This window comes from Desulfovibrio biadhensis, from assembly GCF_055388615.1.
Genome location: NZ_AP042477.1, coordinates 3,444,391 through 3,502,061, shown reverse-complemented (window position 1 = coordinate 3,502,061; position 57,671 = coordinate 3,444,391). Strand labels below are relative to the sequence as shown.

At 51.5% G+C, this 57,671-nt stretch carries 49 protein-coding genes, 1 tRNA gene and 1 other RNA gene (1 of these 51 running past the window's edge); 34 read left to right on the top strand and 17 right to left on the bottom strand.

The features are described 5' to 3' along the window. Window positions 1–23: 23 nt before the first annotated feature. From ACZ5EH_RS15155 to ACZ5EH_RS15090, 14 genes are all read left to right on the top strand, one after another. Entirely contained in the window at window positions 24–1,766 is a 1,743-nt protein-coding gene (locus ACZ5EH_RS15155) for a bifunctional sulfate adenylyltransferase/adenylylsulfate kinase (protein WP_464274717.1), read from the top strand. A 5-nt stretch (window positions 1,767–1,771) separates the two neighbouring features. Beyond that, the gene (locus ACZ5EH_RS15150) at window positions 1,772–3,223 is read left to right on the top strand and encodes a mannose-1-phosphate guanylyltransferase/mannose-6-phosphate isomerase (protein WP_464274716.1); all 1,452 of its coding nucleotides are present in this window, start codon (window positions 1,772–1,774) and stop codon (window positions 3,221–3,223) included. 80 nt (window positions 3,224–3,303) lie between these two features. Continuing rightward, window positions 3,304–4,389 carry a GDP-mannose 4,6-dehydratase gene (gene gmd, locus ACZ5EH_RS15145; protein WP_464274715.1) on the top strand — a complete coding sequence of 362 codons (1,086 nt, stop codon included), beginning with the start codon at window positions 3,304–3,306 and terminating at the stop codon, window positions 4,387–4,389. Window positions 4,390–4,393: 4 nt separating this feature from the next. Then, entirely contained in the window at window positions 4,394–5,422 is a 1,029-nt protein-coding gene (locus ACZ5EH_RS15140) for a GDP-L-fucose synthase family protein (protein WP_464274714.1), read from the top strand. Between the two features lie 82 nt (window positions 5,423–5,504). Then, a complete protein-coding gene (locus ACZ5EH_RS15135; protein ID WP_464274713.1) occupies window positions 5,505–8,531 on the top strand; it encodes a hypothetical protein in 3,027 nt (1,008 codons plus the stop codon). Window positions 8,532–8,602: 71 nt separating this feature from the next. Next, complete coding sequence (locus ACZ5EH_RS15130) at window positions 8,603–9,898, top strand: glycosyltransferase family 4 protein (protein ID WP_464274712.1); 1,296 nt, start codon at window positions 8,603–8,605, stop codon at window positions 9,896–9,898. A gap of 17 nt (window positions 9,899–9,915) precedes the next feature. After that, the gene (locus ACZ5EH_RS15125; RefSeq protein ID WP_464274711.1) at window positions 9,916–11,106 is read left to right on the top strand and encodes an O-antigen ligase family protein; all 1,191 of its coding nucleotides are present in this window, start codon (window positions 9,916–9,918) and stop codon (window positions 11,104–11,106) included. Window positions 11,107–11,161: 55 nt separating this feature from the next. Further along, complete coding sequence (locus tag ACZ5EH_RS15120; protein ID WP_464274710.1) at window positions 11,162–12,547, top strand: lipopolysaccharide biosynthesis protein; 1,386 nt, start codon at window positions 11,162–11,164, stop codon at window positions 12,545–12,547. 37 nt (window positions 12,548–12,584) lie between these two features. Further along, window positions 12,585–14,660 carry a glycosyltransferase family 2 protein gene (locus tag ACZ5EH_RS15115; RefSeq protein WP_464274709.1) on the top strand — a complete coding sequence of 692 codons (2,076 nt, stop codon included), beginning with the start codon at window positions 12,585–12,587 and terminating at the stop codon, window positions 14,658–14,660. A 24-nt stretch (window positions 14,661–14,684) separates the two neighbouring features. Then, entirely contained in the window at window positions 14,685–15,755 is a 1,071-nt protein-coding gene (locus ACZ5EH_RS15110) for a glycosyltransferase family 4 protein (RefSeq protein ID WP_464274708.1), read from the top strand. After that, window positions 15,755–16,900 (top strand): glycosyltransferase, encoded by a 1,146-nt coding sequence (locus ACZ5EH_RS15105; protein ID WP_464274707.1) that lies wholly within the window; start codon window positions 15,755–15,757, stop codon window positions 16,898–16,900. The genes ACZ5EH_RS15110 and ACZ5EH_RS15105 overlap by 1 nt, the downstream gene beginning before the upstream one ends. A gap of 7 nt (window positions 16,901–16,907) precedes the next feature. Then, window positions 16,908–17,459, top strand: coding sequence for an LbetaH domain-containing protein (locus tag ACZ5EH_RS15100; RefSeq protein ID WP_464274706.1), 552 nt, complete (start codon window positions 16,908–16,910; stop codon window positions 17,457–17,459). Between the two features lie 9 nt (window positions 17,460–17,468). Then, the gene (locus ACZ5EH_RS15095; RefSeq protein ID WP_464274705.1) at window positions 17,469–18,293 is read left to right on the top strand and encodes a glycosyltransferase family 2 protein; all 825 of its coding nucleotides are present in this window, start codon (window positions 17,469–17,471) and stop codon (window positions 18,291–18,293) included. Then, complete coding sequence (locus ACZ5EH_RS15090; RefSeq protein ID WP_464274704.1) at window positions 18,290–19,507, top strand: WcaI family glycosyltransferase; 1,218 nt, start codon at window positions 18,290–18,292, stop codon at window positions 19,505–19,507. The genes ACZ5EH_RS15095 and ACZ5EH_RS15090 overlap by 4 nt, the downstream gene beginning before the upstream one ends. Window positions 19,508–19,695: 188 nt before the next feature. Here the strand turns inward: ACZ5EH_RS15090 and ACZ5EH_RS15085 are convergent, their stop codons facing one another. Next, a complete protein-coding gene (locus ACZ5EH_RS15085) occupies window positions 19,696–20,679 on the bottom strand; it encodes a glycosyltransferase family 2 protein (RefSeq protein WP_464274703.1) in 984 nt (327 codons plus the stop codon). Window positions 20,680–21,206: 527 nt separating this feature from the next. On the opposite strand from ACZ5EH_RS15085, the gene ACZ5EH_RS15080 reads away from it, so the two are divergent. Next, entirely contained in the window at window positions 21,207–22,727 is a 1,521-nt protein-coding gene (locus tag ACZ5EH_RS15080; protein WP_464274702.1) for a glycosyltransferase family 39 protein, read from the top strand. A 523-nt stretch (window positions 22,728–23,250) separates the two neighbouring features. Here the strand turns inward: ACZ5EH_RS15080 and mtnP are convergent. Both mtnP and ACZ5EH_RS15070 read right to left on the bottom strand, forming a co-directional pair. Continuing rightward, window positions 23,251–23,997, bottom strand: coding sequence for an S-methyl-5'-thioadenosine phosphorylase (mtnP, locus tag ACZ5EH_RS15075; RefSeq protein WP_464274701.1), 747 nt, complete (start codon window positions 23,995–23,997; stop codon window positions 23,251–23,253). A gap of 64 nt (window positions 23,998–24,061) precedes the next feature. Next, window positions 24,062–24,574 (bottom strand): adenine phosphoribosyltransferase, encoded by a 513-nt coding sequence (locus ACZ5EH_RS15070; RefSeq protein WP_464274700.1) that lies wholly within the window; start codon window positions 24,572–24,574, stop codon window positions 24,062–24,064. A gap of 149 nt (window positions 24,575–24,723) precedes the next feature. Between ACZ5EH_RS15070 and ACZ5EH_RS15065 the strand changes: the two genes are divergently transcribed. From ACZ5EH_RS15065 to ispD, 6 genes are all read left to right on the top strand, one after another. Further along, window positions 24,724–26,058 (top strand): amidohydrolase family protein, encoded by a 1,335-nt coding sequence (locus ACZ5EH_RS15065; protein ID WP_464274699.1) that lies wholly within the window; start codon window positions 24,724–24,726, stop codon window positions 26,056–26,058. Window positions 26,059–26,282: 224 nt separating this feature from the next. Then, window positions 26,283–26,358 (top strand) — tRNA-Ile (locus ACZ5EH_RS15060). Window positions 26,359–26,501: 143 nt separating this feature from the next. Then, complete coding sequence (locus tag ACZ5EH_RS15055) at window positions 26,502–27,521, top strand: Nif3-like dinuclear metal center hexameric protein (protein WP_464274698.1); 1,020 nt, start codon at window positions 26,502–26,504, stop codon at window positions 27,519–27,521. A gap of 100 nt (window positions 27,522–27,621) precedes the next feature. Beyond that, entirely contained in the window at window positions 27,622–28,392 is a 771-nt protein-coding gene (locus ACZ5EH_RS15050) for a zinc ribbon domain-containing protein (protein ID WP_464278308.1), read from the top strand. Window positions 28,393–28,559: 167 nt separating this feature from the next. Next, an RNA gene (gene rnpB, locus ACZ5EH_RS15045) (RNase P RNA component class A) lies at window positions 28,560–28,938 on the top strand. A 34-nt stretch (window positions 28,939–28,972) separates the two neighbouring features. Then, on the top strand, window positions 28,973–30,199 hold the full coding sequence (ispD, locus tag ACZ5EH_RS15040) for a 2-C-methyl-D-erythritol 4-phosphate cytidylyltransferase (protein ID WP_464274697.1): 1,227 nt from the start codon (window positions 28,973–28,975) through the stop codon (window positions 30,197–30,199). A gap of 55 nt (window positions 30,200–30,254) precedes the next feature. Here ispD and ACZ5EH_RS15035 read toward each other — a convergent pair whose 3' ends face one another. Next, a complete protein-coding gene (locus ACZ5EH_RS15035) occupies window positions 30,255–31,226 on the bottom strand; it encodes a deoxyhypusine synthase family protein (RefSeq protein ID WP_464274696.1) in 972 nt (323 codons plus the stop codon). A gap of 563 nt (window positions 31,227–31,789) precedes the next feature. On the opposite strand from ACZ5EH_RS15035, the gene ACZ5EH_RS15030 reads away from it, so the two are divergent. Continuing rightward, the gene (locus ACZ5EH_RS15030; RefSeq protein ID WP_464274695.1) at window positions 31,790–33,499 is read left to right on the top strand and encodes a long-chain-fatty-acid--CoA ligase; all 1,710 of its coding nucleotides are present in this window, start codon (window positions 31,790–31,792) and stop codon (window positions 33,497–33,499) included. A 208-nt stretch (window positions 33,500–33,707) separates the two neighbouring features. Here the strand turns inward: ACZ5EH_RS15030 and ACZ5EH_RS15025 are convergent, their stop codons facing one another. Further along, complete coding sequence (locus tag ACZ5EH_RS15025; RefSeq protein ID WP_464274694.1) at window positions 33,708–34,097, bottom strand: ferredoxin; 390 nt, start codon at window positions 34,095–34,097, stop codon at window positions 33,708–33,710. Window positions 34,098–34,353: 256 nt separating this feature from the next. Between ACZ5EH_RS15025 and ACZ5EH_RS15020 the strand changes: the two genes are divergently transcribed. The 4 genes from ACZ5EH_RS15020 to ACZ5EH_RS15005 are packed head-to-tail and all read left to right on the top strand — an operon-like array spanning window position 34,354 to window position 38,831. Then, on the top strand, window positions 34,354–34,917 hold the full coding sequence (locus ACZ5EH_RS15020) for a helix-turn-helix domain-containing protein (RefSeq protein ID WP_464274693.1): 564 nt from the start codon (window positions 34,354–34,356) through the stop codon (window positions 34,915–34,917). 18 nt (window positions 34,918–34,935) lie between these two features. Next, window positions 34,936–36,573, top strand: a complete 1,638-nt coding sequence (locus tag ACZ5EH_RS15015) for an AMP-binding protein (RefSeq protein WP_464274692.1) — start codon at window positions 34,936–34,938, stop codon at window positions 36,571–36,573. 23 nt (window positions 36,574–36,596) lie between these two features. Beyond that, the gene (locus ACZ5EH_RS15010; protein ID WP_464274691.1) at window positions 36,597–37,154 is read left to right on the top strand and encodes a helix-turn-helix domain-containing protein; all 558 of its coding nucleotides are present in this window, start codon (window positions 36,597–36,599) and stop codon (window positions 37,152–37,154) included. A gap of 33 nt (window positions 37,155–37,187) precedes the next feature. Next, on the top strand, window positions 37,188–38,831 hold the full coding sequence (locus tag ACZ5EH_RS15005) for an AMP-binding protein (RefSeq protein ID WP_464274690.1): 1,644 nt from the start codon (window positions 37,188–37,190) through the stop codon (window positions 38,829–38,831). Between the two features lie 185 nt (window positions 38,832–39,016). On the opposite strand, the gene moaA is transcribed toward ACZ5EH_RS15005, so the two are convergent. The 5 genes from moaA to ACZ5EH_RS14980 are packed head-to-tail and all read right to left on the bottom strand — an operon-like array spanning window position 39,017 to window position 42,850. Next, window positions 39,017–40,033: a GTP 3',8-cyclase MoaA gene (moaA, locus tag ACZ5EH_RS15000; protein WP_464274689.1), complete on the bottom strand. Its 1,017-nt coding sequence runs from the start codon at window positions 40,031–40,033 to the stop codon at window positions 39,017–39,019. Between the two features lie 10 nt (window positions 40,034–40,043). Then, window positions 40,044–40,532 carry a TlpA family protein disulfide reductase gene (locus tag ACZ5EH_RS14995; protein ID WP_464274688.1) on the bottom strand — a complete coding sequence of 163 codons (489 nt, stop codon included), beginning with the start codon at window positions 40,530–40,532 and terminating at the stop codon, window positions 40,044–40,046. Then, a complete protein-coding gene (locus ACZ5EH_RS14990; protein WP_464274687.1) occupies window positions 40,523–41,173 on the bottom strand; it encodes a molybdenum cofactor guanylyltransferase in 651 nt (216 codons plus the stop codon). Before ACZ5EH_RS14990 ends, ACZ5EH_RS14995 begins: the two co-directional genes overlap by 10 nt. 19 nt (window positions 41,174–41,192) lie before the next feature. Further along, window positions 41,193–41,963, bottom strand: coding sequence for a formate dehydrogenase accessory sulfurtransferase FdhD (locus tag ACZ5EH_RS14985; RefSeq protein WP_464274686.1), 771 nt, complete (start codon window positions 41,961–41,963; stop codon window positions 41,193–41,195). Next, window positions 41,963–42,850, bottom strand: a complete 888-nt coding sequence (locus ACZ5EH_RS14980; protein WP_464274685.1) for a formate dehydrogenase accessory protein FdhE — start codon at window positions 42,848–42,850, stop codon at window positions 41,963–41,965. Before ACZ5EH_RS14980 ends, ACZ5EH_RS14985 begins: the two co-directional genes overlap by 1 nt. A gap of 134 nt (window positions 42,851–42,984) precedes the next feature. Here ACZ5EH_RS14980 and ACZ5EH_RS14975 point away from each other — a divergent pair, with 134 nt between their 5' ends. Then, window positions 42,985–43,695, top strand: a complete 711-nt coding sequence (locus ACZ5EH_RS14975) for a molybdopterin-guanine dinucleotide biosynthesis protein MobB (RefSeq protein WP_464274684.1) — start codon at window positions 42,985–42,987, stop codon at window positions 43,693–43,695. 343 nt (window positions 43,696–44,038) lie between these two features. On the opposite strand, the gene ACZ5EH_RS14970 is transcribed toward ACZ5EH_RS14975, so the two are convergent. Both ACZ5EH_RS14970 and ACZ5EH_RS14965 read right to left on the bottom strand, forming a co-directional pair. After that, complete coding sequence (locus ACZ5EH_RS14970) at window positions 44,039–44,236, bottom strand: cation transporter (RefSeq protein WP_464274683.1); 198 nt, start codon at window positions 44,234–44,236, stop codon at window positions 44,039–44,041. A gap of 29 nt (window positions 44,237–44,265) precedes the next feature. Then, entirely contained in the window at window positions 44,266–46,758 is a 2,493-nt protein-coding gene (locus ACZ5EH_RS14965) for a heavy metal translocating P-type ATPase (RefSeq protein ID WP_464278307.1), read from the bottom strand. Between the two features lie 303 nt (window positions 46,759–47,061). On the opposite strand from ACZ5EH_RS14965, the gene ACZ5EH_RS14960 reads away from it, so the two are divergent. The 7 genes from ACZ5EH_RS14960 (at window position 47,062) to ACZ5EH_RS14930 (ending at window position 54,012) form a co-directional block, all read left to right on the top strand. After that, the gene (locus ACZ5EH_RS14960; protein ID WP_464274682.1) at window positions 47,062–47,583 is read left to right on the top strand and encodes an SH3 domain-containing protein; all 522 of its coding nucleotides are present in this window, start codon (window positions 47,062–47,064) and stop codon (window positions 47,581–47,583) included. 90 nt (window positions 47,584–47,673) lie between these two features. After that, the gene (locus tag ACZ5EH_RS14955; RefSeq protein ID WP_464274681.1) at window positions 47,674–48,783 is read left to right on the top strand and encodes a phosphotransferase family protein; all 1,110 of its coding nucleotides are present in this window, start codon (window positions 47,674–47,676) and stop codon (window positions 48,781–48,783) included. Window positions 48,784–48,789: 6 nt separating this feature from the next. Further along, window positions 48,790–49,380, top strand: coding sequence for an adenylyl-sulfate kinase (locus tag ACZ5EH_RS14950; protein ID WP_464274680.1), 591 nt, complete (start codon window positions 48,790–48,792; stop codon window positions 49,378–49,380). Window positions 49,381–49,561: 181 nt separating this feature from the next. Further along, a complete protein-coding gene (locus tag ACZ5EH_RS14945; protein WP_464274679.1) occupies window positions 49,562–51,511 on the top strand; it encodes a molybdopterin biosynthesis protein in 1,950 nt (649 codons plus the stop codon). 215 nt (window positions 51,512–51,726) lie between these two features. After that, the gene (locus ACZ5EH_RS14940) at window positions 51,727–52,539 is read left to right on the top strand and encodes an ABC transporter substrate-binding protein (RefSeq protein ID WP_464274678.1); all 813 of its coding nucleotides are present in this window, start codon (window positions 51,727–51,729) and stop codon (window positions 52,537–52,539) included. 100 nt (window positions 52,540–52,639) lie between these two features. After that, a complete protein-coding gene (locus tag ACZ5EH_RS14935) occupies window positions 52,640–53,335 on the top strand; it encodes an ABC transporter permease (protein WP_464274677.1) in 696 nt (231 codons plus the stop codon). Window positions 53,336–53,346: 11 nt separating this feature from the next. Beyond that, window positions 53,347–54,012: an ABC transporter ATP-binding protein gene (locus ACZ5EH_RS14930; RefSeq protein ID WP_464274676.1), complete on the top strand. Its 666-nt coding sequence runs from the start codon at window positions 53,347–53,349 to the stop codon at window positions 54,010–54,012. Window positions 54,013–54,067: 55 nt separating this feature from the next. Here ACZ5EH_RS14930 and ACZ5EH_RS14925 read toward each other — a convergent pair whose 3' ends face one another. The 5 genes from ACZ5EH_RS14925 to ACZ5EH_RS14905 all read right to left on the bottom strand — a co-directional run. Further along, window positions 54,068–54,550, bottom strand: a complete 483-nt coding sequence (locus tag ACZ5EH_RS14925; protein WP_464274675.1) for a hypothetical protein — start codon at window positions 54,548–54,550, stop codon at window positions 54,068–54,070. Window positions 54,551–54,814: 264 nt separating this feature from the next. Next, complete coding sequence (locus ACZ5EH_RS14920) at window positions 54,815–55,804, bottom strand: radical SAM/SPASM domain-containing protein (RefSeq protein ID WP_464274674.1); 990 nt, start codon at window positions 55,802–55,804, stop codon at window positions 54,815–54,817. A gap of 203 nt (window positions 55,805–56,007) precedes the next feature. Further along, window positions 56,008–56,694 (bottom strand): type II secretion system protein, encoded by a 687-nt coding sequence (locus ACZ5EH_RS14915; protein WP_464274673.1) that lies wholly within the window; start codon window positions 56,692–56,694, stop codon window positions 56,008–56,010. Window positions 56,695–56,848: 154 nt separating this feature from the next. Then, complete coding sequence (locus ACZ5EH_RS14910; protein ID WP_464274672.1) at window positions 56,849–57,310, bottom strand: hypothetical protein; 462 nt, start codon at window positions 57,308–57,310, stop codon at window positions 56,849–56,851. 21 nt (window positions 57,311–57,331) lie between these two features. Beyond that, window positions 57,332–57,671, bottom strand: partial view of a TRAP transporter permease gene (locus ACZ5EH_RS14905; protein WP_464274671.1) — the final stretch only. It continues 1,736 nt past the right edge of the window; the window shows 340 of its 2,076 coding nt (coding positions 1,737–2,076); its start codon lies off the right edge, out of view — the gene reads right to left on this strand; its stop codon occupies window positions 57,332–57,334.

Genomic DNA, 57,671 nt, shown 5'->3' with positions numbered 1-57,671 from the left:
ATACTTTTTAGCAAAGAAAAGTAATGAGCTTAATGGAAACCACGCATTTGCCGAATTCTGAAAACCTTCTTGTTCACTTCCGACGTATCGAACAACTGAAAAAGATGGCCGTGGACATGCCATCCCGGCTACTCGACACTGAAGAACTCTGCGACCTCGAACTTTTACTGAACCGTGGTTTCTTTCCGCTTCAGGGGTACATGCAAGCTGCTGATTACGAATCAGTTCTTGAAAGCATGCATTTGCAAAGCGGTGACTTCTGGCCCTACCCCATTACGCTGTCTCTTGATGCCACCACAGCTGAACTTGCCGAAAAGGCCAGGATGCTGACCTTGAGAGATCCGGAAGGGTTTCTGCTCGCCATCTTGCATGTTCAGGACATCTGGCAACCGGATTTGGAGCGTGAAGCCCAGGCGATATACGGCACTACAGACGGCGCTCTGCACCCACAGGTCAAAAATCTTTTGCAACAAAAAGGGTGTTATTATGTTGGGGGGCGTATTGAAGGTCTTCATTTCCCCCAGCATTACGACTTCACATCCCTGCGGCGCCCTCCTTCTGATCTGCACCGTATCTTTTCGGAACGCGGTTGGGGGCGGATCATGGCTTACCAATCGGAAGAGCCCCCTCACCGCATGCAGCGAGAAATGCTTTTGAACACTGCAGTGGAAAAAGGGGCAAAGCTTCTTCTCACCCCTTTGATCGGACCTACCGCCCTCTCGGATGTAGAGCATTTTACGCTGGTGCGTTGCTATCGTCACTTCATGCAGCACCTGCCCCGTAATGCTGCGCTTTTGAACCTCACCCCCATGCGTTGGCGCGGTGCAGGGCCCAAAGGGGCGCTGCTGCAAGCAGCAATTATTCGCAACTACGGGTGCACGCATTTTCTGGTGCATGCGCACCACGACGATCCACTTAAAAACGAACTGAATACACCGCGTTTCTACCCACCAGAAATCGCCTTCGACGCACTGCTCAAGCATGAAAAGGACCTGGACATAGTTCCCATCCTGGAGCGCCCCCGTGTGTATGTGCCTGAATTCAGCATGTTCATTCTTCCTGAAGAGGTGAAGGAAGATGTTGCAACGCAGGTTATTTCCCACAAACAGCTTTGTAACATGCTTGCCAAAGGCGAAGACATTCCCGACTGGGTAACCTTTCCAGAGGTTGTTGGGGAGCTGAGGCACTCCATGCCGCCGCGCTCGCAACAGGGCTTTACAATTTTCCTCACAGGTCTTTCAGGGGCCGGCAAGTCCACCCTTGCAAAAGTGCTTTATGTCAAACTACTCGAGCTACAAGGACGCCCTGTCACCCTATTGGATGGCGATATTGTCCGGCGCAACCTTTCAAGTGAACTCGATTTTTCAAAAAAGCACAGAAATCTCAATGTTACCCGTATCGGTTTTGTAGCGAGTGAGATAACCAAGAACAAGGGTATTGCCATTTGCGCTCCCATAGCACCATATGAAGAATCAAGAAGCGAAGTGCGGCGCATGATTTCAAAGCATGGTGGATTTGTGGAGGTATTCATGTCCACCCCCCTTGAGGTTTGCGAGCAACGTGACCGCAAAGGCCTGTATGCCAAGGCACGCGCAGGTGTGATCAAAGGTGTGACGGGCATAGACGACCCTTATGAACAGCCGTTGCAACCAGATGTGGTGGTTGACACTACAACGTTTACCCCTAGCGAAGGCGCAAGGGTTATCCTCGAACATCTGCAGGAAAAAGGGTATCTTTCCCTTTCTCTGCCAGAAGACAAGGATTAGGTACCATGAGCAAAGTCATTATTCCTGTATTGCTTTCCGGAGGTTCCGGCACCAGGCTGTGGCCCCTTTCTCGAAAGCTGTATCCCAAGCAGTATCTTCCCTTGCTTGATTCTGAAAATTCCATTCTACAGGAAACCATTGAGCGCATAACAAACATTGAGAATGTCAGCGCCCCAATTATCATTTGCAATGAAGAGCATAGATTTCTTGTTGCAGAGCAATGCCGCCTTCTCGATGTTACGCCACAACGCATTATCCTGGAGCCTATGGGGCGCAACACTGCTCCTGCAGCGGCCATTGCTGCGGAACAGGCCCTGAGCGCAGGGGACGACGCTCTGCTTCTGATTCTGCCTGCAGACCACTACATTGGCGATCTTCAGGCCTTTGCCAAAGCCATCGCCGCGGGTGCCCCCCATGCGGAGGCTGGCGGCCTGGTAACCTTTGGCATTGTCCCAAAATCTCCTGAAACGGGGTACGGATATATCAAACGAGGTGAAAGCATTTCCGCTGCCACCTCTGCAGAAGAAAGCTGCTGCCACAAGATTGCACAATTTGTAGAGAAACCGGACCTTGAAACTGCCGAGCGCTATCTCCAGGAAGGTGATTATCTCTGGAATAGCGGCATGTTCCTTTTTTCCGCCAAAACGTATCTCGACGAACTGACCCGTTTTGAACCGGACATGGCGGATGCCGTTTCCAAAGCCTTTGCCGGCAGCGAAACCGACCTTGACTTTCTGCGTCTGGACAGTGACGCGTTTGAGGTTTCCCCAAGCAATTCCATTGACTACGCCGTGATGGAAAAGACCGACAACGGTGTTGTGGTGGACCTGGATTCACAATGGAGCGACATCGGTTCCTGGTCTGCATTATGGGATATCAAACCCAAGGATGATGCTGGCAATGTGACCATTGGCGACGTGGTTCTCAAAAACGTGAAGAACTCGTACCTGCATTCCACTGGCAGATTGCTGGCGGTTGTTGGTGTTGAGGATCACGTGGTGGTGGAAACTTCCGATGCGGTGTTGGTGGCGCCCAAGGACCAGGTGCAAGACGTAAAGATGCTTGTAAACGCCCTCAACAGTTCAAAGCGCGAAGAAGCGGACATCCACAAACGCGTTTATCGTCCCTGGGGCAATTACGAAGGCATTGACCTCGGGGGGCGTTTCCAGGTCAAACGCATCACGGTTAAGCCGGGAGCCAAGCTTTCTTTGCAAAGACACTTCCATCGCGCTGAACATTGGGTTGTGGTCAAAGGAACCGCATTGGTCACAAAGGGCGAAGAGACGTTCCCCCTGAGCGAAGATCAATCGACCTACATTCCCCTTGGTTACACGCATCGCCTTGAGAATCCGGGAAAAATCCCCCTGGAACTCATCGAGGTTCAAACCGGCAGCTATCTTGGTGAGGACGATATAGTCCGGGACGAGGATGACTTTGGCCGGATAAGGAAAAAATAGAACCTGACAGCCGTACTTTGTATTTACGCACTGGATAGAGCAACAATGAACACTTGCACCTGTAACAGAGTAGCGAACCAATGAAAAAAGCACTTATCTGCGGATGTACTGGACAGGACGGGGCTTATCTTGCTGAATTGCTTCTGGCAAAAAAATATGAGGTGCATGGGCTCAAACGGCGCTCATCATCATTCAACACAGCGCGCGTTGACCACCTTTACCAGGATCCTCACGAATCCGACCTCAAGTTCATCCTGCATTATGCAGATCTAACCGACTCATCCAACCTGATTCGCATCATTCAACAGGTGCAGCCCGACGAGATATACAACCTTGCCGCCCAAAGTCACGTTGCGGTGTCTTTTGAATCGCCCGAATACACGGCCAACTCGGACGCCATAGGCACTCTCAGACTTTTGGAAGCCATCCGCATCCTGGGCCTAACTGATAAAACAAAATTCTATCAGGCATCCACCAGCGAAATGTTCGGCAAAGTGCAAGAGATTCCGCAAAAAGAAACCACTCCGTTCTACCCCAGAAGCCCTTACGCCGCGGCCAAGGTGTACGCATACTGGATTACGGTCAACTACCGTGAAGCGTACAATATGTTTGCCGTAAACGGCATTCTCTTCAACCATGAGTCCCCAATCCGTGGTGAGACGTTTGTCACACGCAAGGTAACCCGTGCTGTCGCCAGGATAAAACTCGGCCTGCAGGACGCGATTTACCTCGGCAATCTCGATTCAAAACGAGACTGGGGGCACGCGCAGGATTACGTGAAAGCCATGTGGCTGATGCTGCAGCAAGAGAGACCTGAAGACTTTGTCGTCGCCACTGGTGTCAACCACTCCGTTCGTGAAATGGTGACCTTCGCATTTGCCGAAGTTGGAATAGACCTTGTTTGGGAAGGCTCCGGGATAGACGAAGTGGGCAAGGAGAAAAACACCGGCGTGGAACTGGTGCACGTCGATCCCCGCTATTTTCGCCCCACAGAGGTGGAAACCCTGCTTGGTGATCCCTCCAAGGCCAAAGAGAAGCTGGGATGGGAACCCGAAATCAGCTTTGAAGAAATGATCCGCTCAATGGTACGAGAAGATTTGAAAGAAGCCGAGCGGGACCAGTTGGTACGTACACGTGGCTATCGCACCTTCAACCAGTTCGAGTAATTCAATGACCGAAGCAAGCAATACACCTGTTTACGTAGCAGGACACAGAGGCCTTGTGGGTTCCGCCATTGTGCGCAACCTGCAAGCCAAGGGGTATGAGAACATCATTACACGCACCCATTCGCAGCTGGATCTCACCGATCCGCATGAAGTGGCCGCGTTTTTTCAAGCTGAAAACCCCGAATACGTTTTCCTTGCTGCGGCAAAAGTTGGCGGCATTCATGCCAATGACATATACAGGGGTGAATTCATTTATAAAAACCTGATGATCCAAACGAATGTTTTGCATCAGGCCTATCTTGCCGGGGTCAAGCGTCTGGTATTCCTGGGTAGTTCTTGCATTTACCCCCGTGAATGCCCGCAGCCCATCCGTGAGGAATACCTTATGACGGGCCCGCTAGAACAGACCAACTCGCCCTACGCTGTCGCCAAGATAGCCGGCATTGAAATGTGCGACGCTTACAACAGGCAGTACGGGACGTCTTTTGTCCCTGTCATGCCAACGAATTTGTATGGTCCGGACGACAATTTCAATCTTGAGATGTCCCATGTTATGCCGGCGATGATGCGCAAGTTCCATTTGGGCAAACTGGCATTGCAAGAAGATTGGGATGGTATTGAGCAAGACGAAGCACGATACGGCGCCATCCCCGCGGACATCAAAAAAGCCATTGGATATGACCGGCGTGACGCCTCCGACTGCAAAGTGATGCTCTGGGGGACCGGTGCTGCCCGGCGCGAATTCCTGCACGTGGACGATATGGCGGACGCGTGCGTGCATGTCATGTTCGGCACTGCCAGCACAGAACTCATGAACATCGGCACCGGCCAGGACCTGACCATCAAGGAACTGGCTGCACTTGTTGCACGGGCAGTGGGGTATGAAGGAGAAGTTGTCTGGGATTCGAACAAGCCTGATGGTACGCCCCAAAAACTGTTGTACGTGGAAAAAGTCAAGGCAACAGGATGGTCACACAAAATACCATTGCATGAGGGCATCTTGCGTACGTATACAAAAGAATACTTGGCATAGTTACCATCATTTCTTTTAGAACAGCGCCAAACCTGGCTTTTGCTGCGATGGTGGAGGACATTTTACGAGCGGGTTAGCAACTATGAAAGCACTCAAGATATCAGTCCTCCTCTTACTCATTCTTTTGCAAGGGGCGCACACGGCAATCGCTGCAAAGTCTATTGTCATCCCTGCTGCAGATTATTTCTATTCAGACTTTACCTCCCCAAATTCTGAAAAATACGTCCGCAGCACTGGCTGCCTGGGCTGCATTCCAGAAGGAGCGAAATGGGAGTCTGTAAATGGTTTGGTGAAATACCACTTCACTGTACCACAAGCCGGGTGGTACAATATCGGCTTCAATCCTGAAAAAGGGACCGCCCAGGATTGGTACAAGCTACAAATAGACAACACCCCCCCCTTTTACATCTTCAACAATACCTGCACATACTTTATCGATGCTGGAAAGCATGTTTTAACCCTAGAAGCAAACTTCTGGATAGGCTTCAAAGGCATCCAGGATATTGTCCTGAAACCGAGCAACGGTTCTCTCATGCAATCCATCCGCATAGAGAAAGATTACTCTGATGTCGTGCAATCAGGAAAGAGCGTCAGCTTCGATATTGCTTACGCACCTCAAGTTTCAGGAAAAAAAGTTTATATTGATGCTAAAAACAAAGACAATGGAAATACATACCGAAGCAGTGTCACACTTCCGGTCAGCAAAAAAAACAGCAGTAGTACAGTTGGATCTGTTCGCTTGGAGACACCGGGCGAATACCAGATATTCCTCCATGACGGTAGAATAAAAAGTCCTGAAACAGCTTCATTCAGTGTTTTTGCCATTTCCACTGGGGAACCCAAACCCACCCTGACCAAAGGAAAATTGCTCCAGGAAATCGACTGCCCTGCCTCCCCTCCTCCATATTATGGCGGCGGCAAGCCACAGGTCATTACCAATGAATCAGGGGCGTATGTAGAATCCGAAACAAAAGGATTCCGTACCCGTGGAAATCAAAATGAGAAAGATGTCAGCTGGTTCGCCTACAAGCTCGCCATCCCTCAACCAGATGCGCCCTACCTTATTGAAGTGGATTACCCCGACAACACACTCAGAGAATTCGGAATCGGGATAGTTCCCAATAATGGACTTTTCTCTCCCATGATTGGCGTGGAGACAGGGGGCGAATTTGTGCCAAGCATGAAGACGCAAACCGCTTCACTCGTTTGCTGGCCCACAAAATCAGACCTGAGAGTGGTCATCCTGAACGCCCATGATGGAATGCGGGCGGCTGTGACAAAAATCAAGATTTACTCCATGGCAGCCAATGGCCCCACCCCGCATTTCACTAAGAATATGCGCCAATATGCCCATTGGTACGAAGAAAATCTTACCTTTATCAATTTGGTAGGCATGGACAAGAACCAAAAGGTAGCCGGTTACGAAGAAGCATGCGCACGGTGGGCGCAACTCATGGCCTCCTATGGAGAAAACACCATGATCATGCCTGTGAACGCATACGGTTCGCGCATGTATCCCAGCACCTATGAAGTGGATGCGACCCCCGCCCAAACCGACATTGCAAAAATTTTGATGCTTGAGGCCGAACGCTGGAACATGCAGTTCATTGCGGAATTTCACCCCATGGCCAGCATGCTGCTGCACTGGTCCCCCATTCCGGCGGATAAAAACCTCTACGTATCTAAAGATGGCCAGGCCCACGTTAAAAGAAGCCCATTCATTGCTCGCTACAATATGCTTTATCCTGAGAACCAAAAGTGGCTTATCGGCTTGATTGGCGACTTTACAGACCGGTACAAAGATTTCTCCTCCCTGGAAGGAGTCAGCCTGCGGTTTATGGAGTGGCAAAACTCAGGGCTCTACAATTTTCATAATCTGGATTGGGGGTACGATGATTACACCATGGCGGCCTTCACAAAGGAGACAGAAGTCGCCCTGCCAGAATATGAAGGAAATGAACGGTTTGCAAAACGTTATGCGTGGATTAACAGCAATGCTTTTGCTGAATGGAAAGACTGGCGGGCGCGCAAAGTTGCTGATCTGATCAAGCGAATCAGAGACAGAGTAGTACAATCGCGCCCAGACTTGAAAGTCTACATCCACGAGACCGCCCTGGAAACAAAACCAGAAGGGGGGCGCAGGCTACCACGCTACGGCAGAGGCCTGTCCATGAAATACCTCGACGACCTCGAAAACGTGGTTGTTATCAACGGTCGATACAGACATGGCCGCAAAATGTCCGATTTTCACGTGTGGGCGCGTGAATACTTGTGGCAGATCATACGTGATGAAATGTTGCAGCCAGAAAAAATGACAACGTTTCTAGGAAGCGGCAAAGGACATTTCCTTTTCAGCCACGAATACCTGGAAGCAGATACCAAGGTTGTCCCCATGAAGGACCTGGGGTATCCGTCAGACGCCAAAAAAAGCATGTGGAGCATCGCAGCAGAACCTGCAGGACGAAGCGTGCTGGAGCGATACGCCCTCGCCATGGCGGAAACTGACGCCGTATTCCTTGGGGACGGGGGCAACAATTTCTCTTTCGGCCCGGACATTGTTACCCAGGAATTCCTCCCAGAATATTACGCTCTGCCCCGGGTGGATTTCACCTTGTTGGAGGGTGCTGCCGATCCTGTGAGTGTTCGAGAATACGCTGGCAAGGACGCCTATTATTTCTACATCGTGAATCGGGATAATTACCCTTGCGAAACGCAAGTGTACTTCACAACAGCAGGAGAAGTAAAAGCCCTCAGGTCAGGTAAATCAGTTCTCCAAGGAGGGGCGGATATGCAACTCACATTGAAGCCCTTTGAGCTCCGAGCATTCAAGACGACTAACCCGCAAATGCACATCATGAATGCATTTGCATCCCCTCCAAAAGAAATACAGGAGCAGCGTCGGAAAATGCTTCAGGAACTGCGAGACCTTGCCTTAGGCATTTCTGACAACCCTGAAGAAAGGAAAACTGTTGCGGCAGCCGTTGACAAAGCAACCGCAGCTGCCGATGCTGGACAATGGTGGAAATGCAGGGTCATTATGGACAATGCAGAATTGGTAAGAATATATGAAAAATACAAAAAATACCCCACCGTATTGCGGACAGAATAGCATCAATACCGGTTACACATTGAACATATAATATCAAAAACACAATACTACTGCTTACCCCAGGATCATCAATGACACCCAAAGTCGTCATTTCAAATGGATTTCAACGATACCATCTTTCTGCTGGCGCAGTAGAGCTGAACAATCTTGGTGCGCTTTCCGGTTTGATTACTGGCGCCTACCCTACAGCCATATCCAGGACTGTAATTAATGGCCTACCTTTTCTCAGAAATCACAGGCGTTTTAAGCGACTTCTGGACAGAGAGGAAAACCTTCCCAGAAATCTTATCCACCATCAAAATTTTTTGGAATACGCGTATCTTTGGATTTCCACACTCAGAAAATTTTCCATGATAAAACCCCAAGTTGAGCAACTGCGGACATTTACGTTTCGGCAGTACGGACGTTGCGCCGTCAAGTACATAAACAAGTTGCACGGGCAAGGCGCAAACATTTACCACTTTCGCTCAGGCTTTGGTGGAGCTGCAGCAGACCGCGCCCGTGAATTGGACATGGTCCGGTTATGCGATCACACGATAGCCCACCCCCATGTTCTGCAGTATATGATAGAGAACAGGGGAAAGATGCCTGCCCCTGGCTATAAACACCCGGAGAGTGAGCTTTTTTGGGATCCTGTCCTTGAAGATATTGACCGAGGGCAATGTTACCTGGTCAACTCGGATTTCGTGAAAGATACATTTATCAACCAGGGTATTGCCGCGGAAAAAATAAATGTAATATACCAAGGTGTTGATGAAAAATTCTTTCAAGCCATCCCCCCCAAAAATCGGTCCGAAAAAAAGAAGGACGGACCACTTTCGCTGCTGTATGCAGGGACGTTTGAACTCAGAAAAGGCGCCCCGGAACTGGTGGAGGCGCTTTCAAACATTAAGGATTTGGATTGGGAGTTGAAAATCGCTGGCGTTATCAACCCAACGCTCAAGACACAATACCAGAATTTTCTTGATGATCCTCGGGTCACATACCTCGGAGTCCTGGATCGCAAAGGTCTTGCTACGGCCATGTCGGAATCGGAAATCTTCGTATTCCCATCGCGAGCGGAAGGGTCTGCTCGGGTTGTGTTTGAGGCAATGGCATGCGGTTGTTTTATTGTGACAACCCCCAATAGCGGCTCCATTGTTACCAATGGAGAACAAGGAATAGTTGTAGAGCCTGGAGATGCGGATTCGATTCAAAAGGCGCTGCACACGGCTTTTACCATGAGAGATGAACTTGAAGACAGGGGCCATAAAAATGCCCTCTTGATCGCAAATAAATACCGCCAAAGCGATTTTGGCAAAAATTTGTTGGACATGTACAATACAATCATTTTGCAACATCAAAATACACCAAGCCAATCCCAATAACGCAACGTAAAATTTCCATGAACGTATCCACAAAAAAAGCATCCGAGATTTTGGGTGCAAAATCACTCATATCGAGACCAAGCTTCATCTGTATTTACACGTTTGTCGCCTGTCTGTTCTTCAACAAGACGAAAGAGTTTGTCGGAACCATTTATATTGGAGAAATAATAATGCTTTTATCAATTCCAATACTATTGGTTACCGGTCTTGGTCAGGCTTTGAAGCAAAGAGTCTTTGTAAAATTTATCATTCTTGCGTTCATAATGCTCATGGGCTACATGCTGTCGGATCTTGTAGCCGCGAACACATTGCACAACATGTTGCGGGGGTGGGCAAGAGTATTCTTTGTCATTTCAGATATTTTATTCTTTTCCATTGTAATGATAAAAGACAGAAGAAGCATTTGGTGGGCGCTATTAGGTTTCATGCTCAGCAAACTACTTATGGAACAACAATTTGATGTGGAGTTGTCGGACCTGAAGTTCAGACTCGGCTGGGCCCTTTTATATGGCGCATTGGCTCTTTATGCATTCATACCCAAAATATTGGGGTCCCTCCTTTTATCAAGTGCAGGCGCAGGGTTCCTTATTGAAGGGGCACGTTCCCTCGGCGCAGCACCCTTCCTCTCTGGTTTTCTCCTCTTGTTCATGAAAAACAGATTCCAAACAAATAAACAGATAATAAAAGTACTCATAGTTGGATCACTAGCTCTTGCAGTCCTATTTGGAATGCACAGCTATGCCAAAACCTTTTACCAGGACACCCGTAAAGACTCGACGGAAGGCAGACTGCATGGGCTAATGATAGGCTTGGAATCCGTAATAAGGTCCCCATTGATTGGTGCTGGCTCCTGGCAGCACCTGGGCAGACGGACCTATACATTCAGTACAGAGGCGCGCCAATTTGGGGGGCACAGTTGCATACTTCAATCTTGGGTTGAAGGTGGAATACTCGCTGCACTTTTTTTCTTGTTCTACTTTTTTGCTGTATTCAAGTGTGGGCTCTACATCCTGCAAAACCGGCCAAGAGACTATATTAGCGCAGCTGGTCTAACATTGATGATAATGGAAGCCTGGGCCACAGTGAATTCACCTTTTGGTGGAGACAGACGCGTACCTATTGGCTTTACAGTTGGCCTGTTGACGTACTTTGAGTATGAAAAAACAAAATTACAGCTATACCTATCACAAGAAAAATCTGATAGCTAATGCAGCACGCAACGCTGCTGCATAAGAAGCGATTCCTTCAAAGGAAATACATATAATGTCAATAAGGGCCCGTTTAACAAATGGTCTTAAATCACAATTTTTCGGTCAAGTCGCCAGAGTTCTGGTTCAACTTGTCAATGTACCACTTCTTCTCGCATTCTGGGGCAAAGATGTATTTGGCGAGTGGCTGATTTTAACAGCATTTAGTCAGTATTTGAGCATTTCCAGTGCAGGCTTTGCAGACGCAACAGCCCGCGAAATGGTCATGGCAGAATCGCGGAAAGATCGAGACGCTACCATCTCATACTTCCAAAGCACCTGGGGTCTTCTTACAGTCATATCACTAGTTGTGTTTGCCATTGTCTACGTTCTCGTAAACGTACTGCCAATCAAGGAAGTTACAAACATAAGTGTATTATCTCGCCCCCAAGTCATATCCATACTGCTTTCGCAAAGTATTATTGTTCTGCTGACAATTCAAACCAACTTGCTGCATTGCGGCTTTATATGCCAGGGACGCTATGGCGAAGCCTACTTTTACCTTGCGCTCATGTTTCTTCTCACTAACATTGCGCTCTTTATCGCGGCTTCCCTTGGATTGCAACCAGATACAGCGTCCATCATAATGCTGGTTGTCAAAATAGCACTATTCTTCGGAATACGTTATATTTTGTGGAGAAACACGAAGTGGCTGCGTTACGGCTTTAGTCACATAAATTTTTCTACAATAAAAGTTTTAATCAAGCCTTCTTTTGCATCCATGACAACTATCCTGTCCAATGCTCTCAACATACAGGCAATGCGCATTGTAATAGGCATGATTGCCGGCCCAGCCGCAGTTGTAGTCTTTACTGCCCTCAGAACACTCACCCGTTTTGGCAAAATGTTCATCAACTCTTTCGAACAAATCATCACTCCTGAACTGGGGATAGCCTTTGGAAGTGGTGATGAAGCGCTCATGAGAAAGCTATATGAAAGACTGTCTCAAGTAATGATCTGGTTTTCAATCTGTGTATCAATATTTCTCATGTTCTCTGGGAATTTTATTCTTGATATTTGGACGGGGGGAGAAATAGCCATGGATTTCCCCCTGTTTTTCCTTTTGATTTTCAGCATAGTTATCAATACATTCTGGTTCCCCAGCTATGTTGCATTGGCGGCATTGAACAAGCATTTTGATATCGCCAACAGGTTCTTGCTCTCAAACATTATTATGATTGTATTGGCAGCTTTATTCATAAAACTTTTTGGTGTAATTGGAGCAGCCATAGCCCTCGTCTTTAGCGAAATGATCATGTGCTATTTTGCAATACCTCGAGCTGTAACCCTTGTTCAGCTTTCACCAACAGCCTACTTTTTTAATGCCATAAAACCGCCATTCTTTTTGGTTTATGAATTCCGTTCCATTATCTCTAAAAGATTCAAGAAAAATGATAGTTAGATACTAATTGTACAACACTTAATGGAAAGAACAAGCAATGCGCATATCTATCGTTACAATCTCTTTCAACCAAAAAGACTTTCTTGAACGGGCAATCCTCTCTGTCTTGGAGCAGTCCTACTCCAATATTGAATACATAGTGGTAGATCCAGGATCAACTGATGGCAGCCGCGATATAATTGAAAAATACAGAGACAGGATAAGCACCATCCTATACGAGCCAGACAAAGGTCCTGCCGATGGTTTGAACCATGGTTTTGCACATGCCACTGGTGATATTTACGGTTATATCAATGCTGACGATATTATTCTACCAGGCACTCTGGAGAAGGTTGCTGCGTTCTTCCAATCACACCCTGATACAGATGTTGTCATCGGCGATGGTTTTGTTGTTGATCCTGCAGGAAATGTACTGAAATACGTCCGCTCCACCAGATTTACCCCTTGGTGGTTTGTGCATGGCGGCGTACTTGCTTTGCAACAATCCACATTTTTCAGGCAGGAAGCGTTCAAAGCGACGGAAGGATTCAATATACACAATAAGACATCTTGGGATGCTGAATTACTGCTCGACATGAGCCTCGCCGGGAAAAAACTGGTATGTGAGCATCAGAACTGGTCGCTATTCACGTACCACGAAAATTCCATTACCGTTTCACAGCGTCTTGCGGACGAAAGCAAAAAAACGCATGCTAGATACTTCAGAAAAGTTATGGGCTGTGAACCCGGCACGATTGACAAAATATTTAAAAAGTATGGAAAATATCACAAATTTTTAATTGACCCTGTTGGGCTGGTCAAAAAATTTTTTCCACCACAATGTGAATGGCCACAACGGAATACTGCTATGCAACCTGATGCTTCTACTAATGATTCAAAGGACTACCTTTACGCCACGCCCACTGATGCCGACCACTTTTTCGGATTTCATGATCTTTGCCCATGGAATGAAAACGGAGACCAGGTTGTTCTGCTAAGAACAAAGGAAGACATTTCAGACCGACTTCCCACAAGTGATGACGTGGCTGAAGTCTGTATATGGCATCCCGAAACAGGTGACGTTTGCCCCATCGGCGAAACAACGACATGGAACTGGCAGCAGGGTGCACGCGAGCAATGGCGGCCAGGCCACCCCAACGTAATCCTCTATAATTGCTGTCGTGATGGGGCCATGGTCAGTATTGCCTACAACACTGAATCCAAGGAAGAAAAAGTTTTCTCACGCCCTGTATACGCACTTGCGCCCGATGGACGCCACGCACTGACGTTCAACTTTTCCAGACTGCACGAGACCTGGCCAGCCTACGGCTATGACGGCCCCGCCTATGGTAACATGACGGACGTAGCCCCGGAGGATGAGGGGCTTTTTCTCATGGACCTTGAAAACGACACGACGACGTTGCTCATATCCTTGAAGGACTTAGCCACGTTCAAGGGCAGTAAGCTGTCAGAGGCAAGCAAGCACTTTGTCTCGCACGTTGCTTACAGTCCAAGCGGGAAAAAGTTCTCTTTTTTCCATCGTCTTTTTACCCAGGATGGCAACCTGTATACTCGTTTTTTCGTTGCAGACAGTGATGGCCGAAATCTGCAGCTCATTTCGCAGGAAAAAGCCACGCACTACGACTGGTATGATGACAACTCCATACTTGTCTGGACACGTTTTTTGCCGCAATCGGTTTCCAAGGCAAGAGGTGGCGGACTGTTGGCCAATCCTCTGATAAAGCCGTTGCTGAACATCGTCAGAAAGTGGCGCCCCGGCCTGAAACAGCGCCTCTGGAAAGAGGGGTACCACCTTCTCGGTACAGACGGCAGTGGGAAGCGAGAACTGATCGGCTACGGCGTGCTTGATGCGGATGGGCATCCAATGTTCTCGAACGACAGAAAGCTCTTGCTGACCGATACCTATCCGGATGAAAGAAGAATAATGAGTCTGATCATATATGATATGAATCAAAAGACACGTCGTGACGTCGCCAAAATCCATTCACCAGATAAATTCCTGTGGGATTTGAAATGTGACCTGCACCCTCGCTGGAACCGCGATTGTACGCAGATTTGCGTTGATTGCCCGGAAAGTGGCAAACGGCAGGTCAGGATTTATTCTGCGTTGTAACAATAGGGAACACCGGGACATTTTATGAAAAAACTTCTGGTTATTCAACCGTATATCGCTAAATACAGAATCCCTGTGTTCCAAACGCTGGCCAAATCGTACGACATGACCGTTGCCGCATGCATTGCCGAAGACAACAAGGGGTACGGTCAGCCAGACGCATCTACTCGGTTCAAGTTCATCACGCTGAAATTTAAAAATAAATTTGGCTTCCTCTGGCAATCAGGGATTCGCAAACTCCTGGCCGATCATCCTGATGGCGTTTTTATCGCAGCAAACCCCAGACACCTGAGCTATTGGTACACTCTTCTTTACTGCCTGCTCTTTCGTATTCCAATTTTTTGTCACGGCCAGGGCCCCTACAACAAGTCCGCATTGTCCTTTTTGCGCCGGTTCCTCTACCGCATGGAATTGCTGCTTGCGACAAGGTACATCTGTTATACTGAATATTCCAGGCAAGCATTTCACCGATTGGGATTGCAGTCAGATAAACTGGCTGTGGCAGACAATTCTCTCCATTTGAAACGCGTGCGTAAACTTCCAGAACATATTCCACCTGGCTTGCATGTCATGTTCATAGGGCGATTACGCCCAGGATCCAATCTCGAACTCTTGATAGATGCCATGGCAAATCTTTCTGGAGACAATATCTCGTTACATATCGTAGGTGATGGTGAGGGGCACGACATACTTGCTCAAGCAACAGAAAAATACAAATGGATTCATTGGTACGGCAATATCTATGAAGAAGACAAGCTTCTTGAAATTGCAGAAAGATGCATAGTCGGCTGCTACCCTGGGGATGCAGGTCTGAGCATACTCCATTATATGGCTTTGGCCCTTCCAGTCATCACCCACGACAATATGCTTGCGCACATGGGACCTGAACCCAGCTATATTACAGATGGAGTAAACGGCTTCCTCTTCAGCTACACAGACAAATTGCCATCATTAACAGCACTTTTGCAGAACATCCTCGACCAGAAATATGACATTCTGCAAGCAGGCGAACAGGCCGTCGCCACATATCATGAGCTAACCACCCCTTCTCTTGGCAAACGGCTGGAGGCCATCATGAAGGAGGCCGGGGTCTGATGCGTATCCTGCATGTCGTCCAAAGCATGGATCCAGCCAAGGGCGGCGTCTCCGAAAGCATTCGGCTTTTCTGTGCAGAAATCATCCGCCAGGGCCACGAAACAGAAATAGCCACCCTGGATCATCCTGGGCCGGAGTGGGAAAAATTACTCCCCGCCCCTTTGCATTTCTTCCCGCAAACCATGAAAGGATTCAATGCGCCTGGCCTCATTCCCTGGCTGGCAGAAAACGGCCCGTCATACGATGGCGTCATCGCGCACGGTTTGTGGCGTTTTCAAGGGCACGCCACACGCATTGCCGCAAAAAAAGGGGGCTTCAAGTACTGCATCTTTCCCCACGGAATGCTTGACCCCTGGTTTAAAGAGAACAACAGGCTCAAGCATTACGCCAAACAGCTTTACTGGTTATGGCGTGAATACCAGGTACTGCGCGACGCCGCGGCTGTGTTATTCACCTGCCAGGAAGAAATGCGAATGGCCCCCACCTTCACCCCTTATACGGTGAACGGACGGATTTGCCCTTTGGGACTAGAAGGACCGCCAGCCCCCCCGACCATACTTGCGGCGGAGTTCTTCACAAAATTTCCTGAATTGAAAAACAGACCTAACATATTATTTTTGGGACGGATTCATGAAAAAAAAGGTGTTGATCTGCTCCTGCATGCCTTTGCCAGAGTCTGTGCGAATCGCGAGACGAATCTGCTCTTGGCTGGTCCGGCTCCTGAAGCACTGCAAAAAGAATATTCCAATCTTGCCAAGGATATGGGAATAGCCGACAATGTTTTCTGGCTCGGCATGCTTCACGGGCAAGACAAATGGGGGGCTCTCAGTGCTGCAAATGTTTTCGCCCTCCCTTCACATCAGGAAAATTTCGGCATCGCCGTTGTGGAAGCCCTGGCCTGTGGTACGCCTGTGCTCATTTCCAACAAAGTCAACATTTGGCGCGAGATAGTCGAGTGTGATGCTGGCCTGGCAGAAGCTGATACCCTAGAGGGCGCTGAAGCCATGCTATCTTCATATATCCGGCTTACGGATGCTGCACAGAATGCCATGTCTTCCAAGGCAGTTTCCTGTTTTAACAGCCACTTCCGCATAGATACCGCCACAAAGCACTTACTGAACATCATTCGTGATTGCAGGAGGTGATAACGCCTTGCCCACCAATCTGAACCCCTATCACAATCCCAGCTTCGGCTTTTCTAACCGCCTGATGCGTTTTGTGTGGAATATTGTTGCGCTGTTCCTGTTCCGCCCCTCCCCGCGTCCTTTTCATGGCTGGCGGTCCTTTTTACTACGCTGCTTCGGCGCCACCCTTGGCAAGGATTGCCACTTCTATCCTGGAGCAAAAATCTGGGCCCCCTGGAATCTCCACTGTGGCGACCATGTCGGTGTGGCTTCAGGGGCGGAAATATACAACCCTGCGACCATCAAGCTGGGAGACTATGTAACCATTTCACAGAATGCTTATTTGTGTGGTGCCAATCACGATTACAACGATCCGTCCTTCCCGCTCATAACTGACACCATAGAAATAAAGCATCACGCGTGGATTGCCGCACGCGCAATCGTTTTACAGGGTGTTACCGTTGGCGAAGGCGCCGTGCTTGCCATCAACGCACTCGCTACCAAGGATCTGACCCCCTGGACTGTCTACGGTGGGGTTCCCGCCCGGGAAATAAACAAGCGCAATGTTGTGACGACGTAGGATAATACCATGATATCAGTATTGATCCTGACAAAAAACGAAGAACAGGATTTGCCGGGTTGTCTCGAGAGCATCGCGTGGTCTGATGATATTCATCTGTATGATTCATGCTCCGAGGACCGCACTGTGGAAATTGCCAAAGCTGCAGGAGCCACTATAACCAGCAGGCCCTTTGACAACTGGGCCGCGCACCAGAACTGGGGCCTTGCCAACATATCCTTCAAGCATCCATGGGTTTTTTACATCGATGCCGACGAACGAGTTACCCCTGACCTGCGCGACGCTATGCTAAAGGCGGTGGCGTCCCCTGATGAAAACGTAGCATTCAGAATGCAGCGCAGGGATTTCTTCATGGGCACATGGCTCAAGCATTGCCAGACATCCCCTTTTTATATGCGGTTGTTCCGCCCAGAAAAAATGCGGTACGAGCGACTGGTCAATCCTATCTCCATACCAGACGGCCCAGTTGGCGAAATAACTGGTTTCCTGGATCACTACCCCTTCAGCAAGGGTTTGAGCCATTGGTATGCCAGGCACAACTCATACAGTTCCTTTGAAGCGCAGCAAATCGTAGATAACCGTCGCAAAGGGGGCACCTTCAGCCTTTCCAAAGCCTTTTTCGAAAAAGACTTTCATAAGCGCCGCTATCATCAGAAAGAACTGTTTTATCGCATGCCATTTCGCCCTCTCATCAAGTTCCTGTACCTGTATATCGCCCGAAAAGGCTTTCTGGACGGCCGAGCTGGGCTTCAATATTCTATGATGCAAGGTATTTACGAATACATGATTTTGACCAAGGAACATGAACTGGAGCAGCAGGTGCAAAAAGCATGAAGATTCTTGTACTTGGCATCAATTACTATCCGGAACTGACCGGCATTTCAGTGTATACTTCAGACATGTGCGAATACCTGGCCGCAGCCGGCCATGAAGTGGAGGTAGTGACCGGTTTCCCTTATTATCCGCAATGGGAAGTCTTTCCAGGATATCGGGGCAAGGTGTACGCCTCTGAGGAAGTCAACGGCGTAACCATAAGACGTTGCTACGTCTACACTACTAAAAAGCTGTCCTCTCTCAAGAGGATCATTCACGAAGCAAGCTTCATCGTGTCCTCGTTTTTCAGGAGCTTGTTTGTCCAACGTCCGGATATACTTCTCGTGGTCTCCCCCCCTTTGGGGCTGGGCCTTTCAGGCTATGTGCTCAGCCGCTTGAAGCGTGTCCCGCTCATCTTCCATGTTCAGGACTTGCAGCCTGACGCTGCTGTCGGACTCGGAATGCTAAAAAAAGGGAAATTGACGCGATTTCTCTATGCAGTGGAAAAATTCATCTATAAAAAAGCCAGAATGGTCACGACCATCAGCAAATCCATGCGGGAGAAGACCCTTGCCAAGGGTATAGCCCCCGAAAAGGTAGAACTGCTCCCCAATTGGGCCACCTTGGAACCGGCCCAGGGCGATGACCACAGCGCTTCCTTTCGGGAAGAATTTGGCCTGGAAGGAAAATTTGTGTTTCTCTACTCAGGAAATGTAGGGAAAAAGCAAGGACTCGAGACGCTTATAGAGGCGTTTTCAGACATAGAGGACAGTAATGCGGTCTGTCTCATTGTAGGAGAAGGTGCAAACATTGCGGCGCTCAAGGAACGGGCAAAGCAGGCAGCTGTTGCTAATATTCGTTTTTTACCGCTGCAGCCCAAAGAACGTCTCCTGTCTATGCTGCGTGCGGCAGATGTCTGCCTGGTAATCCAAAAAACAGTCGTATCCGATATCGTTTTCCCTTCCAAAATGACCAACATCATGGCTGCAGGGTGCGCCTCTCTTGTGACGGCAGAAGAACATACCGAACTCGCTCAGGCCGTAATAGAGTCTGATTCAGGATATGTCGCCCTCCCGGAAAATGTGGAGTCGTTGCGCAAAAAAATGGTCTACGCCCTTTCAGATTCATCATTATCCGAAAGACGGGCGCGTGCCGCTGCGTATGCCCAAAAACACCTGGCCAAAGGCGTCATCTTAAAGGAATTTGATGCTCTTCTGAAAAGGATTGTCAACTGACCTGCTGTTACAGTGGCGTAGCTACCGCCCTCTCTCCATGAGACGTAAGCCGGAATAGCGTGCACATACTCTGCCGCCAGCAAGAGCATGAAGGTACATGGGAAGCAAAAGGCACGGCACACTTCTTCTCAATCTGCATGTACATACCTTAACCGCCAGACGGTTCAAATAGCGTACTCAACAGGCAGTCATATTGTAACGTTTTTGTGCGGCACCTTGTAAAACAAGTCCGGCTTAACTCGGCGCCCAATCCAAAAAAGTACGAGCCACCACGCCCTAGGATAAGGCTTCGCAAAAAACATCAGCTTGAAAGCTTCCTTATAGTTCCTTCTTTTCAGGCGATTCATGCCGCGTATTATTCGCAAAAAGGACTTGATACACGCCAGGCTCGGTGGATTGAGAGCTGGGTCGATATGCTGCAGTTGCAACTCCCGCATTCTGACGTACTCAGCATCAAGCGTAGCCTCTGTACGCTTACTAGAATGTCTCTCGTGCCCCAAATGCTGTTTTATCAAGGCGCGGTTGATTACAAGGGAATCCCCATGCTTACACACATCGCAAAAAAAGGAAGAATCAACTCCGTGCTTGATGCCGGGATAGAGTCTGAACGCCTCCCCTGCAGCAATGACCTTTGCAGAAACCATCATTTGAGAAGGAATCCCGCCACCAACACTGTCCTGAAGATACATCCCAAGATGGGTATATTTCTGCTCTATACGTATGACATCATGCTGCGACCTATTTACAAAAGACTTTAAAAGTTTTCCATCAAAGTACTGATCCGCCTGGCAGGATATGATGGCAGCATCCGGGGCTGCAGCAGCAGCCTTGAGGAATACTTCCAGACAATCCGGTGTTAATTCATCATCATCGTGCAATAGTTTTATCCATTGCGCCCCAGTTTGCATCGCCATTTTTATTGCTGCATTTGTATTTCCAACCTGCCCCTGCTGTTCAGTATTTTTAGCAATTACAAAGCGATTGTCGTTTTCTGCAAGAGTATTGACGATCAGCATTGTTTTGCTATCTCCTGCCTCATCATCGCTGATACAACATATCCAATCTTCAATACCCTGGCTTTTGATGCTCTCAATAGCCCGCGTTACAAAATCTGGTCTTTGATATGTAGGCATTGCTATTGCAACACGAGGGGCTATTTCTTCATTGTACATTTGTAATCTCAACATTCCTTTTTTTGCACACCGAGTGAATATTTATACTGGCATTTATATAATAGTATCTTTCCCAAGTAAACGCACCCAAAACACACCCCCACAAGGTCTGGCATCCCATAATTAAGAGGTCTAAAATGTAGAGGTCATGCGGCCATTCTCAGTTTCAGTAAAGAAGTGATGAAGCCAATGCACATGTTAGATCATTCGTTGTTGTAGACAAAGAACCAACGCAATGTTTTAAAGAAAGCCATGTTACCATGTTACTATGTTACCGTCGCAACCTCTTCGATCGCGTCCAGCAGAGGAGCTAGCGTCTTTATAGTGACCCAGAAGGGCGGATTAGCTTTTGAACATATCCAACTTAATTTTGCCGCTGAGTGGCCCAACAGACTGGCCCCACATCTCATCAGGAAATACTCCTTGCTCCTTCATCGCAATTACAATATTTTGAGTATCATTTTATAAGTCACAATAATATTTTTCCCTACAACAACATAATTATCAATTTCATAAATGAGACACTCATGAAGTTAAAACAACACTTATGTCTTAAAGATAATTTTATAAGCAATTCACTTTTCTTATTGTTGTGCTTTTCAGTTTTCGTAAGCCTTGCTGTCAGGGTCTATTGTGTAAATTCTCAATTTTGGATGGATGAGTTAGCAACTTCTTGGGTGATTTCCGACGGCTTTACTGCAATTTTTGAAAGATCATGGCTCAACAATCTTAGCCCCGCTTATTTTGTTTTTCCATACATATCTCAATTTTTTTTAGGTGTAAGCGAACCTTCCTTACGACTTCCTTCAATAATCTTCAGCCTGCTCACGGCTATCGTTGTCTTTAAATTGGCAATGGAGTTAACAAAAAGCAGAAGAATTTCATATTTTTCTGCCCTATTTGTTCTCATAGATAAAGATCTTGTATACTTTTCATTGGATGCAAGACCTTACTCGCTTTCCATTCTCGCGACTTCACTTTTTCTATTATACTTTTTTCGGCATATCAATAATCCAAAAAACATTTCCAACTTGGTAATATGGATATTTCTTGGAACTATATCTATCTACATACATTACACGAATGCTCTTCTTTTTGTCTCACTCTCTTTAGCTGTCACTATAAACATGCTGTTCCCTGATCGTAGAAAACACTACTCTATGATTTTTTTAAGCTTGCTACTTGTAGCTTTCCTCTGTCTGCCCTTAGCCAGCCACTTGTACAACCTGTTTTCAATAAGAAAAGAACTTGGATCTTTTCTCCCCCAGCCAAATCCCTCACAAATGTTTTCCATAATTCCACATGTCAGATATTACATCATCATACCTTTGGCCGCTGTCTTTTTTTACACATTCTCTTATAGACAAAAATTATTCAAAACCACTTCTGAATCTCCTTACAAAACCTATCATATAAGCTTGGTTATTTTCTTAGTTTTATTCTCCGTTCTGCTCATCTTCTCTCTTGCATACGCAGGCATTGTTAATATTTATTTGCCAAGATATTTGAGTTGGACCTTTCCACTCGTTATCATATTATCATCTTTAATTCTTGAAAAATTGAATGGGAAACGCTTGAAAACTATCTTTATATTTACCATTATTATTCTACAATTATCAGCAAGCTACAAAATAGTGAACTCTAGAAAAAATGTAACTAACAATTCATGGGAAAATATAGTTTATGAACTCAATATATCTACAAATAGCACTTACATATTGTTCTATCCTCCCCTCATTGAACGAAAAATGGCAGGTGACTTAGCAAAGTATAATCCTGATGACTTGTTCATGTCATACCTTACTTCCCCACTAAATTCGATTTACAAATTAGACAAGAACAAACTAAACGATTTATTTTTAACCAATGGAAATGTGGATATATGTTTATTGCCTCACGAATTTTTTGCAATTAACATTAAGTTAGACTCCCTTGAAAGGACAGAGCATTGGAAAACGGAGAATATTGCCCCATCAATACATTTTCCGACGCTACTCAAATACACACGTCTACCCCATACATCTAAAAACGCACCCTTTTGCGACTAGGTCATGTTCACACTAAGAGTAATTAATTTACTGACAAAGCTATTCACAACGTAATATATCTACTTTCTCTCAAGAAACTACATGCAGCATGGAGCATACTACAAGGCTACAGCCGAGTATTAGAAGATTAAAAAGCCGAGATTGGAAGAAGTGGGTTAGGAAAACCGGCCCATGAGCCAAAGTGGACGTAAGAAGCCCGGAGGAGGTTTTTGATGTCCAAGACAAGATGAAGTTTTACCGCCGCGTTCAAGCCCCGCCCCCCATGAAAACCCTGTCCGGGGAGATTACTTTATCCGAGTTCGCAAATAAGTAAGGCGCACCCCGACCAGAACTCCCAGTGGATGAACTAAGCATGAGCTTCTACGATCTCAATGCCCCAATGCGCCCAGAGCGTGCGTAAAATCCTTCTATTTCATTTTTATACTTACCGTAGTGAGTTTTCGCTGGAAAATAAAAAAGCCCTGCCGAAACTACAGGCAGGGCTCTTTGCATATACATTCCTGGTCAACAGGCGACTGAAAGCCTATAAACGGCCAATAACCTCCAGCAATAGCCTGGTAACCTTCTCAGCGTTCTGTCTGAAAATCTGCAAAATATCTTCCCAGGTGACAGGTGCTTCGTCCAGCTTCCAACAATCATAATCCGTGCTCATGGCCACTGCCCCATAGGGCAGCCCAGCCTCATTGGAAAGAGCACATTCAGGGGCGATACTCATATTGATGACGTCTGCCCCCCACGTGCGAAACATGTTGGACTCCGCCCTGGTGGAGAAACGAGGCCCTTCAATGGTCACCACGGTTCCCTTCTTGTGGTGGTCATAGCCAAGTTGGTCACAGCACTGATTGAACACCTTGCGCAAGTCAGCGTCAAAGGGCTCGGCCATAGGGGTATGGCAAGCGTGATGCGGTTCAAAAGCTTCGTGAAAGGTCGTAAAACGGTGGCGGGTAAAATCGATGAACTGATCCAGTATGACCAAATGTCCGCGATCTATCTCTTCCCGCAAGGACCCAACAGCCGTGGTAGCCAGCACACACTCGCACCCCAAATCCTTTAAGGCATGGATATTGGCGCGAAAATTCACCTGTGAGGGGGGAACAGTATGCTCCCTGCCATGCCGCGCCAGCAAATACACGCGCTTCCCCGCTATCTCGCCCTTGCGCACGTTGGAACTTGGCGAACCATAGGGCGTTACGATTTCAAGGTCTTCAGCATTTTCGAGAATGTCTGGATTATCCAGGCCACTGCCGCCAATAATACCGATTGCTTTCATGGTACTCGGTCCATAACCCGGATATCCGGGGTTCGCTATTCCATCAATTCGAAATTAGCCGAGACTACAGCTTCAACAGGTAACTATGCCCCATACCGTCCAGCTTTTCCTTGCCATTCAAAAAGCCAAGCTCGATGAGGAAACCAATGCCGGCAAGTTCTGCTCCAGCACCCTTTACGAGGTCCACCATGCCTTTCACAGTGCCACCCGTGGCAATGATGTCATCAATGATCAGTATCCGCTCATTCTCTTTGACGGCGTCTTCATGCATGCAAAGCGTGTCGGTGCCGTATTCCAGATCGTAGCTGACAGATACGCACTTGTACGGCAGTTTGCCGGGCTTGCGCACAGGCACAAAACCAATACCCAGCTTATACGCCAAGGGGGCGCCAAAGATGAACCCGCGCGCCTCTGCCGCCATGATCTTCTGAGCGCCAGTGTCCTGATACTGTTCAGCCATCTTGTCGATGGCATAGGCAAAGGCCTTGCCGTCGCCCAGAAGCGGTGTAATGTCGAAAAAGACGATTCCTTCTTTAGGAAAGTCTTTTATGTCCCGGATATAGGTACGAAGGTCCATGTTGTCCTCCAGTGGAATTTGTGCCAAAAATTTTCCGGAGTTGCCGGCGCAGAAAGCGCCCCAGTTACGCCTTGGCTGATGTAAGTGTTGTGGAAAATTTTGTCAAAAGCCGGACGCGCCGCCCTTAGAACCAGGAGTTTAGCCGCCTCATGTCCAAAACAAACTGCGAAACCATCCTCCAGGCTGACTGGTTACTGCCTCAAGACCATCTGCACGGACGCCCTCCCCGCTCCATTCATAAGGGCGCTGTTGCCATAAACCAGGGACGCATTCTCGCCGCAGACACTGCCCACGCGGTGCATGCCGCTTACATGGCAAACAACACAATAGACTTGGGCCCCGCTCTGCTCATGCCAGGGTTGGTCAATGCCCACACCCATTCCGCCATGACCCTTTTGCGGGGGGTTGCCGACGACATGCCCCTTCTCCAATGGCTGACCACCCGTATCTGGCCCCTTGAAGGGCGCCTGACAAAGGAGCTCATCCAGCTAGGCTCACTCCTGGCTTGCGCGGAAATGATACGGACCGGCACAACCTGCTTTCTGGATATGTATATCCATCAACGCCAGACAGCACGTGCAGTTGAACAAAGCGGCATGCGCGCCATGCTGACTGAAGGACTCCTGGCGTTCCCCACCCTTTCCTACCAGAATAGCGAAGAAGCCTTTGCCCTCCTTGATGCATTGCTGGCGGATTTCGCAAACCACCCGCGCCTATCCATTGCCCTGGCGGCACACACGCCGCACACCGCTACAGAAGAACAAATCAGACGCAGCCATGCCATGGCCCAGGAGCATAAGACCCTGTGGTTCACACATTGCGCGGAATCCGCCCTTGAAACCTCCGAGTGTCTGGACAAGCTGGGCAAGCGGCCTCTTGCCCATTTAAGGGACCTGGGCGTGCTTACCCCTGAGACCGCCCTGGTGCATATGGTGGACGTGCATGATGCAGAACGTGCGCTCGTAGCCGAAAAAGGCTGCAAGGTTATCATGTGCCCTCGCAGTAATATGAAACTGGCCTCCGGCATTGCAGGGGGGCAGTCATTTCTCCAGGCTGGTATAGCCCCCGCCTTGGGAACAGATGGAGCAGCCAGCAACAACGCCTTGAACATGTTTCAGGAAATGGCTGCCTGCGCCCTGACAGGTAAGGTGCGGGAACTGGACGCCACAGCATTGCCCGCCGGTAGTGTGCTGGATATGGCGACGTGCAATGCGGCAGACATTTTCGGCATTTCCGGCCTGGGGACCATGAAGCCAGGTGCCCCTGCAGACATCATAGCCCTGGATGTGAAGGCACCCAATATGCAGCCCCTGCATGACCCTGTCTCTCAAGTCGTCTATGCAGCAAGCGGGCACGAAGTCCGGCTCACCATGGTTGCCGGCAATATACTTTTCAAGGACGGGCAGTATACGCAAATCGACTATTCAGGGCTTCTGGACGAAATGACCGCAATTACAACCTGGGCCCGGAAAAATCTTGATTAAAAATGATCCTTAGCCAGTCTTTTTTCCAAGACATAATAACATCACGTGTTTTTTCAGAGAGATAACGACTGCCATAAAATACTGCACAGCCATCAAGAAGCATTGACATAACAACAGTTCCAAGATATTTTCGCGTGCTTAAAAGCTGTACAATTCAATGCGCAACTTGCAAAAGCCGCAGCCAATGCCGCTCAAACAAGCTTGCGACATCCGAAGAACAGCGTGGGCCTATAGCTCAGTTGGCAGAGCCTCCGGCTCATAACCGGCAGGTCCCAGGTTCGAATCCTGGTAGGCCCACCAGAAGGAACACATTTGCAGGCCTGTACCCGACCTTCGCAATCCCCACGCCTGAACGCGAGGCGTTATATTTACGGTGCTTCCCGGCCCTTGTGGCAGAGAAGCACCTTTCGTTTTGGAAGCCCCTGCAAGGAAGGTAAATAACCATGTATATCAAAGACTTACTTGCACGGATCGAGGCCACTGCACCTCCAGAAGGACAGGCTGGATGGGACAACTCAGGCGTACAGATCGCTGGTCGCATTCAAGACGTGACTAAACTCGCTGTCGCCCTGGATCCCTTGCCAGAGACCATCGCCTCCGCTCTCGAATGGGGGGCGCAATGCATCCTTACGCACCACCCGCTGTACATGAAGCCGCAACCCCTTAACAAAATCAACGCATTCCACGAAGTAGCCGCAGCCGTACTCGGCCAGGGCGCCTGGCTGTATGCCGCGCATACTTCGCTGGACGTGCAGCCCTCGGGCCCCGCAGGCTGGCTGGCCGCGGAACTGGGGCTGCAGAACACCGACCTGCTGGAAACGACACACACCAAGGCTTTACAAGGTGTGCATTTTCATGCGGCAGAACCCCGGGAAGCCCTCGTTCAAGCGCTTGAAGAATCGCCGGAAGTGCTGCACCTGCAGGATCCTGGCCCGGAAGAGCTGTTCCTGGTCTGCGCCAGGGAAGACTGGCCGGCTGTCAAGGCGCTTGTTGCCCAGCACCAGGAAAACCCGGCCTTTTCAATGCTGGAAATGGCCCTGCCGGAGGACAGCCGCGGGTACGGTCTGGCAGGCGATCTGCCAGCGCCCATGCCTTTGGATGACTTTTGTAGCCAACTTGCCGAACTCACCAGGAGCCGTTTTTTCCGAGTCATGGGGCCAAAACCCGCCACCGTGACCCGGGTCGCCTACTGTACAGGTTCCGGCAGTTCCTTCATGGAGGCGGCCCATAAAGCCGGCGCTCAAATTTTCATAACGGGCGATATGAAGTATCATCAGGCCCTTGAAGCCCCACTCTGCGTTTTAGATGTGGGGCATTTTATTCTGGAAGAGGAAATGATGCGTCGTTTTGCGCAAAACCTTACAGACGAGCTTTCGAGCGATGGCGTCGAGCTGCTCTTCGTCTCTGGTAAGGACCCGTTTGATGTAATGCTCTTTGAGCAGGACATGGACATTTTGCTTTAAAGTCGCAAACGTTCGCTTTCGGCATTAACATAGAGCAGAACTTCGCCGACCGGATAGCTCCGGCCAGCAGCCATGCACAGAGGAGGGTAGAACCTTGAGCATGTATCTCAAACAAATCGAACAACTTGTCGCCCTGCAGCGCATCGACAGCGAAATCATCGACCTCAACAAGGAACTTGAGACTGCACCCAGAGAAGTACACGCCCTGGAAGGCAGCCATTCGCAGCTCGATACGCAGTACAAACAGCTGATGGAAAAGATCGGCTACCTCAAAGAGCAGGAAAGCCGTCTTTCAGCTGAAATCGAAGATGACACGCTGAAGATCAAGAAGAGCAAGAACAAGCTCATGATGGTCAGTAATACCAAAGAATATCACGCCATGATGCGCGAGATGGACAACCTGGAGAAGCTGAACAGGTTGCGCGAAGAAGAGCGGGTCACCCTGTCTGAAGAGCTCGTCCGCCTCAACGAAAGCAAAGAAGAGCTTGATAGCGAGTTGGGAACGATCAACAAGCAGCTCGAAGAAAAGCGCTCCAACCTGCAGGCGCGCGTGGCTGAGACACAAAAACGCCTGGACGAGCTGGATGCGCAACGCAAGGACGCAGGCTCCAGCGTGCCCCCGCCGGTATTGAGCCGTTACGAATTCATCCGCTCTCGTCTGGTGCCGCCTGTTATCGTCAAGGTCGAACAGGGCATCTGCAACGGTTGCCACATCGCTATTCCGCCCCAGAGCTTCAACGATCTGCAGAAAGGGCAGCAGATTCTTTCGTGCCCCAACTGCCAGCGCCTCATCTACTGGTGCGAGCACTTTTCCGAGGATGAGCAGTGCGCCACCCCCAAGGAAAAAGAAGCTGAAGAGGCTGCCGAGTAGGTTTTGACCTTCTCGCTGCAGTGCTTATTACTGCATCAGGTAGTACACGCGACATTTACCACATGCGCCTGCAGCCACTTGTCCCTCCCCTTCATGCTGGGTATGGACAAGTGACTGCAGGATGCGCGTAAATGGCAACTTGAGCACGCTCCCGGCAACAATTTTCGGGAGTTGGACGGATCGCCGCTGCGGGTCGTTTACGACCCGGGGAGGAAAGTCCGGGCTCCACAGGGCAAGACGCTGGGTAACTCCCAGGGGGAGCGATCCCCGGATAGCGCCACAGAAAGCAAACCGCCTATGCGCCCCTTGTGGGATGCAGGTAAGGGTGAAACGGTGGAGTAAGAGCCCACCAGTTGCCGTGGTAACACGGTAAGCTAGGCAAACCCCGTCTGGAGCAAGGCCAAATAGGAGGGCGTCAAAGCTGGCCCGGTCAGCCCTCGGGTAGGCTGCTCGAGGCCGTAGGTAACTGCGGCCCTAGAGGAATGGTGGTCGCTTCCGGTCCTTGGACCGGAGGAACAGAACCCGGCTTACAGTCCAACTCCCGTTCTTTTCACCACATTTTATCACAGGATACACGCACATGAGCACGTGGGCTGTTATTCTCGCTGCAGGGCAAGGTTCCCGTCTTGCCGCGGCAGGCGTTCAGGAAAAAAAGCAGTTTCTCGAATACCAACAGCGCCCTCTGTTTTGGCATTCCGCCAAAACCCTTGCTCGTGTGCCGCGCATTTTCGGCCTGATCTATGTTTTCCCCGAAGCGGAATTCCTCAGCGCCCAGGAAACGGTCATCGAACTTGAAGGGGCCGACGGCGTCAGTATCCCCTGGTTATGTATCACAGGGGGCGCTCGCCGGCAGGACTCCGTTGCGAAAGCATTGGCGGCACTGCCACCGGATTGCGACAATGTACTGGTGCATGACGCTGCACGCCCTTTTGCAAGCGCCACATTGTGCAATGCACTGCTCGACAACCTGGAAGCCGGCGCGCCCGGAGTCATTCCTGTTCTGCCAGTGTGTGACACGATCAAACGCGTCGCCATAAATCCTGAAGGCTCGGAACAAATCGCCGAAACCTTGCTCCGCAGTGAATTGCGAGCAGTGCAGACGCCCCAGGCATTCGCCCTGGAGACCTTGCGCCATGCCCATGAACGCGCTGACAAGGAAGGCTGGGACGTCACCGACGATGCAAGCATGGTGGAACGTCTCGGGCTTGTGGTGCAAACCGTTCCCGGTGAAGAGCGCAATGTCAAAATTACTACGCTCAAGGACCTTGAGCTGCTCGCCCCGCAAAACAGCACGCCAAGCCCCGGCGGCCGCATGGTCTGTGGCTGGGGGTACGATGTCCATCGCTATGTTGCGGAAAACCAGGCCAAGGCACGCCCTATGAAACTTGGCGGCGTGCCCATCCAGACCAAGGGGTGCCCCTGCGTTCAGGCGCACTCGGACGGCGACGTGCTGCTGCATGCGCTCACCGACGCCCTTTTAGGTTGCATGGGGCAAGGCGACATCGGCGACCGCTTTCCGGACAGCGACCCCACCCTGGACAACGCGCCGAGCACTGCGCTGTTGGATGCGGTGCTGCAGGATGCCCTGGCCATGGGCGCAAGTCTCATGCATGTTGACCTGACCATCATCGCTCAGACGCCCAAGCTCATGCCCCACAAAAAACGCATCCGTGACAACGTAGCCAAGCTGCTGCACGTTCCGACAGAGCGGGTCAACGTCAAAGCCACAACCGAAGAAGGCCTTGGCTTCACGGGTGAAAAAAAGGGCATCAAGGCTGTGGCAATGGTCACAGCGATGATGCCCTGAATGGCTACGGTCTTTGTCGCTGGCAGCAAATGACCAGCCTGCAATACGAAGCCGACTATTTCCCCAACACGTAGGAAAAGATCAACGGCGCCACAAGAGAGGCGTCCGAATTGATCATGAACTTGGGTGTGTCCACGTCAAGCTTGTACCATGTGATCTTCTCATTGGGCACGGCGCCGGAGTAGGAGCCGTAACTGGTGGTGCTGTCCGATATCTGTGCGAAATAGGCCCAGAATGGGGCGTCTTCCTTGTGCAGATCCTGAATGATCATAGGCACGACACAGATGGAGAAATCTCCAGCAATGCCGCCGCCAATCTGGAAGAATCCTACCGGAGTTTTTTCATCGGCCCGGGCCAGATACCATTCGGCCAGGTGCTGCATCTGCTCGGTGCCAAGACGCAGGCAGCGATGGTCAGGCAAGGCGCCGCTCATCACCAGAGCAACGAACTTGTTGCCCATGGTGCAGTCTTCCCAGCCAGGCGTATATATGGGCAGATTTTTTTCCTTGGCTGCCAGCACCCAGGAATGTTCGGGCGGAATCTGGTAGTGTTTTTTCACATCCTCGATTTCCAGCAAAGAATAGAAATACTCCCAAGGGTAGTAGGATTCACCCTTTGCAGCAGCATCCTTCCAAAGCTGGACCAGATGGTCTTCCACCTGCAGCATCACTGACTCTGGAATACAGGTATCGGTGACACGGTTGAAGCCTTCGTCGCGCAGGTCGCGCTCCTCTTCTGGGCTAAGATCCCGATACTCGGGCACCAATTTGTACTCGGTATTGTTGAAGAGATTGAAAAGATCCTCTTCCAGATTGGCCGCGGTGCAGCATATGGCGTGCACCTTGTCCTGGCGGATCATCTCGGCCAGGGTGATGCCGATTTCGCAAGTACTCATGGCTCCGGCCATGGCCAAAAACATCTTGCCCCCGCCGTCAAGCAACTCGTTCCAGGCCTTGGCCGCATCCAGAGTCTCACGGGCATTGAAATGCTTGTAGTTCGCTTCCATAAAAGCGCTGATGGTACTCACTCGTCCTCCTTAGGTACGCGCGCAACATTTATAAGGGCGCGCCAGGTTCTGCAAAAAACGCCATGTAGTCACGGCGTTTCATAAAAAGTTACTGCACAAATGCGGCTAAAATATAATCGCGAAGACTGGCTTGTTTTTTGTGAAGCATTGCTCGTTTTGGAGAGGCAGGCGATAGGAATGCACTCAGGGGAATGCATTTGGAGACCAGGTCGTGCAACAGGATAAAATATCACCAGTGTACGTAAGGCCACACATTTTTTCCCAACAAAACCATCCTCTGCCTTGCGATTACCGCAAAAAAAATACAATATATTACCACTTCTGACCAAACAAAAAACTTCCAAAGGTTCCAATAGCTTGCGCATATGAGCGGCAACACGTTCCAAAAACCGGCATATTCCATCACAAACGCCTGAATTTGCAGTAAATATTTATTATTTTTAGCACCGCCTTACAGTACTGTCAAACGCTATCATAACCATTTTCCCCAGGATTTTTTATGGGGCTGACTTTTCACTACGACTCGGGTACAGACCTGCCCATCCCAATGAGCGAGGCCTAAAATGACCCTTCAGGAAGCAGGGGGGCGCCCCTGGTTCGCCAATTATGACGAACAAGTGCCCCATACCATCGAATACGAGGAAGTACCTCTTTTCCATTATCTGGATCGCGCCGCAACGGAGTACCCTGGCCGGACTGCCATTGTCTTCCGCAACTGGAAAATGTCCTACAAAAGCCTGCAACGCCATGCAGAGAGCATGGCGGCCAGGCTCATTGCCCATGGGCTGAAGCGGGGCGATCGAGTCTCCATCATGTTGCCCAACCTGCCCCAGACCATCCTGAGCTTTTGGGCCGTACTCAAGGCTGGGGGCGTGGTGGTCATGACCAACCCGCTGTACATGGAGACAGAGCTACTGCACCAACTCAACGACTCCGGCGCCCGCTTCATGATAACGCTGGACCATTTGTGGCCAAAACTGCACCCATTGCGGGAGCGCCTGGGTGTCGAAAAATACTTTGTCACCCGCATTCCGGATGCTCTGGGACTGCCCCTGAATCTGATCTATAAGGTCAAGGCGTGGCGTGACAAACTTCCGGTACAGGTCCCCTACGACGGAAAATCCGTGCTCCGCTGGCGCTCCCTCACAAAAGGCTCCAGCCGAGCAAACGTGAAACCCCATAATGTGCGTGAGGACCTGGCCCTGCTGCAATATACTGGCGGCACCACCGGTATCTCCAAAGGGGTGATGCTTACCCATTTCAACCTTGCAGCCAACGTGCAGCAATGCCACTCCATGCTGCACACCCTTGGCAAGGGCGCCAAAGGGGAAGTCATGCTGGGGCTGCTCCCCTACTTCCATGTATATGGCCTCACGGTCTGCCTTTTGCTCGGCACGGCAATCAACGCCACGCTCATTCCCATACCGCGCTATTTGCCCAAGGACATGCTCGAAGCCATCGACAAATTGAAGCCCACTGTTTTTCCCGGGGCGCCTTCGGTCTATTTATCCTTGATGCAGCAAAAGGATGTCGGCAACTACGATCTCTCTTCCATCAACTATTGTGTTTCCGGCTCTGCTCCCATGCCGGTGGATGGGCTACGCCGCTTTACGGAACTGACCAAGGGCACCATCATCGAAGGGTATGGACTCACCGAGGCCTCACCTGTAACCCACCTGAACCCTTTGCATGGGGAAAAACGCCCTGGCACCATTGGACTGCCTTTCCCCGATACCGACGCCCGTGTTGTGGATGGCGACCTGGGCCTGGCGCCCCTGCCGCCCGGCAAAAACGGTGAGTTGATACTCAAAGGCCCCCAGGTAATGCAGGGGTACTGGAATCGCCCAGAGGATACGGCGGAAACCCTTCGTGACGGCTGGCTTTTTACAGGCGATATCGCCACCATGGACGAGGATGGCTACTTCACCATAGTGGATCGCAAAAAAGATTTGATCATCTGTGGCGGGTACAATGTCTACCCAAGAGAAATAGACGAAGTGCTTCACGAACACCCAAAAATCCGCGAGGCGGTGGCTGTTGGCATTCCCCATAAATCCCGTGGGGAGAGCATCAAGGCCTTTGTCGTGCTCCACGATGGCGAAACCATGGAGAAGAGCGAACTGGTCGGCTGGTGTCGCCAAAAACTGGCCAACTACAAAGTGCCGAAACAGGTGGAATTTCGATCTTCATTACCCAAAAGCACCGTAGGCAAGGTGTTGCGCCGCGCACTGCGGGACGAGGAAATACAGAAGCTGGAGAAGCGCAAGGCGTAAGTGAGCGTTGAGAAACTCCATAAATCTAATCCCATACAAAAAACTGGATTATTGCAGAAGCAGTAATCCAGTTTTCTTTTTGTTAAGGCAAGCATGCCTTTACACTTCATGTGCGCATCCATGCATTTTCTATCTTGCCACAAACTGAACCAAAAACCAGGCAGCCCAAGTTTTTCCCTTGTATTATAGGGCACAAAGGAAGTTTTGGCTATTCTTCGATCTCAATGCAATCTTCAGGACAGTAGGACATGCACTCTCTGATGCGAGCTTCCGGTGCACAGTCTTCTTTAAGAAACGGCAGCTGTTCATCCTCATCCCAGCCAAAGCATTCCGGCAACAGAGAGACACAGGCCTGACATCCTTTGCAGCCTCCTCGAAAAAAGGCAATCTGCTTCATGTCTTCGCCCTGTTGTTGCTTTTCATTGCTAGTATCTTTCTTGCTCATTGGCTCGCTCATTGGCCCCTCATTCTTTTGTTGCAATAGATTGTGTTCGGTCAGCTTGAAAATACTGCCACTTCTTCCATATCCTGAATTAATCACACGAGCGTCAATTGACCATGGCTTGCGTCTTTCAAACAGACAAAAAACAATACGCACACCCGTTTTTTATACGCGTCACATTAAAAATAGGCATTATTTTGCACATAGTTAAGTTTTTATCACAAAATTGGACCAAAGCAATCACACCTGCAGGAATTGGTTTTGAAACCAATTTCAACTTGCCAGATACCATTCCTTACTATATTGTGCCCGCCGCAGGCGTAATAAACGCAACAGGCCGTTTTGGAAGACATTTTCCACCCAGGCAACTGTAGTTTTTCGTCTGTAAAAGAACCAGTGAGGGAGAGAAAACATGGCGCAGGAAAAAATTGGCAGCAGGATCAAATCATTTCGCGAAGAGCGAGGGTTGAGCCTGGAGGATATGGCCGACCGTAGCGGTTTGGACAAGGCCTTGATCGAGGCAATCGAAGCAGGCAAGGCAGCGCCTGCCGTTGGCCCTCTTGTAAAGATTGCGCGCGTGCTGGGGTGTAGGCTGGGCACCCTGCTAGACGATGTGCAAAGCAAAGACCCCCACATTGTTCGCCGTAAAGAGCGTGAAGAGGAATTTTCCCTGCAGCTGGCTGCTGGAGAAGGCAGGACGCAAACTTACTACTCTCTGGGCAAAGGCAAGTCCGATCGCCACATGGAACCCATGTACATCGAGCTGGCTCCTGAAAACAACGAGGAACTCTCCTCCCATGAAGGCGAGGAATTCATCGTGGTGGTCAGTGGCAAAGTACAGCTTGTTTACGGCAAGCAGGTCTATGAGCTCGAAGCCGGCGACAGCATGTACTACAACTCCATCGTGCCCCACCATGTTGGATGCGCCGGCGATGATAAGGCCGCCATTTTCGCGGTCATCTACGTTCCCTTCTAGCCACTGGAGAGCCCAACAATGTCTTTGCGGAACTTGACGCTGGGGCAGATTCTTGACGAAGCAGCCGAACGCTGCCCCGATACGGAAGCCGTTGTCTACGTGGACCGCGACTTTCGTCTTACGTATAAGGAATTCAAGGAGCTGGTTGATGACATGGCCAAGGGACTCATGGCCATGGGCATTAAAAAAGGCGAAAAAGTGGCTGTCTGGGCCACCAATGTGCCATACTGGGTTGTCTTACAGTTTGCCACGGCCAAAATTGGCGCCATTCTCCTCACCGTAAACACCAACTACAAACGGCATGAGCTCGAGTATCTGCTGAAGCAGTCCGAAACGGAAAACATTTTCCTGATGGACGGGTACCGCGATACCGACTACATCCTGACGCTTTACGACCTGGCTCCTGAGCTCAAATCCAGAGAAAGGGGCGACATCAAAAGCGATACGTTTCCCCATCTGAAACGGGTCTTTTTCCTTGGCCATGAAAAACACCGCGGCATGTATTCCGTGCCAGAGGTACTGGCCATGTCCGCCATGGTTTCGGATGAAGAATACGCAGCCCGCCAGGCAACCCTGGATCCTGATGACGTCGTCAATATGCAGTACACGTCCGGAACCACGGGTTTTCCCAAGGGCGTCATGCTCACCCACTACAACATCGGCAACAACGGATTCTGGATCGGTGAAAACCAGGCCTTCAAGGATGGAGAGCGCCTTTGCATCCCTGTGCCCCTGTTTCACTGCTTCGGCTGCGTTCTTGGCGTACTGGCGGCCGTCACCCATTGCGTGACCATGGTCATCCTCGAGACCTTCAATCCCGTCACTGAGATGAAAGCCATCGAAAAAGAACGCTGTACCGCTGTATACGGCGTGCCCACCATGTTCATCGCCGTGCTGGAGCATGAGCTGTTCGACAAGTTCGATTTCTCCACACTGCGAACCGGCATCATGGCCGGCTCACCCTGCCCTGTTCACGTCATGAAACAGGTCATGAAGAAAATGAACATGACCGACGTAACCATTTGCTACGGCCTTACCGAGTCGGCCCCCGTAATGACGCAGACACGCATGGACGACACCATCGAACGCCGCACGGAAACCGTGGGTCGGGCCATGCCAGAAGTGGAAGTCCTTGTTGTGGACCCCGAAACCCACGAAGAAGTGCCCCCCGGAAACCAGGGGGAAGTCTGCTGTCGCGGGTACAATGTGATGAAGGGCTACTACAACAACGAAAAGGCCACCGCGGAAACCATAGACGCCAAGGGCTGGCTGCATTCAGGGGACCTGGGCGTCATGGACGAGGAAGGCTACCTGGCAATCACAGGTCGCCTCAAAGACATGATAATCCGTGGCGGCGAGAATATTTATCCTCGTGAAATCGAAGAGTTCCTCTATACCATGCCCGGCATATCCGACGTACAGGTCGCCGGTGTGCCCAGCCATAAATACGGCGAAGAAGTGGGCGCATTCATCATCCTCAAAGACGGCTTTGAAATGACGACGGAAGACGTGCGCGACTTTTGCCGCGGACAAATCGCCTGGCACAAGATTCCCAAGTATGTGCATTTTCTCACTGAATACCCCATGACTGCCAGTGGCAAGGTGCAGAAATACAAACTGCGCGACATGGCCGCCGAGCTCTTTCCCAACGCCTGAGCACATCTAGCAAGGAGCACGAGATGACGACCCAAGAGGCTTACAAGGACATCGCCCCCCGCCTGCGGGGTCTCCGCGAAGCCGTGGACATGAGCATTGAGGAACTGGCCGAGCAGACCGGCGTTACAGCCGAGCAGGCCGCAGTATATGAGTCGGGCAGTGTAGAGATTCCAGTGAGCTACCTGGTCAGTGTGGCCCACGTTTGCGGCGTGGACCTCACCGAACTGCTTTCAGGCGGCGAGGCCAGACTGCACTCCTACTCTCTGGTACGCAAAGGCAAAGGGCTCTCGGTGGAGCGTCGCAAGGACTACGACTATAAAAGCCTGGCCTACAAATTCGTAGGCAGACGCATGGAGCCCTTCATGGTCCGCGTTCCTCCCAAGGAGGAAGAGAACATGAACTACACCACCCACCCCGGGCAGGAGTACATCTACATGATCGAGGGGCGTCTTGAAATCCGGCTGGAAAAGAACGTTGAAATCCTCGAGCCGGGAGACTCGCTCTACTTCAGCTCCCACACCCCCCACGCCATGCGTGGACTGGATGGCAAGGAAGCGCTCTTCCTCGACGTGATCATGTAGCGCGCTGCGCGTAACGAGAAAAGGACAATCATCATGTTCAACAAGCTCTTACCGGACAGTTACGAGACTTTTTGCAAAGATTTCGCCCTGCCCCCTATCAAAAAGTTCAACTACGCCTTCGACGTCATAGACGCCATGGTGGATGCCAATCCCGACCAGCCCGGCATAATCCATATTGGTCCGGACGACGTGCGCCGCGAATACCCAATGGCCTGGCTCAAGCAGGAATCATGTCGCCTGGCCAACGCCCTGGAGGCTCGCGGCATTGGCAAGGGCGACAGGGTCATGCTCATACTTTATCGCCGTATCGAATTCTGGGTGGCCATGCTTGCGTTGCATCGCATGGGCGCAGTGGCCGTGCCCTCCCCTTCGTTGCTGACGACCAAGGACATCGTCTACCGGGTCCAAACCGGTCAAATCAAAGCAGCCATAGTTGAAGATTCCGTTGCCAGCCGCGTCCAGGAAGCCAAAAAAGAATGCCCAGGCCTCTCCCTGACGGTACAATGCGGCCCCTCTCCCCTGCACGAAGGGTGGGAAGGGTACGATGCAATCATGACCCTGGCCGAAACTGATTACCCCCGCCGCGACGATACCGCCTGTGATGACGACACATTGCTCATCTATTTCACTTCCGGCACGACAGGCCCCCCGAAAATGGTGGAGCATACGCACCGTTACGCATTGGGGCACTTCACCACAGGCGTGTACTGGCATGACCTGCGCCCCGGCGACATTCACCTCACCGTGGCAGACACCGGGTGGGGCAAAGCCGTATGGGGTAAAATGTACGGACAGTGGATGGCCGGCGCCACAGTCTTTGTTTACGACTTCCGCGGCAAATTCGAACCAGCAGATTTGCTCCATGTCATGGCTAAACACAAGGTTACCGGCTTCTGCGCCCCACCTACCGTGTACCGCTTTCTCATCAGGCAGGACCTCTCCAAGTATGATCTGTCCTCCTTGCGTCACTGCACCACTGCTGGCGAACTGCTGAACGAAAGCGTGTTCTACGACTGGAAAAAAGCAACAGGGTTGAACATTTACGAAGGTTATGGCCAGACGGAAACCACCCTGCAAATCGCCACCTACCCGTTCATGGACCCCAAACCTGGCTCCATTGGCAAACCTTCGCCAGGGTGGGGCATCGAACTTCTCGACATGGAAGGCGCTCCCTGCTCGGCCGGTGAGGAAGGAGAAATCTGTATTTCCCTGGCATCGTCGCCGGAAGGATTGTTCACAAAATACATCGATGAACCCGAGCGCACCGCCAATGTTCTCCATGATGGATATTACCACACAGGAGACAAGGGGTGGATGGACGAAGACGGTTATATCTGGTTTCTGGGGCGCGTGGACGACCTCATCAAGAGCTCGGGCTACCGTATCGGCCCCTTTGAGGTGGAAAGCGCTCTGGTCTCCCACCCTGCCGTAATTGAAGCAGCCGTCACAGGCGTTCCGGATGAGCAACGCGGGCAGGTGGTCAAGGCGACCATTGTTCTGGGACACGGGTATACGGCGTCCGACGCCCTGACAAAAGAGATTCAGAACCACGTCAAACAGGTCACAGCGCCCTACAAATACCCGCGCGTTGTAGAATATGTAGGCGAACTGCCCAAGACCATTTCCGGTAAAATCAAGCGCGCTGAAATCCGGGAACGCGATTTGAGGAAGTGCTGAACAGACGCGAGAGTTGCTACACGGTAAGGCAGAGCTTTTGGCTTTGCCTTCTCAGTAATACCGATACTGGCGTATTTTTAAGCCCATTCACACACGCAGTGAATGGGCTTATTTTTTTGCCTGGAGAAACAGGGGAGCACGCAATCACGCCATTTGTGTGAAGCTCAGGGGCCCTTTCTGCCGCTCTAACCGCCAATGCCGCTCATACGGGTATTGCAGACAGGGCCGTTTTGCAGAGCCTGGGCCAGCAGCATGTGCCCGAGGGGTTTGCGCTGACCGGCGCGTTCGATCACCTTGCGTACCTGCTCCACACCCAGCTTGGGGTGACGCAACAAAGGGCGCAAGCGGTATTGCCTGTCGGAGAACAGACAAGTACGCAACCGTCCATCGCTGGTGATGCGCAACCGGTTGCAGCTGCCGCAAAAGTGGTCTGAAAGCGGAGAAATGACGCCGAAGCGCCCCTTTCCATCTGCGATGGAATACATTCTGGCCGGGCCGTGGGTATCTGCCTCGCCCATCACCTCGGAGGTGCTGCGGGGTATGGGAGTAAGGTCTGCATGCCTGGATGCTTCGGCCACGATATCCTGGGCTGACCAGAAATTACCATCACTCCAGGCGGTGCCCTGTCCCATGGGCATGAATTCGATAAAGCGCATATCCAGCGGGAGTTGGCGCGCGAGCGCAACGAAGTCGGCTAGCTCGACATCGTTCACCCCGCGCAGGGCCACGGCGTTGACTTTGACCAGCAGCCCTTCTTCCAGGCACTCGTCAATGGCGCGGCGCACGTCCATGTAATAATCCCGACGAGTGATATCCTCGTATTTCTTACGCTCCAGGGTATCCAGGGAGATGTTCACCCGACTCAGACCATATTGCTTGAGCAATTTGGCCTTGCCCGGCAAAAGCGTGGCATTGGTGGTCAACCGCAGGTCCAGCCCGGGATTCTGAATCAATACCCGCTCCAGAAAGGGAAGCACATCGCGACGCACAAGGGGCTCGCCCCCTGTCAGCCTGACCTTGCGCACACCCAGTTTGCCTGCAAGACCTATGAGTTGCAGCATTTCCTCATAGCGAAGGATATCCTGGTGGGGCATCAGAGAAAGCTGTTGCCCTCCCTGACAGTAGAAACAACGGAGATTACACCTATCTGTGACGCTCAATCGTAAATAGCTGACGCTGCGTCCGTATTTATCTGGTCGCATGGTCTTCCTCTCACTCAGACGGCAAATATTCGGCAACAGTCTCACGCAGTTCTTCAGGAGACATGTAGCCCATATGGCTGACTACTATGGTGCCGTCTGTATCGTACAGCAGCATCATTGGTATGGCTTGTATCTTCAAAGTATCAACAAGTTCCTGTTCTGCTAGGTAATTTGGTATTGAAGTATCAAGACCCTCCACAAAAAGGGCAAGTGCTCCGGGGTCATAATCAAGGGAAACATTTACCATTGCAAGCTTGTCCGCAGACACTTCACTGCGCATTTGCACCAACCCCGGCATTTCCATCAGGCAGGGGCCGCACCAGGTAGCCCAGAAGTTAACCAGGACGACCTTGCCATGATTGTGGGTGACGAACTCCTGCAACTGCTCATGATTCATGGATTCTATGGAATCCGTACTCGCATCGGCCGCAATGGAAAAAGGCAAAATGCAGAATGCCAGCAGCAAAATGGTGTATGTAAAAAAGCGGCCTAATCGCATATATTCTCCACAATGTTTTTCGCACAGTCTGCGGTCTTTAACGACCGTAATTTCTGAAGATCTTCTGGATGGTTTATGTTGAAAAAAACATGCCCTTTTTCAGGACTGTAAGGAATCTCAAGGCGGACTTCGGGGGGCAATGCACGAGAAAGTTTATACATTCCTTTCTCATAGCTGGCCTCCAGATACGGCAAGGCCTCAGGCTCATATACAGCTACCAGGGACTCAATAAATCCGGTCGCCAATTGCAAAAAGGTGGTCATCACATGATTCGTTTTCCTGGCAGTCCTTACCTCCAACAACCAGCGGATGGTATCCTCATCCAACAAAGGTAAATCGCATGCGATAACAAGCAAGGGGCGTTGCAGCCGTTTCAAACAGGTAATTATGCCCCCCATGGGGCCAATTCCTGGAATATCATCGGGCAGCCAGGGGGCATTGATATCAGGGTGCTGACCGGCATCACTGAGGGCAGCGGGGTTACGTCCCGAAACCCAGACATCCGGACAGAACTTTTGCAGCAGATCCACAGAGCGACTGAGCAAGCACCCCCCCGCGTAGGGAAGCACAACCTTATCCTGCCCGAGCCTGCGGCTCCGGCCGCCAGCCAGCACCAGCCCCATGACTTCCGCTTTTGCCATCACACGGCCCCCGTCATCCTTATTTCATGGGATCGTACACCAATCCCTTGGGATCTGCGAAGACGGTAAACCGTATATCCCGGGCAAACCCCAAAAGAGACATACCGCCTTCCTGCGCCAACTCCACCCCTGCCGTGGTGACCGCTGAACGGCTGACGAGCATGGCAAATCCGGCACGCAACGCTTTTGCCACCAGGGAACCCGTTGCCCGGGCCGAGGCGAAAAGCACCATATCGGCTGGGGCTGCATAATGCTCCACACACCATCCAGCCAGGCGGTCCAGACAGTTGTGTCGGCCGATATCTTCAACCCAGGCCACAAATTCGCCTTTTTCTGGAGCATACAAAGCCATACGATGAAAACACCCCGTGTCTTCCCAACGCCCTGCTGCCGCAATGAATTCCTTCATGCGCTGCAAAATGGTTTCCGCGCCCAGAGCTTCGAACCCTTTGGATCGCGTAGGATCGCGTGGCGTCCATTCAGGCTCGAGATGAAAATCCATGACCCTGCCGTCATCAGAATCATCCCGACGCACCAGTTCCGGCACCACACCCGGCTCGCTAATATCCAGCAAGGCATGCCCCAATGCCAAACGACGCAGGCCTGCCTCAGAATCCGGAAAAGCCAGCAACTCTTTCGGGGCGTTACCGGACCAATGCACCCGCACACGCATTTCAGGGGCGATGATGTCATCTATATCGCGCCACGAACCCTGGGTAAACTGCCGCAGGCGTTTTGAATAGAGGCCCTTATCGGCTCCCTGAAAATAGGATCCGTCAGTCTTGGCCATCAAAACCCCCAGCCGGAAAGCGTGGCCCGAGAATACCCTTTTTTGGTCGCAAGGATGTCAAAAGGCAATGAAGCCAGGTCATCCAGCAAAGGCAAAAGCTTGCGATCCAGTTCACGGAAATCAGCAACCTTTATGTAGCGCTTGCAGCTTTCACAGACGTCAACACGAAATCCTGGCTCTTCTTCCACAGTGTAGAAAGCCAGCTTATCAAACTCGGTCTCATCACAAATAGGGCAGCCCAGACGTTTTGTCCGATAATCAGTCAGACAAAATGAACAGGTGAGATATCGCTGCCCCTCTTTTTCACGCAAAGAACCAATAAGCGGCAGGCTGCCACATGTGGGGCAATGCCCATGCGACCAGGCCGGGCCTTGCTCACGCTCTCCAGCCAGTGCGTCGGCTGCAGCTGCAAGACTCGGCATCAGCGCCGATTGCGTCAAAAACGCTACCGTGCGTGGCGCTTCGGGTGTACGCTTTGCCCAGTTGTCGAAGAACTCCTGATCCTCGTGTATATATGCGTGAAAAGCCTTGTCGAGGTCCAGTTCACCCTTGTCCAGAGCTTCGCCAACAAGGGTAACTGCAGAAGCCAGAGGCTCACCTTGTTCTTTGGCATACTCTATAAAATCAGCGAACAATGCCTTGGCTTGCGATGCGTCATAGGCAAAACGCCTGCGTTCCACCAAAGGCGCGCCCTGTGCTCGCATCTCCCCGCCGGGCAATTCTTCCTGAGGTGGCGCAGCAACGGCTGCATCTGGCCTGGCCTCAATCTGCGCGGTGTAAATTGCAGCAACCAGGTTAAGCAGCGGCTCCGGAAGAAAATCTTTCTTCTTGAGCTCTGCTACCTTTTTCTGCAAAAGTCGGGCTTCTTCATCAGCTTGGATGGTCACAATACCGCCCCCTTTCTGCAAGGATATTTGATTGTTTGTATATGGTGTTTATTGTAATCATTTGTCAGGAAAAAGCCACCCATCACACAACTTTCCGAAAATATTGAACCATTATAAAATGAGGAGAGCATGCAATGTTTGCCGCAGCAGTAGTCGGATTTAAAAATTCTGGTAAAACAACCCTTTGTGAACAAATCGGACAAGCCCTGAAGGGGCTGAACGTCAAGGCGGCGGCAATAAAATGTTCACATCATGACCAACTGGACGCTCCAAGTACCGACACGGGACGCCTTGCCCTCGTGTATGAAACCGTTGGCGCGGTGCTCCCCGACAAAGCAGCCATGTTCTGGAACAAGAAGCGCTACATCCCCGATCTGATTCCGATTATGGAAGCACAAGGCCTGATCGTCGAAGGTGGTAAAAGCCTGGGCTGGCTGCCTCGCATCCTGGTGTTGCGCTCTCCGGAAGAGGCGGAGGAGCTGGACAAGGGGCTTGCACTGTGCACTTTTGGTGAAATCACCTCTCCGGGGGTGCCTGCCGTAACCGATATAGAAGAATTGACCAAATTGGTAATGGAGCGCGGTTTTGCCCTTCCTGGTCTGGATTGTGGCGATTGTGGCCGCGAGGATTGCGCCAGCCTTGCCCGGGACATCGTTGCCGGCAAGGCCACCCCTGACGCCTGCCGCTCACGCACTCCGTCTTGCAGCATCAAGGTGAACGGTGTTCCTCTGGGCATGAACCATTTTGTCAAGGACATCATCTCCAGTGGGATTTTGGGCATGCTCAAGGAACTCAAAGGGTTCGCCCCCGGCACTGTGGAAATCAGCATTGAAAACAAAAGCTGACCCCAGGCTCTGCCAAGGCAGCACACGATTTTACTGACCTTCCAATTGCACGCACTACTAGGCGTACACTTCCTGGTCCAGGCATTGTCCAGAGGGTGTGCGCCTTTTTCTTATCACATTTCAACGAATGGCGCCCGTAGCGCACGACCGACGCACAGCATCTACTATATAATACTCTGTCCACCGCAGCGCAGCAGGTTACCCCTTTTCATCCACACACAGAGGGCGTTCAAAAGGGGTGAGAGGCAAGGCGTAAAAAAAGCGCACGACCGACGCGTACTTTCCGGTACGCGAGGGTGTGCGCTTTTTGAAGCAACGCAGCAGATTGCTTCTTTTCAACGCCCTATGCGACTTCAAAACCTATTTTTTCAATAGCCTTGCGAATCTTTTCAAGTTCAACAGGCGAAGTTTCAGTGTATTCCACCTTGCCGCTTTCCAGGTCCACGTTCACGTTTTCAACACCGTCCAGCTTGCTCATGGTATCTTCGACAGAGGCCTTGCAGTGGTTGCAGCTCATTCCTTTTACTGTGATGGCAGGCATGAACATCTCCTTTCGTTATACTGTTAACATCAATTACTTTTTGGATTGAAAAAACGCAGTCGTAGCGCATTGCTGACCACGGTAACCGAGGACAGCGCCATGGCTGTTCCCGCGATCATGGGATTCAGTGTTGGTCCGCCCCAGATATGCAGCACACCGGCCGCTATGGGAATGCCAATGCTATTGAAAGCAAAGGCCCAAAACAGGTTTTGCTTGATGTTACGCATGGTGGCGCGGGAAAGCTCCAAGGCATGCAGAACACTCTTCAAGTCGGAGTGCATCAACACCACATCGCCCGATTCCACCGCAACATCGATACCAGACCCCATGGCCAAACCCAGATCAGCCTGGGCCAGAGCCGGGGCGTCATTGATGCCGTCGCCGACCATTCCCACACGAAGCCCCTTTTGCTGCAGCAGCTCAACCTCATGCGCCTTGCGCTCCGGCAACACCCCGGCCACAACCGTATCGATGCCAGCCTGTTCGGCAATAGCACGGGCGGTGGTCTCATTGTCACCAGTCAGCATCACAACCTGCAGACCGAGTTTGTGCAGCCGAGCCACCACAGCAGGAGCGTCTTCCTTCAGGGTATCGGCCACGGCCAAGACAAGAGCCAAGGCCCCGTCAACCGCGACATATAAGGCTGTAGCACCCTGCCCTGCCGCGGCTTCAGCGGGTTTGTGCGCTTCAGGCGCATCCAGCCCGGTAACATTTTGTTCCTGCATAAATGCCAGATTCCCGATGCTGATCACATGTCCAGCTACACGGGCGCGGATCCCTTTGCCTGCAGTAGGAATGAACTCCTCAGGCTCGCGCACCGTCAATCCGCGATCCTTAGCCCCTTGCACCACAGCCCTGCCCAGGGGGTGTTCAGACGAACTTTCCGCAGAAGCAGCCCACTCCAAAAGGGTATCTTCCTTCCCCTCGTTGCCCGGCTGGGGTGAGACCTGCGTCAACCGTGGCTTGCCCATGGTTAACGTGCCGGTTTTGTCAAAAACCATTGCGTTCAGCCGGCCGGCAAGCTGCAGGGCTTCTCCGGTCTTGATCAGCACGCCGAGCTGTGCGCCGCGGCCAGCACCGACCATAATGGAAGTAGGCGTTGCCAGCCCCAGGGCGCAAGGGCAGGCAATAACCAACACCGCTATTGTAATGCGGAGGGCAAAACCAAAATCCCCTCCTCCCAAAAAATACCATGCGCCTCCGGAAAGCAGGGCAATGCCAATAACCGTCGGCACAAAATAATAGCTGATGACATCGGCAAGACTGGCGATGGGCGCCTTGGATCCCTGCGCCTGCTGCACCATACGGATGATACGCGCCAGAGTGGTATCCTGCCCCACGCGCTCCACGCGCATTGTCAACGCGCCTGACGTATTCAAGGTGCCGCCTGCGACCTTGTCGCCCACAGTCTTGTCAATGGGCAAGGGTTCGCCAGTAAGCATGGATTCATCTACGCTGGAGCTGCCCTTGATGATCTCACCGTCAAGGGGAATCCTCTCCCCAGGTCGTACAAGAGCCGTATCCCCTGGCAAAACCTGCTCTGCCGCCACTTCCTTCTGCTCCCCCTCCACAAGCAAGGTCACCGTATCCGGCTCCAGCTGCATCAGGGCGCGGATGGCATCGGAAGTTTTCAGTTTGGAACGCGCTTCAAAATATTTGCCAAGCGAAATAAGAGCGATAAGCACAGCCGCGCCTTCAAAATACAAATCCATGGCCAGGCGCATTGCCTGCTCATGGTTAGGGGCCAGAGCAATGCCCAGGGTGTTCCAAACGCTGTACACAAAAGCAGCCCCCGTCCCGACGGCGACCAGGGAATCCATGTTCGGCGCCCTACGCCATAGGGCGGGAAGACCATCCAGATAAAAACGGCGACCGCTCCAAACCACCGGCAGGGTTAGCAGCAATTGGGCCAGGGCAAAATTCAAGGGAGATTCCGCGGGGTCCAGAAATCCGGGCAATGGCATTCCCGCCATGTGCCCCATGGAAAGAACGAGCAGCGGCAACGCGAACAAAAACGCAGGTATCAGGCGGCGGCGCATCCCTGCCAGGCGCTCCAGGGCCTCTTTCCTTCGCTCTTCAAAAAGGTCCGGTGCACCAGAGCGGGGGCGAGATTCAAATCCTGCATCACGGATGGCGCGACGAATATCTTCAGGCGAGACCCTTTCCGGGTCATACTTAAAAGCGCCCGTCTCCATGGCAAGGTTGACATCAGCCTGCTCCATCCCCTCCATGTTACGGGTTACCCGTTCTATGCGGGATGAGCAGGCAGCGCAGTGCATGCCCTGAATATCCAACTCAAGACGCCCCGTATCCTGAGGCGCAGGAGTCGTGTCTTCACCAGATGCGAAGTCGGCTTCAAAGCCCAAATCCTTGACGCGGGCGCCAATTGCTTCCAATGAAGTCTTGTCCGGGTCCCAGCGCAAATTCATGCTTTCGCCGGCAAGATTAACACTTATATCCTGTACCCCTTCCATCTTGGAAAGCGTACGCTCTATTCGTGAGGAACAGGCAGCGCAGTGCATTCCCTTTACAGGGGCGCTCACCGATCTTCCCAGGTTGCTTGTTAGATTTTCTGATGCGGCAGACGTGAACGATTTTTCAGAACTGGACATTGGCAGGACCTTGCAGGCTTTCGGCCATGTGTGAGAAAAATTCAGGCTGTATTCCCAAAGGAGAATTATCCCTGGCACTAAAGGCAATCAGGTATTGGCCGATTATTGTCATGCCCAAAAGAATAAACATAGTATAGGGAAATGCCAACGCCTTCTGAGCCCTCTTTCTCTTTGTGAAGGCATGCAATTCCCTATAACCACGGAGAATTACTCGTGTTTAAAACGAAAACGATTTTTATTATCATTAACTACCTGATGTTCGCCCTTGTCCTTGGGGTGTTTGCCCTCCCGCTGCCGGCAGACGCAGGCCGGCCTGCAATTCCACAGGGGGTTATGCCTCCCAGCGGCCCAAAGGTATACGTCGTCCGCGCCGACAGCATGGCCTTGCACAGTTGTGGAGACAGCAACTGCCCCATCATTGGTCAGGCACAACGCGGTGAGCGTATGGCCATACTGGAGACCGTAGGACACTGGTATCGCGTGCGCGGATTCACCAGTGGCCGTGAAGGCTGGCTCAATACCAAGCCCGGCAGGCCCATGTATGCAAAGGCGGTCGTCACAGCCAGAGCCTTGCATCTGCGCACCTGCCCGACGCTTTCCTGCGCGATTATCAGGACACTGCCTAAGGGGCAGCAACTTGTTGTTCAGGAGGTTCAGGGGCGCTGGACACGCGTACGGCTCGATTTCACCGAAATATCCGGCTGGGTCTACAATAAGTACATTCGTTACTACTGATTTTTCTGCACCGTCTTGCATTGCCTTTACAGGAGGAATATCCTTTGAAGGTGGCTCCCTGTCTTTTCACCCGACAAAGGAGACGGCGCAATGATCGAACTCACCCGGGAGATACTAGAAGAATACGTTCGTGAAGCCTTTGGCTCCAACGCCAGGCTTCTGGATTTCGGCGACATCGCCGCCCTGGACAAACAGGGGATCAAAAAATTCGGCTACGGCAAGCCCATCCTGCTGCGTATCGAAACAGACGGACAGGAGCACGAAGGCGTGCTCTCGGTTATGAAGGGTGACAAATACGGTCACCAATTCTATTGGGATCGCGCAGCCATACTCATGTTTCAGTACGAAACCAGCGCGCTTTTACCCGGCCACGTCAGGCCCCTGGGTATGGGGTACGTAAACGGTGAAGGCCGTCTGGCGCCCTTACACCAGCCCAAAGAATTCTTCATCCTTAATGAAAAGATCGAAGGCTGGGACTATTACCACGACATCGAACGTATCCGGCAGGGCGATTTCCGGGAGGAAGACCTGGAAATGGCTCGGGCTTTCGCCCAATGGCTGGCTACGATTCACAGCGTGAAGAAGGATGATCCGGATCTCTATTTCCGCCGGGTCCGCAATCTGTTGGGAAAAAGCGAATGCATCATGGGCCTGATTGACGAGGCCTACCCGCACCCCTACCCGCTGTTTTCCGATGAACGCTTCCTCGCCCTGGAAAAACACCTGCTCGAATGGCGCTGGCGACTCAGAGCCTATGCCCACCGGCTCAGCTCGGTGCATGGTGACTTTCACCCCTGGAATATACTTGTACGCGGCCCAAGGGATTTCAGCGTGCTGGACCGCTCCCGCGGCGAATGGGGAGAACCGGCAGGCGACCTTGCCTCCATGGCGCTCAACTATCTTCTTTTTGGCATTTTGGGACAGACGCAGGAGCCAGTAAGGTTTGAAGGCCCCTTTCGAGAGCTTTATGACGCGCTTTTCACATCGTATTTTGAAGAAACAGGTGACACCGAGATTCTGGACGTCATGGCTCCCTTTTTTGTGTTCCGTTGTCTGGTTGTCGCATCACCGGAATGGTATCCAGACCACAGCCAGGCCGTAAGGAAAGCCCTGCTGCGCTTCATGGAGCAAGTGCTCTACGATCAGACTTTTGACCATCGCCACCCTGAAAAATATTTGCTCCCTCAAGAGAAAGGATAAGACGCCATGACACCCTCACCATGTTCCGGGCGGGCGCTATGGTTTGTCGGGTTACCGGGATCAGGCAAGAGCACCATCGCTAAAAAGGTGCTCACCTTGCTGCACGCCGCAGGCGCAACGGCAACGCTGCTGGAAATGGACCAACGACGCAAAGTGTACATTCCGAGTCCTGAATACACCCGGGAGGAGCGCCACAAGGCCTACGCCATGTTCGTGGATGAAGCGGCCGCCCTTGTTGCAGCTGGAGACTGTGTTCTCATGGACGGTACGGCCAATGAACTAGCTATACGCCAATCCGCCCGACAACGCATACCGGACTTTGCAGAAATATACGTGGCTTGTTCCCTGGAAACAGCGATCAAACGCGAGTCTGAACGCCCCAAAGGAAAGGTGAAGGCCGAGCTGTACGCCAAAGCACTGGAGCGTAAACGTACAGGGCGGGAGTTCCCCGGATTGGGGCAGGTAGTGGGGGTCGATGTTCCCTTTGAGGTTAATCCTGAAGCGGAAGTCACGCTGGATAGCGAAACCGCTACACCTGAAGAAAACGCTCGCAAAGTTATCAGTTGGCTGCACAGACAGCGTAGTGCCAGTTACTAGCATACGTGTAGACGGCACAGTCTCAGTAGTATTTCCTCCGAATTCCGCTCTCTATTCAGTTGGTGATGCCGACAGACACTCCAACTTACTTACAAGTATTTTTTCATAATCATCTTCACAATACCTGCTTTTTCTGCCAGTGTAACATGTCCGAAATATCGTTCTTCTCATGGAGTTAAGAATGCGCAATGTCTACCTGAATATGATTCCAGTGGCCAAAGCCCTGGAAATTGCAAAGGGTGCGATCTCTCGGGATGCACTCGTCAAAACCGAAATCATTCCAGCGGAATCAGCTGCGGGCAGAGTGACCGCAGCCCCTGTATATGCCCGCATCTCGTCGCCAACCTTCCACAGTGCTGCCATGGACGGATACGCCGTCAACGCTCGTAGCACTTTCTCCGCACGGGAAGGCTCTCCTCTGCTGCTTACCCAAAAAGACTGCACGCCCGTCAATACGGGCAATCCGCTGCCCGAAGGCTTCGACGCAGTCATCATGATCGAAAACGTGGTGGAGAAGGAGGACGGTGGCATCGAGATCGAGCGCCCTGCTTTTCCTTGGCAGCACGTCCGCCGCATCGGAGAAGATATCGTCGCTACGGAACTGCTCATCCCGCAGAACCAGACGTTAACGCCCTATGATGTTGGCGCTCTGCTTTCCGCCGGCATCTGGGAGCTGGAGGTATGGGAAAGCATTCGCATCCATGCCATACCCACGGGCGATGAGGTTTTGGATTTCAGGAACCGCCCGACCCCGCTCCCCGGGCAGGTGGTGGAAAGCAATTCCCAGGTTCTGCTCTCCCTTGCCAAAAACTGGGGCTGCATCGGCACCAGCGAACCTGCCGTCCCCGATGATCCGGACCTGTTGAGCGCGGCCTTGGAAAAAGCCCTTGATTCCGATGCGCATATTGTTGTCATCGGCGCGGGCTCCTCCGCAGGAAGCAAGGATTATACCCGCCAGATCATGGAGCGATTCGGCCAGGTGCTGGTTCATGGCATCAACGTCATGCCTGGAAAGCCTTCGCTCATCGCCACTGCCAGAGGAAAGCTGATTTTTGGCGCGCCGGGGTATCCTGTAAGTGCGGTAATCTGTCATGAAGAACTCATCGCCCCCGTTGCTGCATGGCTGGGGCGACGGGATGCGCCGCAACGTCAGGGGCTGGATGTGGAACTGACCCGGAAGGCGCCTTCCCGCCCGGGCATGCGCGAAGTGCTGCGGCTCGCCGTTGGTCGCGTGGGAGAGCGCTATGTGGCAACGCCGCTGGGGCGCGGCGCCGGCATGATCACCACCCTGACCAAGGCCCAAGCCATTGCCAACATTCCACCCGAGAGTGAAGGACTTGATCAGGGCGCCCTGGTCCGTGCCGAGATGCTTACCCACCCCAACAGCCTGGAGCGGACACTTGTCATCATCGGCAGCCATGACAACACTTTGGACCTGCTGGCCAACGAACTCATGGGGCTGCAAGACCCCGTTCGCCTCGCTTCCACCCATGTTGGCAGTATGGGGGGCATCGCCGCACTGCGTAACGGCTCTACCCTTATAGCAGGGGCGCACCTTTTCGACCCTGAAAGCAATGACTACAACTTCCCTTTTATCCTGCGCCATTTACCCGATGTCCCCGTAAGGGTCTTCAACCTGGCCATTCGAGATCAAGGATTCATCGTCCCAAAGGGCAACCCAAAAGGAATCACCGGCTTGGAGGACGTTGCAACCAAGGGGCTGCGCTTTATAAACCGGCAACGCGGCGCCGGAACGCGTATCCTGCTGGACCACCATTTAAAGCTGGCAGGCCTCTCCCCCGGAGAAATTCTTGGTTATGACAAGGAAGAATTCACCCACATGGCCGTGGCAGTGAATGTACTAACCGGTGCTGCCGATTGTGGCCTTGGCATCCATGCGGCGGCCAAAGCCCTGGGTTTGGACTTCGTGCCCCTGGCCAAAGAACGCTACGACCTGATCATTCGAGAGGACGCTCTGACGGGAGAAATGGGTACCAATCCAGACCATAAAATATCGATATTACTAGACTTCATAAAAAACACAAGCTTCAAGAAAGCTGTCGAAACTCTTGGAGGATACGAGACATCCCTTACAGGACAGGAGATGCAACCGGGGCAATGCCTGGGATAATACTACCCTTTTTTAAGGAAAGAATATTGTTCGTTTAGGTCATTTATAGTTGGCACTACACTATTCGCTGACGTAGATAGAAAACTCACGCAAATCCTGCCTGTTGTTTTTCATTCGAAAAATGCGTTATAGGATTACAGGATTTGGTTCTTTACCAACTAATGTGGATGGTAAAAATGGTTCTCAATGTCGCACAACCCTAAGGAGAGAGTACTATGCGTAAGATACTCGCCATGCTGCTTCTGGCTGTTTTTTTGACAACCGGCGCCGCCCAAGCGGAAACCCTGATGATGGCTACGACAACGAGTACCGACAACACAGGACTTTTGGACTACCTGGCTCCTATCTTTCAGAAAGACACCAATATCGAACTTAAATGGACTGCCGTTGGTACTGGTAAAGCTCTGAAGATGGGCGAGAATTGTGACGTCGATGTATTGCTGGTGCACGCTCCCGCTGCCGAGAAGAAATTTGTCTCCTCCGGTTTTGGTAAGGACCGCCGCGAAATCATGTACAACGATTTCGTGATCATCGGCCCTGAATCCGACCCTGCTGGCATCAAAGGCAAGTCTGTTGTAGACGCCATGAAGGCCATCGCCTCCCAAAAGGCTGCTTTTGCCAGCCGTGGTGACAATTCCGGCACCAACAAAAAGGAAATCAGCCTCTGGAAGGCAGCTGACATGTCCGTACCCGACAAGGAAGAATGGTACATCCAGACTGGCCAGGGCATGATCAAGACCATCGGCATTGCCGAAGAACGTGATGCCTACACCATGACCGACCGCGGCACCTACATCAAGTATGAGGCCGACAAAAAAGGCAATCCCGCTCTGAAGGTTCTGGTGGAAGGCGACAAGTCTCTGTTCAACCAGTACTCCGTCATCCCCATTGATCCAAAGCATTGCGCCGATGCCAAGTACGAACTGGCTACCAAGTTCTCCGACTGGCTGGCATCCCCTGAAACCCAGAAAGCCATTGGTGAGTTCAAGCTCCTCGACAAGAAGCTGTTCACCCCCAATGCAAAATAGAGATTTCTGTCGACTGAAATCAGAATGATTTGACAGCGCCGGTTCCGGCTGGATATTTCATCTGGAACCGGCGCATATTTTACCCAAAAGAACAGGCTCTATGGATTTCATCCTACAAGGCATCTGGCAGGGCTTTGTGCTGCTGTTCAATGGCAATCCGGAAACCTGGAGCGCCATCCGCGTCACTATTATCGTTTCCACACTTTCCATTGCTATGTGCCTTATTGTTGGCGCGCCACTCGGCTTCATACTGGGGCACTTTGAATTCCGTGGCAAACGCTTTGCGCGCCTGATTGTAGATACGCTGCTCTCCTTTCCCACTGTTGTCATCGGTCTCTTAGTGTACGCCCTGGTCACCCGCCGTGGCCCCCTGGGGGATTTTCATCTTTTGTTCACCATACCGGGCATTGCTTTTGGGCAAATGCTACTGGGCTTGCCCATAGTGACGGCTCTTACAGCGAACGCTGTTGAGGCCCTGGATGAACGCCTGCGGCAAACGCTGTTGACCCTTGGCGCTCGCCCGGCGCAAGTTTTTGCAACCACCCTTTGGGAAGCGCGGTTCAGCCTCATGCTGGCCTGCGTGGCAGCCTATGGTCGCATAGTCTCCGAGATAGGCATCTCCATGATGATCGGCGGCAACATCAAATGGCACACCCGCACCATAACCACCGCCATAGCCCTGGAAACCGGCAAGGGGCAATTCGCCATGGGCATAGCCCTGGGCATGGTGCTCATGGTCATCGCCTTCCTCGTAAACCTCTCCGTAGCCAGCCTGCGGCGGCTGGAAGCCAGGTAGCGAGGTCCGCAATGTCCCTAGCCCCCTTGTATGAACTGGAAAACATCGAACAGCGGTACTCCGGCCGGCTTGCTCTGGAAATTGAGAAACTTGCCGTAGCAGAAGGCTCCATCACCGGCCTTGCCGGTCATAATGGCAGTGGAAAAAGCACGCTTTTACGCATGTTGGCTTTTCTGGAACGCCCTGCTGCAGGAGTGATACGTTTTCATGGCCGCCCCGTCTCTTGGGACAAAAGCCTTGTACAGCTCCGTCAGGAAGTGACCCTGCTGACCCAGGAACCCTATCTGCTCAAACGCTCCGTCTACGCCAACCTGGCCTATGGCCTGAAGCTGCGCGGCAAAATTGACGACGGGCTGATTCGCGAAGGTCTTGCCATGGTGGGGCTGGACCCGGACAGCTTTGGCCCACGCTCCTGGCATGAGCTTTCGGGCGGCGAGGCGCAACGCGTGGCTTTGGCGCAACGGCTGGTGCTGCGCCCAAAAGTATTGCTGCTGGACGAACCCACGGCAAGTCTGGATGAAGAGAGCGCCCAGATGGTACTGCAGGCCTCCCTACTGGCCAAAAAGGAATGGAGCGCCACCCTCGTCGTTATCAGTCACGATAGGGAGTGGCTTGAGGCCGTCAGTGATTCCGTTGTGGTGCTGAAAAAAGGCCATCTGATAGGCGAAGCCGTGTAAAGCGGGAGAGACTTCCTGCCTTACGCCCCAACAATTCGATTCTTATGCCCCGGTTTTACTGTAAGGGGCGTTCTTCCTTGTCTTCCGAACTGTCGGCATTTTCGCGATTGAAAGCTTCCAAAGCGCGTTCGCGACCTTCTTTTGTACAGGGGAAACTTGCATAAAGTACCTTTCCCTGTTTACGGACCTGCAATTCCTCAAATTCCGCTGATACTGAATCCTCTTCAAACAAATCGCGCTTCTTTTCCTGCCGAACAATATTGAAGCCAGATTTTGCACCCCGCTTAGCGGAACCACCCTTTTGCGCACGAAGATCGCTGAGATTTGCCGTCTGCTTTGCGCCTGCCTTCCTTTGGGGGCCATGACCCGGCCCATGATACACCGGGCGCGTTGTCTTGCGCTCCCGGCGCCTTACAAGCCAAAGGCGCATGCCGGTGAAAAAGCACATCGCCCCTGTAAGGGGCAAAAGGATTGCAGCATTTTTGTATACCAGCAGGTTGGCAACAAACAACAACAGGCAAATGGCAAAGGCGGTCATCTGAACTCCTGGATCAGGCTATGGACTCGAGAGGCAACAGTATTACTTTTTGCAAGTCCTCCGGGAGCGTGGAGTGAGGATCATTGCAGGATTTATCATTCAAAGGGTACATGAACAATCGTCATGCCCTTCACGCCCTTTTACGTCTATACAACTATGCCAGATACACAAGAGCTGCACAAGCCTCATAAAGGTGCAGGCGTACACCCGCCCTACAGCTGCCAGCATAAGTGCTTTCCGGCAATGTAAATACGCAGCAACCCCCTACTCCACGTCCTCTACATCACGGCAGGTAAAGAAGTGGTGTCGTATGGCGCGCAACACCTTACAGGGGAGTATCTTGTTGGGAAAACCAAAATAGTCGCATTCTCGGCAATTGGGCAGAGCCTGGCGGTTGCCTTTGACAAGTTGCTTGCGCACGGTCTCCAAACGTTTGCCGCGCCAGATTTCCATGATGCTCTGGGTGTTGAGATCACCCACAGGGTCGGAGAAATAGAGGTCGGCACAACATTTGTTTACGCGCCCATCGGCTGTAATGTTGAACTGGGTCCAAGGAAAGATGCAAAAACCTGTTACCGCAGCCGGATTCGCCTTTTTGTTGGGGCAGGTTCCCCCGCGGCTTGCGATTATCTCACCCAGAAAGCGCCATTCAATTTCAAAGATAAGGCGCTTGGAGCCGTCTTCACTATAGTGCACACAGCCTTCCTGCCGGGGAAAGTAGCGGGGAATGACGTCATTCATAAAGGCTTTGATGCCGGGGTACAGCTCCTGCCCTTCATGCTTGCGGTAAAAGTCGATGTGGATGTCATCCACACCGGCCTTGATCAGGTCTTCACCGATATCCGGTTTAAGCAATAGGCCATTGGTCATGACCTGCAAGCGGGCCTTGGGGAGTTTTTCCCGCGCATAGGCTACAAACTTTACCAGATCAGGAAAAAGCAACGGGTCATTGTTTACATGCCAGGCCACACGACCGGAAAAATCCAGGGTGGCCAGCTCGTCGATCGCCTTCTGATAAAGTGCAAAAGGCATCTGCTTGGTTTCACGCTTTTCATTCTGTACTGATGCAGCGCAAAAACTGCAGCGCGAATTACATTTGGTGATGACCTCGAAAAAAATCGTATCGAAAATACCCGGTTCTTCGACACTGATATTATAATGACGCCTGAGCGGCTTGTAAAAAAGCTTTTCCCTGAGTGTGGTTTGAATTCCCAAAGGAAGCGATTCCACAGCTCTACGTAATCTGTTTCCCATTCCTGTATCCTTATTGCGAAGACAATACTTTCAGTCAAAATGCGAATGTCAAAAGGGTTCTTTAGTAAAATGAAGACAACGCCGCAAGTCCCGCCCCATTCTCTTACGTATACTCCCTGAAAAACTCACTCTTTGCCTCGCACTGTACGCAGACAAAATGGCGGGGAGATCATTAGAATCGCTCTTGTCATAGCGAACGTATGTTATTCCGCCAATGTCCGGCGCAGTTCACCTGCAGTTACCAGCAAGTACAGGTCGTCGTTATCCTTGTGACGAAAGTCAGGGGGGGCCCCCACCGCAATATGGCCGGCAAGGGCAGTGCCGGGAAACCTGCTCCCGTATGAATCGTGAAAAGCGATGCCTTCTGTAGAATCAGTACCTTCTCCATAACTTATGAGAACAAAAGCCACATCGTCTTCTTCTTTTCCAGCCTTATTGATGAGCTTGGATGCTTCACCAGGGGAGACGGCATTGCCGCTGCCGCTGAAATCCATGATTTTTTGCCCCCCAAGCCCTTTCCCGGCATTTACGCCTTCCAGGTAACGTAACTCCTGCCCCCATGCATCTTTGACCACTCCATCCTTCTTACAAAAGCAGGCGTTGACGTCATAGGTCAGATCCGTGCAGTCGATAACTCCCGTGGCGGCATAACTGGGGTAACGGTCATTATAAACGGCCCGCTTGATCAGGCAATCCCTGGTCTGTTCCAAGATGGCTCTGGTCTTGCTCAACCGTGCATTGTGCAACATGGTAATCATCGAATAGCCCCCCAGGGCCAGCACACACCCGATAATGACTACGACCAGGGCCAGTTCAACCACGGTCATGCCCGACGCTTCAGAACGGTGTTCGCCCTTGCGCGACGCAGTGAAAAAGGGAGCAAGTCGCATAGCTCAATTGATTACTGCATCTGTCTGCAGCCGGCAATACATGCCCGCTTGCCAGGATTTATGACGAAGAACAATGCCCGCTCCAATAACAACGCCCCGCATCGTTGCGATATCGACACGGGGCGCTGGCAAAAACCATGTCTGTACAATAAGCCTAGGTGTCTCCAGTTTTAGGAGGCGTCTCGCTTTTTGTATCGCTTTCCGGAACTGCATTGTCCGGCTTGGACTTTCTTTTCGCCACCTTGGGCGGCGCCACATGGTAGCCTGTAGAAAAAGCCCGGACCCGCCGCTGAATACGCACTATGCGGCTGAGCACTTCTCCAAGGCCAAAGAAGAGAATGGACAGCACCATTCCGCTGGCAATGGAAATGATGCCGCCAAAGAGCAACAGGTAGTTGACGCGTTCCGTGGGCTGGTCGGTATTCCAAAACAAAACGATACCGACGACCAGACCAATGAGCCAGACGGAATGCCCTGTGACGCGCAGGATGTGCTCCATTGGCAGTCTGGAGACGGGGTTTTCCATCTCGTAGCCCACAATGAACTTGCTTTTACAGGCTGGGCAACGATCCAGTTCTTCTTCAAAAACGGTGCCGCACCATTCACATTGCAACATGTCGCATGCTCCAAGGGCGCGTTAGGCGGTCACGGGTTGAGGCGTCTTTTTGATGCGCATGCGCTGCAAAAGAAAGATGCCAAAGAAAAGAGCAAGGCCCATTGGATAACACCAGTAGCGTTGATCGTATGGAATGCCCAGGAAAGACGCCGTGGCGTCTGGTCGCATCATCACAAAGGTGACAACAAGGAACAGGGGTATCTCCCAGAACTTGTTGCGCGTGAAGAAAAAGCCCTGTGTGGCCGATGCGAAGGCAAAATTGCCAAAAAGGGTCATCAAAAAGATGAATATGCCCTGCGTCCAGGAATCAATGCCATCGAGTATCAGGTCATGGTTGAAGATGAACATGAACGGCAGAATG

What these genes read in the sequence shown, in the direction of transcription:
- ACZ5EH_RS15155 (WP_464274717.1), top strand. Translation starts at nt 24, where the DNA reads ATGAGCTTAATGGAAACCACGCATTTGCCGAATTCTGAAAACCTTCTT.
- ACZ5EH_RS15150 (WP_464274716.1), top strand. Translation starts at nt 1,772, where the DNA reads ATGAGCAAAGTCATTATTCCTGTATTGCTTTCCGGAGGTTCCGGCACC.
- gmd (WP_464274715.1), top strand. Translation starts at nt 3,304, where the DNA reads ATGAAAAAAGCACTTATCTGCGGATGTACTGGACAGGACGGGGCTTAT.
- ACZ5EH_RS15140 (WP_464274714.1), top strand. Translation starts at nt 4,394, where the DNA reads ATGACCGAAGCAAGCAATACACCTGTTTACGTAGCAGGACACAGAGGC.
- ACZ5EH_RS15135 (WP_464274713.1), top strand. Translation starts at nt 5,505, where the DNA reads ATGAAAGCACTCAAGATATCAGTCCTCCTCTTACTCATTCTTTTGCAA.
- ACZ5EH_RS15130 (WP_464274712.1), top strand. Translation starts at nt 8,603, where the DNA reads ATGACACCCAAAGTCGTCATTTCAAATGGATTTCAACGATACCATCTT.
- ACZ5EH_RS15125 (WP_464274711.1), top strand. Translation starts at nt 9,916, where the DNA reads ATGAACGTATCCACAAAAAAAGCATCCGAGATTTTGGGTGCAAAATCA.
- ACZ5EH_RS15120 (WP_464274710.1), top strand. Translation starts at nt 11,162, where the DNA reads ATGTCAATAAGGGCCCGTTTAACAAATGGTCTTAAATCACAATTTTTC.
- ACZ5EH_RS15115 (WP_464274709.1), top strand. Translation starts at nt 12,585, where the DNA reads ATGCGCATATCTATCGTTACAATCTCTTTCAACCAAAAAGACTTTCTT.
- ACZ5EH_RS15110 (WP_464274708.1), top strand. Translation starts at nt 14,685, where the DNA reads ATGAAAAAACTTCTGGTTATTCAACCGTATATCGCTAAATACAGAATC.
- ACZ5EH_RS15105 (WP_464274707.1), top strand. Translation starts at nt 15,755, where the DNA reads ATGCGTATCCTGCATGTCGTCCAAAGCATGGATCCAGCCAAGGGCGGC.
- ACZ5EH_RS15095 (WP_464274705.1), top strand. Translation starts at nt 17,469, where the DNA reads ATGATATCAGTATTGATCCTGACAAAAAACGAAGAACAGGATTTGCCG.
- ACZ5EH_RS15090 (WP_464274704.1), top strand. Translation starts at nt 18,290, where the DNA reads ATGAAGATTCTTGTACTTGGCATCAATTACTATCCGGAACTGACCGGC.
- ACZ5EH_RS15085 (WP_464274703.1), bottom strand. Translation starts at nt 20,679, where the DNA reads ATGTACAATGAAGAAATAGCCCCTCGTGTTGCAATAGCAATGCCTACA.
- ACZ5EH_RS15080 (WP_464274702.1), top strand. Translation starts at nt 21,207, where the DNA reads ATGAAGTTAAAACAACACTTATGTCTTAAAGATAATTTTATAAGCAAT.
- mtnP (WP_464274701.1), bottom strand. Translation starts at nt 23,997, where the DNA reads ATGAAAGCAATCGGTATTATTGGCGGCAGTGGCCTGGATAATCCAGAC.
- ACZ5EH_RS15070 (WP_464274700.1), bottom strand. Translation starts at nt 24,574, where the DNA reads ATGGACCTTCGTACCTATATCCGGGACATAAAAGACTTTCCTAAAGAA.
- ACZ5EH_RS15065 (WP_464274699.1), top strand. Translation starts at nt 24,724, where the DNA reads ATGTCCAAAACAAACTGCGAAACCATCCTCCAGGCTGACTGGTTACTG.
- ACZ5EH_RS15055 (WP_464274698.1), top strand. Translation starts at nt 26,502, where the DNA reads ATGTATATCAAAGACTTACTTGCACGGATCGAGGCCACTGCACCTCCA.
- ACZ5EH_RS15050 (WP_464278308.1), top strand. Translation starts at nt 27,622, where the DNA reads ATGTATCTCAAACAAATCGAACAACTTGTCGCCCTGCAGCGCATCGAC.
- ispD (WP_464274697.1), top strand. Translation starts at nt 28,973, where the DNA reads ATGAGCACGTGGGCTGTTATTCTCGCTGCAGGGCAAGGTTCCCGTCTT.
- ACZ5EH_RS15030 (WP_464274695.1), top strand. Translation starts at nt 31,790, where the DNA reads ATGACCCTTCAGGAAGCAGGGGGGCGCCCCTGGTTCGCCAATTATGAC.
- ACZ5EH_RS15020 (WP_464274693.1), top strand. Translation starts at nt 34,354, where the DNA reads ATGGCGCAGGAAAAAATTGGCAGCAGGATCAAATCATTTCGCGAAGAG.
- ACZ5EH_RS15015 (WP_464274692.1), top strand. Translation starts at nt 34,936, where the DNA reads ATGTCTTTGCGGAACTTGACGCTGGGGCAGATTCTTGACGAAGCAGCC.
- ACZ5EH_RS15010 (WP_464274691.1), top strand. Translation starts at nt 36,597, where the DNA reads ATGACGACCCAAGAGGCTTACAAGGACATCGCCCCCCGCCTGCGGGGT.
- ACZ5EH_RS15005 (WP_464274690.1), top strand. Translation starts at nt 37,188, where the DNA reads ATGTTCAACAAGCTCTTACCGGACAGTTACGAGACTTTTTGCAAAGAT.
- moaA (WP_464274689.1), bottom strand. Translation starts at nt 40,033, where the DNA reads ATGCGACCAGATAAATACGGACGCAGCGTCAGCTATTTACGATTGAGC.
- ACZ5EH_RS14995 (WP_464274688.1), bottom strand. Translation starts at nt 40,532, where the DNA reads ATGCGATTAGGCCGCTTTTTTACATACACCATTTTGCTGCTGGCATTC.
- ACZ5EH_RS14990 (WP_464274687.1), bottom strand. Translation starts at nt 41,173, where the DNA reads ATGGCAAAAGCGGAAGTCATGGGGCTGGTGCTGGCTGGCGGCCGGAGC.
- ACZ5EH_RS14985 (WP_464274686.1), bottom strand. Translation starts at nt 41,963, where the DNA reads ATGGCCAAGACTGACGGATCCTATTTTCAGGGAGCCGATAAGGGCCTC.
- ACZ5EH_RS14975 (WP_464274684.1), top strand. Translation starts at nt 42,985, where the DNA reads ATGTTTGCCGCAGCAGTAGTCGGATTTAAAAATTCTGGTAAAACAACC.
- ACZ5EH_RS14970 (WP_464274683.1), bottom strand. Translation starts at nt 44,236, where the DNA reads ATGCCTGCCATCACAGTAAAAGGAATGAGCTGCAACCACTGCAAGGCC.
- ACZ5EH_RS14965 (WP_464278307.1), bottom strand. Translation starts at nt 46,758, where the DNA reads ATGCACTGCGCTGCCTGTTCCTCACGAATAGAGCGTACGCTTTCCAAG.
- ACZ5EH_RS14955 (WP_464274681.1), top strand. Translation starts at nt 47,674, where the DNA reads ATGATCGAACTCACCCGGGAGATACTAGAAGAATACGTTCGTGAAGCC.
- ACZ5EH_RS14950 (WP_464274680.1), top strand. Translation starts at nt 48,790, where the DNA reads ATGACACCCTCACCATGTTCCGGGCGGGCGCTATGGTTTGTCGGGTTA.
- ACZ5EH_RS14945 (WP_464274679.1), top strand. Translation starts at nt 49,562, where the DNA reads ATGCGCAATGTCTACCTGAATATGATTCCAGTGGCCAAAGCCCTGGAA.
- ACZ5EH_RS14940 (WP_464274678.1), top strand. Translation starts at nt 51,727, where the DNA reads ATGCGTAAGATACTCGCCATGCTGCTTCTGGCTGTTTTTTTGACAACC.
- ACZ5EH_RS14935 (WP_464274677.1), top strand. Translation starts at nt 52,640, where the DNA reads ATGGATTTCATCCTACAAGGCATCTGGCAGGGCTTTGTGCTGCTGTTC.
- ACZ5EH_RS14930 (WP_464274676.1), top strand. Translation starts at nt 53,347, where the DNA reads ATGTCCCTAGCCCCCTTGTATGAACTGGAAAACATCGAACAGCGGTAC.
- ACZ5EH_RS14925 (WP_464274675.1), bottom strand. Translation starts at nt 54,550, where the DNA reads ATGACCGCCTTTGCCATTTGCCTGTTGTTGTTTGTTGCCAACCTGCTG.
- ACZ5EH_RS14920 (WP_464274674.1), bottom strand. Translation starts at nt 55,804, where the DNA reads ATGGGAAACAGATTACGTAGAGCTGTGGAATCGCTTCCTTTGGGAATT.
- ACZ5EH_RS14915 (WP_464274673.1), bottom strand. Translation starts at nt 56,694, where the DNA reads ATGCGACTTGCTCCCTTTTTCACTGCGTCGCGCAAGGGCGAACACCGT.
- ACZ5EH_RS14910 (WP_464274672.1), bottom strand. Translation starts at nt 57,310, where the DNA reads ATGTTGCAATGTGAATGGTGCGGCACCGTTTTTGAAGAAGAACTGGAT.